The organism is Dyella flagellata (genome assembly GCF_030160275.1).
In the GTDB taxonomy this organism is placed as follows: domain Bacteria; phylum Pseudomonadota; class Gammaproteobacteria; order Xanthomonadales; family Rhodanobacteraceae; genus Dyella_B; species Dyella_B flagellata.
This window is the reverse complement of record NZ_BSOA01000040.1, coordinates 1-56,588: the sequence shown is the minus strand read 5'-3', so window position 1 is coordinate 56,588 and position 56,588 is coordinate 1. Positions and strand designations below refer to the sequence as shown.

The window sequence follows — 56,588 nt, the reverse complement described above, 5'->3', positions numbered from 1 at the left end:
ACGCGCGAGAGCGTGCTCAATGCTATCGAGACCATCAAGGTGGAGCTGAAGGAGCGCCTGGAGCTGCTCTACAAGGAAAACCGCCTGGTAGAAGCGCAGCGGCTGGACCAGCGCACGCGCTTCGACATCGAGATGATGGCCGAGGTCGGCTATTGCCAGGGCATCGAGAACTACTCGCGCCATCTCACCCGCCGCGCGCCAGGCGAACCGCCGCCGACCTTGTTCGATTACCTGCCGCCCGATGCGCTGCTGGTGGTTGACGAATCGCACGTCACCATGCCGCAGCTCGGTGCGATGTACAAAGGCGATCGCTCGCGCAAGGAAACGCTGGTGGAATTCGGCTTCCGCCTGCCGTCGGCGATGGACAATCGCCCGCTGCGCTTCGAGGAATTCGAGCGCCGCGCTCCGCGCACGATTTACGTGTCCGCCACGCCGCGCGATTATGAGCTGCAAAAATCCGGCGATGCGGTGGTAGAACTGGTGGTGCGGCCCACCGGCCTGGTCGATCCGGAAGTGGAAGTACGGCCAGTGCGCACCCAGGTGGACGATCTGCTGGGCGAGGCGAAGAAGCGCATCGCGATGGGTGACCGCGTGCTGGTTACCACGCTGACCAAGCGCATGGCGGAGAACCTCACCGAATACCTCAGCGAGCACGATGTTAAGGTGCGCTACCTGCACTCGGACATCGAAACGGTGGAGCGTGTGGAGATCATTCGCGACCTGCGCCTGGGCGAGTTCGACGTACTGGTGGGCATCAACCTGTTGCGCGAGGGCTTGGACATGCCTGAGGTGTCGCTGGTGGCGATACTCGACGCCGACAAGGAGGGCTTCCTGCGCTCGACCGGCTCGCTGATCCAGACCATCGGCCGCGCGGCACGCAACGTGCGCGGCAAGGCGATCCTCTACGCCGACCGAGTCACTCGCTCGATGCAGGCGGCGATGGATGAAACCGGTCGTCGTCGAGAAAAGCAGGTGGCCTGGAACCAGCAGCACGGCATCACGCCGCAATCCGTCGTGCGCCGCATTGCCGACATCATGGAGGGCGCGCGCAGCGAGGCGCCGGGCAGAGGTCGGGGCAAGGGTTCGCGTGGCCGCGCCACCGGCGTGGCGGAGCAGGCGGCCGACTATGCGAGCCTGGACGCCGACCAGGCCGCCGCGATGATCAAGCGGCTGGAGGCCGATATGCGCAAGCACGCGGAGAATCTGGAGTTCGAGGAGGCGGCCCGCCTGCGTGACCGCATTCAGCGGCTTCGCGAACAGGCTTTGCGTGAGTAGGGTGGTTCGGGTAGACTACGCGGCTCGCGCGGCGTGCCGTGCGATGCTACGGGCGGTTAGCTCAGCGGTAGAGCACTTCCTTGACATGGAAGGGGTCACAAGTTCGATCCTTGTACCGCCCACCAATTAAATCAGTGCGCCTGAGTTTGGTGTCATCTAAAAAAGGCAAGCACGAGAGAGCTACGTAAAACCGTCCTGTCATGGGGCGGTTTTTTGTTGGCGGCGTAACAAATTGTTGCGCAGGCGAAATCTGTTGATCGCTTGCGTCTGCACATGCCGCGATGATCGCTGTTGATCGCACTTCGCGATGTATACCGGTGGGCATCAGCACCATCACCACCAACTGCTTATACATCGCTCACCAACACACCAGCACTGCTGCGGGCGCCGGCATCAGTTCGATGTGCCGACGTAACTGGCACGAGCCATCCTCCGGTTTTTGCGGACGCGTTGCAGGTCGCTAAAAATCCTCACAAGCGTGAGGAATCTTAAGAGCCGGCCGACCCACGAGACCCAATCCGCACGTTCGTGTGGATTTTCGGGTGTTATAGCCTTATCTTGGACAAATCCTTATAAGCGTGAGGATTCGCCTGTGAAAGTAATCCTGAAATCCGCCAAAGACCTGGGGCCGGTACTACGTGCAGTCCGCAAGGCCCAGAACATGCGCCAAGATGACACGGCGGGCAGCATGCAAGTGAGCGAGAACTTCCTGTCGAAAGTCGAGCGCGGGTCGGACACCGTGCAATGGGGCCTGCTGTACCGCGTGCTGACCGACCTCGGCGTTCGCATCGAGCTGGATGTGCCGGACAGCGCAGCCGATCGCGTTCGTCGGATTATGGATGGTGACGCATGACCGTCCGCCGGTTGGTCGCTTGGTTGGACAAACAACGCGTCGGCGCTATCGAGGAAGAGGCCGGGCTCTGGCGCTTCGTTTACGACGAGGCCTGGACACGATTTCCCCTCAGCCCTGCGCTTGATCCGAAAGCCTCGCCGATCGTTGACGGCGCTACCAAGCGCCCGGTGCAGTGGTACTTCGACAACCTCCTGCCCGAGGAAGGCCAGCGCGCGCTTTTGGCCAAGGACGCCAAGATCGACCAAGCCGACGCGATGGGTCTCTTGGCTTATTATGGTCGCGAGTCGGCTGGCGCGCTGACCCTTCTCCCTGAAAGCGAATTCGTGCCAGATGCGGATGGCTTGCGTCCACTGCAAGACGCCCGCCTCTCCGAACGCATCCGTCAGCTGCCCGCACTACCGCTGACGCACGCGGCCACCAAACGTATGTCCTTGGCTGGTGCCCAGCACAAGCTGGCTGTGGTCGTGCGCGACGGAGTGCTCTATGAACCGCTGGGCTCAGAACCGTCCACTCACATCTTGAAGCCGGATCACCCCGACCAGGACTTCGCCCATTCCGTCATCAATGAGTGGTTTGTGATGAAGCTGGCTGCCTCAATGGGACTTGAGGTGCCGTGGGTCGATCGGCGATACGTTCCTGAGCCCGTATACCTGGTGGCGCGCTTCGACCGCCAGGACGATGGTGGGCAAACGCGGCGCATCCACGCCATCGACGCCTGTCAGCTGTTGGGTCTGGCGCCGTTGTTCAAATACAAAGAAGGCAGCATTGATGCTCTGCGGCAGCTGGCTGACCAATGCCAGCTTAGAGCAGCGGCACGCCTACGCATGTTCCGCTGGCTGGCATTCAACGTGTTGGTGGGGAACGGTGACGCTCACCTCAAGAACTTGAGCTTCCTGGTCGATGAGCGCGGTGTGAATATCTCACCGCACTATGACTTGTTGAGCACTTCGGCCTACGACACGAAAGCCATGGGCAAGGATGCCTGGCCTCAGCTCTCTGAGCTGGCGTGGACGATCCGCGATAAGCTCAAGTTCGCTGACATGTCGACTGAGCTACTGGTGGCGGCCGGGAGCGATCTGGGCATCAATTCGAGCGCGACGACCCGTATTCTCATGGATATGGCGGGGCGCATCGACGCCAGGGCGGAGGTGCTCCTTGCGAACTTGGTGCACGAAAATCGGCAGATCGTGGCAGCAAGGCCGGAGCTTGGCGTGACCCTTGCGGGGGAAGAGCGCTGCATTCGCGCCATTGTCCACATCGTCATCCGTGAGATGTCATCCAGGCTGCGCCAGACGCGGATGCAGGGCCTTGGCTTTGGGGCATGACCCGCTGATCAGGTGGCACCACATGGTCCGCGGGAGGTCATCGGCGACTGCAGCAACGGGGTGCTGGACAATCTGAAACATTTCAATGCCGTCCTTGACATGGAAGGGGTCACAAGTTCGATCCTTGTACCGCCCACCAATTCCCGATAAAACGGCGTGCTTCGGCACGCCGTTTTCGTTTTTGGGAGCTGGGCATGGTTTATCTGTGGGTCAAGACGTTTCATCTGTTGTTCGTCATCGCCTGGATGGCGGCCGTGTTCTACCTGCCGCGCATCCTGGTGAACATTGCCGAGGCAGGTGGTGATGCGGCAGTAACGGCGCGTTTGTACCTGATGGGGCGGCGGCTGTACCGCTTCGGGCACAACCTGTTCGGCCTGGCCTTTCTACTTGGGCTGGCGCTGTGGCAGGGGTGGCGGGTATTTCCAGGTGCCTTGCCCAATGTTGTCGCCTCGATGCACTGGATCGACGCCAAGCTCGGCCTGGTGGCGCTGCTGCTGGCGTATTTCGTGTGGATGGGGCGTGTGCTCAAGCGTGGCGAAAAGGGTGGCGCACTGCCGTCCTCACGTACTTTGCGCGTGTTGAACGAACTGCCCGTGCTGGTGTTGCTGGGCGTGCTCTACCTGGTGTTGGCGAAACCGTTCTAGCGTAGGTTGGGGTTTGCACCCAACCTACGCCGCGATGCGGTGATACTCGCGATACCACTTCACAAACTTGGCCACGCCTTCCTCGATCGAGGTGCTTGGTGCGTAGCCGACATCGCGCCGCAGTGCCGATACATCCGCCCAGGTATCGGGGACGTCGCCGGGCTGCATCGGCAACAAGCGTTTCTCGACCGTGCGACCCAGGTTCTGCTCCATCAGTTCAATGAAGCGCATCAGCTGAACTGGCTGGTCGTTGCCGATGTTGTACAAACGATACGGTGCGCTCGATGCGCCCGGATTGGGTTGAGTCGCGTCGTAGTTCAAGTCGGGCTGGGCGACATGATCCAGGGTGCGGATCACGCCTTCGACGATGTCGTCGACAAAGGTGAAGTCGCGGCTGTGGTTGCCGTGGTTGAACACGTCGATCGGCTCGCCGCGCGTGATGCGGTCGGCGAACAGGATGGGCGACATGTCCGGCCTTCCCCATGGCCCGTAGACCGTGAAAAAACGCAGGCCGGTGGTAGGCAGGTCGTACAAATGGCTATAGGTATGCGCCATCAGTTCGTTGGCTTTCTTGCTGGCCGCGTACAGGCTCACCGGATGGTCGACGGCGTCTTCCACCGCGAAGGGCAGTTTGCGATTCGCGCCATAGACGGAACTGGAGGAGGCGTAGACCAGGTGTTCTACCCGATTGTGCCGACAGGCCTCCAGGATGTTGACGAAACCGACCAGGTTGCTCTGCACGTAGGCCTGCGGGTTCTTCAACGAATAACGTACCCCGGCCTGGGCGGCCAGGTTGACCACGCGCTGGGGCTGGAAGTCGTGAAACAGCCGGTTCAGCGCTGCGGCATCAGCGAGGTCGCAGCGCAGATGCGAGTAGTTCGGGTGCTCGGCGAAGCGGGCCAGGCGGGCTTCCTTCAGCGCCGGGTCGTAGTAGTCGTTGTGGTTGTCGATGCCATGAACCTGATCGCCCCGGGCCAAAAGACGTTCCGTGAGGGCGGCGCCAATAAAGCCGGCCGAACCGGTGACGAGTACACGCATCGCAGTGTCCTTATGGTGAGGTGGCTATTTTAGGGGGCTCAGGTCCATTTTGCGTGGACGTCGCCGTTACTGTCCGTCCGCATGCCTTCGACCCGTCGGGCTGAATTGACACGGCCGCCGCGCTAAACTAGCGTTCGCTTTCTTACATCACCAGGACAAGGTGGCTCAGCGCCCAGGCGCCGGCCGAGTGTGCGACATGGCAACTACGAGCTTCCAGCGCTGATCCCCGCCACGCCTTGTGTTCAAAAAAAGGGCGCCGGGCGCCCTTTTTTGTTTGCTAGAGATATCTGTTCATGATCGAAATCACGCTACCTGACGGCAGCAAACGCCCCTTTGACCATCCTGTTACGGTCGGGGACGTGGCTGCCTCCATCGGCGCCGGCCTGGCCAAGGCAACCCTGGCCGGCAAGGTCGATGGCAAGCTCGTGGACGCCGGCTTCACCATCGGCCACAACGCCAGCCTCGAAATCGTCACCGAGAAAAGCCAGGACGCGCTGGAGATCCTGCGCCATTCCACCGCCCACTTGCTGGCCCAGGCGGTGCAGCGCCTGTTTCCCGGCGCCCAGGTAACGATCGGCCCGGTGATCGACAACGGCTTCTATTACGACTTTGCCTACGAACGCCCCTTTACGCCCGACGATCTGGAGAAGATCGAGGCGGAGATGGAAAAGATCGTGAAGGAACAGCTGCCGGTCACGCGCAGCGTGAAATCGCGCGACGACGCGATCGAGTTCTTCCGGGGCATCGGCGAGGAATACAAGGCCGAGATCATTCAAGGCATTCCGCAGAACGAGGAGCTTTCGCTCTACACGCAGGGCGAATTCACCGACCTGTGCCGCGGTCCGCACGTGCCCAATACGGGCAAGCTGCGCGCGTTCAAGCTGATGAAGGTGGCTGGCGCGTATTGGCGCGGCGACTCCAACAACGCCATGCTCACGCGCATCTATGGCACCGCGTGGTTGAGCGACAAGGATCTGAAGGCCTACCTGCATCAGCTGGAGGAGGCCGAAAAGCGCGACCACCGCAAGATCGGCAAGGCGCTGGACCTGTTCCACCAGCAGGAAGAAGCGCCCGGCATGGTGTTCTGGCACCCCAATGGCTGGGCCATCTGGCAGACGGTGGAGCAGTATGTGCGCGGCGTGTACCGCAAGAACGGTTACCAGGAAGTGCGTGGTCCGCAGATCATGGACGTGAGCCTGTGGAAGAAGTCCGGCCACTGGGACAACTACCAGGAAAACATGTTCTTCACGGAGTCGGAGAAGCGCACCTACGCGCTCAAGCCGATGAACTGCCCCGGCCACGTGCAGATCTACAACACCACGCTGCACAGCTACCGTGACCTGCCGGTCCGCTACGGCGAATTCGGCGGCTGCCACCGCAACGAACCCTCGGGTGCCCTGCACGGCATCATGCGCGTGCGCGCGTTCACCCAGGACGATGGTCACATCTTCTGCACGGAAGAACAGATTGAATCGGAAGTGACCGCCTTCCATCAGCAGGCCATGAAGGTGTACGCCGACTTCGGCTTCGACGACATCGCGTTGAAGATCGCCTTGCGCCCCGACAAGCGCATCGGCGGCGACGAGGTGTGGGATCGCGCCGAGCATGCCCTGCGCGCGGCGTTGAGTGCGGCCGGCGTGCAATGGGAGGAGCTGCCGGGCGAGGGCGCCTTCTACGGCCCGAAGATCGAGTACCACATGAAGGATTCGATCGGCCGTGCCTGGCAGGTTGGCACCATGCAGGTGGACTTCATGATGCCCGAGCGCCTGGGCGCCGAATACGTGGACGAGCACAGCCAGCGCCGGCACCCGGTGATGTTGCACCGGGCCATCGTCGGCTCGATGGAGCGTTTCATCGGCATCCTGATCGAACACCACGCCGGCAACCTGCCGGCATGGCTGGCGCCGGTGCAGGCGCAGGTCTTCAGCATTACCGACGCCCAGGCGGACTATGTCCGGACGGTAACGCAAGCCCTTGTCGACAAAGGCTTCCGGGTGCACGCCGATTTGCGCAACGAAAAGGTCGGCTATAAAATCCGCGAACATACGCTGCAGAAAGTGCCCTACCTGCTTGTGGTCGGCGATCGCGAAAAGGCTTCGGGGGCTGTTTCCGTGCGTACGCGCTCGGGTGAAGACCTTGGCAGCATGCCGCTGGCCAGCTTCATCGAACGCTTGGAGGCCGAGACGCGGCGCTGATGAAGCCGCCCGGCCGATCACATAAACACTTCTGGAGGATAGTGGTATCGCCACCACAGAAACTAAGGGCAACCGTCGCAACCATGAGATCCGCGTGCCGCGCGTGCGCGTGATCGGGCCGGATTCCGAGCAGATGGGTATCCTTACCCGCGACGAGGCGCTGCGCGCAGCCGAGGAAGCCGGGCTCGACCTGGTCGAGATCCAGCCTAACGGCGATCCGCCGGTCTGCCGCATCATGGATTACGGCAAGTTCAAGTTCGAAGCCCAGAAGAAGGCCCAGGCCGCCAAGAAGAAGCAGAAGCAGGTCGAGATCAAGGAAGTGAAGTTCCGTCCGGTCACGGACGTGGGCGACTACCAGATCAAGCTGCGCAACATGCTTCGCTTCCTGGAAGAGGGCGACAAGGTCAAGGTCACCATCCGCTTCCGCGGCCGCGAGATGTCCCACCAGGATCTGGGCCAGGACCTCGCCAAGCGCATCCAGGAGGATGTGGGCGAGCACGGCATGGTCGAGTCCTTCCCGCGCCTGGAAGGCCGCCAGATGGTGATGATGATCGGGCCGAAGAAGAAATAAGCCCGCCAGGGAGGGGGCTCGCCCTGTAGGCTGGGACGACAATCCCAGCATTGCCATGTATGCCGTACCGTGAAGCTGGGATCGTCATCCCAGCTTATGCGGTGGGTCTAGTTTTAGGCCCCCGACCTCCGTATAATCGCCGGTTCGACCCGCAAGGAAGGGTCGTGAACCGATCCTGGCAGGACGGAAAGCGCAGCCCCATGCATGGGGGTCGCCGCCAGATCAGTCAGAAACCGGGGTGGCTCTTAAATCGAGCAAGCACCCATCAAGGAGCATTCCATGCCCAAGATCAAGACCAACCGCGCGGCGGCGAAGCGTTTTCGCAAGACCGCGTCCGGCAAGTTCAAGGCCGGCCATGCGTTCAAGTCGCACATCCTGACCAAGAAGTCGACCAAGCGTAAGCGCAACCTGCGCGCCACCAACCACGTCAAGGCATGCGACACCAAGGGCGTCGCGCGCATGTTGCCGTATCTCTGAGCGGGAGGACTTAAACCATGGCTCGTGTTAAGCGTGGCGTTACCGCCCGTCGTCGTCACAAGAAGATCATCGGCCGCGCGAAGGGCTATTACAATGCCCGTCGCAAGGTCTTCCGCGTTGCCAACCAGGCCGTCATCAAGGCCGGTCAGTACGCCTACATCGGCCGTAAGCAGAAGAAGCGCCAGTTCCGCGCCCTGTGGATCGTGCGTATCAATGCGGCGGCCCGTCAGTTCGGCCTGTCCTACAGCCGCCTGATCAACGGTCTGAGCAAGGCCGGCATCACGGTGGACCGCAAGGTGCTGGCCGACATCGCCGTGCACGACATCAAGGCGTTTGGGGCCATCGCAGAAAAGGCGAAGGCCAGTCTGGCCGCTTGATCGTCAAGCACTGACGAACGGATGTGAATCAAGCGGGGAGAAGGCCTTAAGCCTTCTCCCCGCTTTTTTGTTTCAGCGTCTGGCCTCTCCCGCTTAGGAGAGGAGAAAAACGGAGTCGCATCGATGGAAGATCTGGACAGCCGCGCCAGCCAGGCGCTGGCCGAAATCGACAAGACCGACACACTCGACGCGCTCGACGCGCTGCGTGTAAGCCTGCTGGGCAAAAGCGGCATCGTCACCGCGGCGCTCAAGGCGCTCGGCACGTTCTCGCCGGAAGAACGCAAGACGCGCGGCGCCGAAGTGAATCGCCTGAAGGAGCGCCTCAATGACGCCCTCGGCGCGCGCAAGCAGGTACTGGAGCAGGCCGAACTCGATCGCCGCCTCGCTTCCGAAAAGCTCGACATCAGCATGCCTGGCCGCAACGGTGAACGCGGTGGCATTCATCCGATCACGCGCGCACTCGAGCGCATCGCGGCGATCTTCGCGCGCTTGGGCTACCAGCGTGCCGACGGTCCGGAAATCGAGGACGACTGGCACAACTTCGAAGCGCTGAACTTTCCGCCGCATCATCCGGCGCGCGCGATGCATGACACTTTCTACTTTGGTGATGGCCGCTTGCTGCGCACGCATACCTCGCCGGTGCAGATCCGTTCGATGAAGGGGCGGCAGCCGCCGATCCGCGTCATTGCGCCCGGCAAGGTCTACCGCAGCGACTCCGATCAGACGCATTCGCCGATGTTCCACCAGATCGAAGGCTTGCTGGTGGATGAAACCTCCAGCTTCGCCGATCTGAAGGGCACGCTGGCCGAATTCGTGCGCGCGTTCTTTGAGCGCGATTTCGAGATGCGCTTCCGTCCCAGCTACTTTCCTTTTACCGAACCCAGTGCCGAGGTAGACATCCGCTGGACCGATCCTGATAAGAGCGGTGAGGACGGCAGCTCGCGCTGGCTGGAAGTGCTAGGTTGCGGCATGGTGCATCCGAACGTGCTGAGGAACTGCGGCATCGATCCTGAACGCTACACCGGCTTTGCCTTCGGCCTGGGTGTAGAGCGTTTCGCGATGCTGCGCTACGGCGTTTCCGATCTGCGCGCGTTCTTCGAGAACGATCTGCGCTTCCTCAAGCAATTCGCGTAATCGAAGCAGGAATCGACACGCATGAAATTCTCTGAAAATTGGCTGCGCCACCATGTTCCTACGCGCGCTTCGCGCGACGAACTTGCTGCGACACTCACGGCGATCGGTCTGGAGGTCGAGGATGTCACCCCGCTGGGCAATGCGCTCGATGGTGTAATCGTTGCGCGCATCGTCAGCACGCAGAAGCATCCGGAAGCCGATCGCCTGCAGGTTTGCGAAGTGGACACCGGCAACGGCATGGTGCAGGTCGTTTGCGGCGCCCCCAACGCGCGCGCAGGCCTGGTCGCACCGTTGGCAACAGTAGGCGCCAACTTGCCGGGTGGCATTGCCATCAAGGCGGCAAAGCTGCGCGGCGTGGAATCGTTCGGCATGCTTTGTTCGGCCAAGGAGCTGGGCGTCGATCCCGACGCTTCGGGTTTGCTCGAGCTACCCGCCGATGCGCCTGTCGGTACAGCGCTCGCGTCCTATCTCGGCCTGCCTGATGCCACCATCGAGATCAAGCTCACGCCCAACCGCGCCGATTGTTTCAGCGTGCGTGGCATCGCGTTCGACGTCGCCGCTGCGCTGAGCGGCGAAGTGATTCCACTGGGCACTCAAGCAGTACCGCCACAGAGCGACGCAGCGATGAACGTTGCGCTCGAAGCGGGCTCTCGTGTGCCGCGCTTCGCCGGTCGCGTTATCGACAACGTAAATGCCCATATCCAAACGCCCGTGTGGATGGCCGAGCGGTTGCGTCGTAGCGGCTTGCGGCCTATCAGCTTCCTGGTCGACGTCACGCAATACGTGATGCTGGAACTGGGGCAGCCGATGCATGCTTTTGACAAAGACAAGCTGGAAGGCGAGGTCGTCGTGCGTCCCGCGCGCAAGGGCGAAGCACTGGCGTTGCTCGACGGCCGCACGGTGACGTTGGACGAAGATTTTCTTGTGGTTTCCGACAGCCGCGGTGGTCGAGGCACGCGTGCCGTTGCGTTGGGCGGCATCATGGGCGGTTCGGAAACGCGTGTCACCGATGACACGCGTAACGTGTTTCTTGAAGCCGCGCACTGGATTCCGTCGGCCATCATCGGTCGCAGCCGCAAGCTGGGCATGTACACCGATGCGGGGCATCGCTTCGAGCGCGGCGTCGATCCCGAACTGCCGGGTGTCGCCATTGAATATGCGACGCGTTTGATCCTGGATATCGCCGGTGGCATCCCCGGTCCGCTGCTCGACGTTATGTTGCCGGAAAGCCTGGCTTCGCCGAAGCCGATCCTGCTTCGCCGCGCGCGATTGGCTCGCGTGCTCGGCTTGGGCGTTGCGGATGACGAAGTCGCACGCATCTTCACCGCACTCGGCATGACGGTAGAAGCGGTGGCAGATGGTTGGCACGTCACCGCGCCGAGCAGGCGCTTCGACATCGAGCGCGAAGAAGATCTCATTGAAGAAGTGGCGCGCATCCACGGCTACGAAAATATCCCGACGCATACTCCGGGCGGTGCGCTGACGCTCGCCGTTGAGCCCGAGGGGCGCCTCAATGAACTGGCGGTGCGCGAGCAGCTGGCTGCTCGCGACTACTACGAGGCGGTAAACCTTGCCTTCGTCAGTCATGCCTTGCTGAAGCAGTGGGGCTTCACCGAACAACTGGTCCCGCTCGCCAACCCGCTATCGGCCGACCTGGCGGTGATGCGCCCCTCGCTGTTGCCTGGCTTGATCCAGGCGCTGTCGCATAACCGCGCGCGCCAGCAGGATCGCGTGCGTCTGTTCGAGCTGGGGCGTGTGTTCAGGGAGGGTGATCCCCCGCTGGAAACCCCAAGCCTCGCCATCGTCGCCAGTGGTTCGGCGCGCGGCGAGCAGTGGGCCGAAGCATCACAGCCGCTGGATTTCTTCGATCTGAAGGGTGACCTGGATGCCCTGATCGCCTGGGGCGGAGAGCCGCAGCGCTGGGCGGTGCACGCCGATGGCTTGCCAGGCTGGCTGCACCCGGGGCGTGCCGCGCGCGTCACGCGGGATGGCGAGACGGCCGGCTACCTGGGCGCCTTGCACCCACGCCTGGCCAAGGAGCTGGACCTCGGCCCCGACGTGCACGTGCTGGAGCTCGCCCTGGAGCCGCTGCTCGGTCGCCGCCTGCCAAAGGCGCAGGCCGTACCGCGCTTCCCGGCCGTGCGCCGGGACATCGCCGTTGACGTCCCTGAACAGGTAAGCTGGTCACAGATTGAGCAGGCCGTCCGCGCGACCCTGGGCACCACCCTGGCAGAGCTGCGGCTGTTTGATCGCTACAGCGGAAAAGGGGTCGAAGCGGGCCGAAAGAGTCTCGCTATGGGCTTGATTTTGCAGGACGCTTCACGCACCCTTACCGACGACGACGCAGACCTTTGCGTGCGCAATACGGTGTCGGCGTTGGAGGCTGGATGCGAGGCGAAATTGCGAGGGTAAGATGGCGGCGCTGACAAAGGCGGAGATGGCAGAGCGCCTCTTCCTCGAGGTGGGCCTCAACAAACGTGAAGCCAAGGAGTTCGTGGACGCTTATTTCGAAGTGGTCCGTGAAGCCTTGGAAAGGGGCGAGCAGGTGAAGCTGTCGGGTTTCGGCAATTTCGACCTGCGCCAGAAGAACCAGCGACCAGGACGTAACCCCAAGACCGGCGAAGAGATTCCCATCTCCGCCCGCCGTGTGGTGACGTTCCGGCCAGGACAGAAACTCAAGGTGAGAGTCGAGGGCTATGCTGGATCAGGGGAATAACACCGAGCTGCCCGCCATCCCGGCCAAGCGCTACTTCACCATTGGTGAAGTCAGCGAGTTGTGCGGGGTGAAGCCGCATGTGCTGCGTTACTGGGAGCAGGAATTCCCGGCGCTCAACCCGGTCAAGCGCCGCGGCAACCGCCGGTACTACCAGCGCCATGATGTGCTGATGATCCGGCAGATCCGTTCCCTGCTGTACGACGAGGGTTTCACCATCACCGGCGCCCGTGCGCGCCTGGAAGGCCCGCAGGCGCGGATGGAAGCCAGCATGTCGCACCAGATCGTGCGCCAGGTGCGCATGGAGCTGGAAGAAGTGCTCGCACTGCTGCGCCGCTGAGCCACCCTATCGGCAGACCTGCGGGTACTGCTACAATTTTCTTCTTTGCTGGACAGTCGGGGCGTAGCGCAGCCTGGTAGCGCATTTGCCTGGGGGGCAAAGGGTCGTCGGTTCGAATCCGGCCGCCCCGACCAATTCGCAGCATGGATCAACGGCGCCCTGGCGCCGTTTTTCTTTTCTTGGGTTCGACCAGCTAATCTCGGCGCAGCCCACCAGGAGCTGGCTACCATGCCGTCTAACACCTGTCACCCGAACGCCCCGCACGTGAAGTTGAAGGCCCCCGACTGGTACATCTCTTCGCTGATGATGGACCGCGCGCTCGACGCCATCCTGCGCCGGGTGAAGAAGCTCGATCGCAAGCACGACATCCCTTATCTGGCCGGCTACAGCCAGGATGGCAAGACCATCTATATCGATCGGCATTTGCCCAAGTCCTTCAGCTTCCGCGGGCGCACGATCGAGGTGGATCGCTTCCTGATCCTGCACGAGGAAGTAGAGAAGACGCTGATCGACCAGCTCGGCCTGCACTATCTGCATGCGCACCAGATCGCTACGCGCGCCGAGGAAGCCGCGGTACACGCGCAGCGCGTCACCTGGAAGGCTTACGACCGCTTCATGCAGAAATACGTGAAGAGGATCGGCGACGAACGCCTGAGCAAAGTGCCGGCCGATCTCGATCTTAAGCCTTATCGCGATTACCACGATTACGATCTGCTGCGCCGGATGGAGCAGCATCTGGCGCGCGATAGGGCGCTTGCACCCAGCAAAAAGGCCGAGCTGAAAAGCTACGCGGCCGCCTTCCGCGAAGAACTGCACACGCATGCAAAAATGGAAGCCGCCAAACCGCGCCAAACCACGCGCAAGAAGGCTGCCGCAGTCGCGTAGGCCGGGATGCCAATCCCAGCTTGTCGTATCGGCGGCATCGGGTTGCCGGGATTGTCATCCCGGCCAGCGCATGGCCGCCATCTCCGTTATCGGTAGCTCAGGCCGCTTGCAAATGTGACGACGACGCAGGCACGCGTACATGCGTCGCCTGCACCTGGACGCCTTTGACAGCTTCCTTGGCGTCGAGCTTGAAGAACTCCACGCTCTCGACCAGCGAACGCGCACGCAGCTGCACTGTGTCGGCCGCGGCAGCGGCTTCTTCCACCAGCGCGGCGTTGTTCTGCGTCACCTCATCCATCTGCCGCACGGCGCGATTTACCTGCAGGATGCCATCTGCCTGTTCCATGCTCAGCGTGGCGATAGATTCCACCGTCTCGGTAACGTCGGCCACACTGTCGAGCAGCTTGCCGACCATCGATTCCGTGCGGTTGATGATCTGCGTGCCATTTTCGATGATGGCGACGGATTCTTCGATCAAGGCGCGAATTTCGCTGGATGCCGTGCGCGAGCTGCGTGCGAGGGACTGCACTTCGGCGGCCACGATGTTGAAACCCTTGCCGGCCTCGCCTGCGCGCGCAGCTTCCACGGCGGCGTTCAGCGCCAGGATGTGAGTTTGCGTGGCGATGCGGTCCATCGTTTCGGTGATTTCCGTGATGCGGCTCGCCACATCCTGCACCTGCGTCATCGCACCCACGGCATCGGACATGGATGCGCCGCTCTGGCGTGCCATGTCGGACGCCGACTTCGCCAGGCGACTGGCGTCGTTGGCGCGCATGGCATTGGCATTTACGCTGTTGGTGAAGGACTGCATCGACGAGGCGGTTTCTTCCAGCGCCGCCGCCTGTTCGCTGGTGCGCTGCGAAAGGTCCTGGTTGCCCACGGCGATCTGCCGGGTGGAGGCGGAAATCTCGGTGGAGCCAGCGCGGATGATGCTTACCACGTTGCGCAATTGCCCATTCATGACCGCCAGCGCGGCAAGCAGCTTGCCCGTTTCATCGCCGCTCGTTGCAACGATTTCGGTGGAGAGATCGCCTTTGGCCACCGCCTGCGCCACTTTTACGGCACGGCCCAGCGGGGCGGTGATGCTGTAGGCAAGCAGCCACACCAGCACGGCGCCAGCGACCATGGCGCTCAGTACGACCGACGCCAGCAGCATACAGGCCTGGTTGAATGCCGCGCTGCTCTGCTCGTCGAGGCGTTTGGATGCGGCTTCGGCCTCATGCTTCATACCAGCGACCAGTCCGTCGATGGCGGTGGTGGGTGCGCGATCGATACCTGCCACCAGCCCGTCGACTACATGCACACTCTTCTCATCCTTGGCGTCGTAGTGCCCGATGGCGGCGAGGTATTTCGTGCCGAGTTCAGCGTGGGTGGCGATCGCGCCGTCCACGCCATGGGTGTCCAGGCCGAGTTCGCTCATTTGCCGTTTCAGGGTGGCGAGATCCGTATCGACCGCATGCGCGCGTGCGATGAAGGCATCATGGTATTTCTTGAAGGCAGCGGCATCCGCGCCGCGCAGCAGCAGGTCTTTCCATTCCTGTACCTGTTTCTTGAAATCGACCTGGGCGACGCGTGCCTGATCCACGGCCGCAGCGAACTGGGCCGCCATCGCGGCGGAGCGTACCTGCAGCTCATGCGTTCGTATCAGCCCACGCCAGCCGCCGAGCCCCACAATGACGGTGGCCGTTAGCAGGATCAGCCCAAGCAGGCCAAGTCGGACGGCGATGCGCAAGTCACGAAATCGGAAAATCATGGGAAAACCGCACCAAAAGGAGCCGAGTCATGGGATCTATCGGCCTAAATGCGGTCTGGCTTGAATCAGGCATCCAGGCGCAGGCTGGGAGGGGCGTCCCAGCCTGCGCCCGTTCAGTAGAGCACCCGGGCGCGCAGAGTGCCAGGGATGGCAGCGAGCTTGTCCTTCAGTGCGGCCGCCTGGTGCTCGTCGGCGGACACATCGATCACCACGTAACCCACGTCCGCATGCGTCTGCAGGAACTGTGCATCGATGTTCATGTTGCCGGCGGAGAACAGTTCGTTGATGCGCGAAAGCACGCCGGGAACGTTGCGGTGGATGTGCAGCAGGCGGCGGCTGCGTGGATGCTCGGGTAGCGTCACTTCGGGAAAATTGACGGCCGACAAAGTGGAGCCGTTGTCGCTGTAGCGCACCAGCTTGCTGGCCACTTCAATGCCGATATTGTCCTGCGCTTCCAGCGTGCTGCCGCCGATGTGCGGGGTCAGGATCACGTTATCCATGCCAATCAGCGGCGAGACGAACGGGTCGTCGTTGCCCTTCGGTTCCACCGGGAATACGTCGATGGCGCCACCGCCCAGATGCTCCTTGCGCAAGGCATCGGCCAACGCGTCGATGTCGACCACCGTGCCACGCGAAGCATTGATCAGTACCGCACCCTTGCGCATCCGCTCCAGTTCGTTGCGGCCGATCATCAGCTTGGTAGCCGATGTTTCCGGCACATGCAGCGTAACGATGTCGGAGCGTTCAAGCAGGTCGTCCAGGCTCGCCGCGGCACGCGCATTGCCCAGCGAGAGCTTGGATTCGATGTCGTGGAAGATCACGCGCATCCCCAGGCTTTCGGCCAGCACGCCGACCTGTGTGCCGATGTGGCCGTAGCCGACGATGCCGATGACCTTGTCGCGCACTTCGAAACTGCCGCTGGCCGATTTCGTCCAGCCGCCGCGATGGCATAGGGCATTTTTCTGCGGGATGCCACGCAGCAGCATGATCGCTTCGGCAATCACCAGTTCGGCGACGCTGCGCGTGTTGGAGTAGGGGGCGTTGAATACGGGAATGCCGAGCTTGGCCGCCGCATCGAGTTCGACCTGGTTGGTGCCGATGCAGTAGCAGCCCACGGCGATCAAGCGCTTGGCGTGGTCCAGCACGTCGGCGGTGAGATGCGTGCGCGAGCGGATGCCCACGATGTGCGCGTCGGCAATGCGCGCCTTCAGTTCGTCCTCCGGCAGGGATTTGGCGTGGTACTCGATCTGGCTGTAGCCCGCGCGCTGGAACGTTTCCACCGCCGTGCGGCTCACGCCTTCGAGCAGCAGCACCTTGATGTCTTGCTTGGGGAACGAGGTCTTCATGGCGGCCCGCTATTTGGAAGTCCAAACACTATGCCAGATTTTTGTCGCGATGCAGCACTGGACGCAAACGCCGGGCACTGGCAGGCTGGGTGCTTCCTCCGGAGCCGTCATGAACCAGCCAGCCCTTGCCGATCTCGCCAGCCGCCTGCCCGCCCTGCGCCTGCTCACCGAGCCCGGCGACCTGGAGCACTACGGCCGTGATTGGACCCGGCGCTGGATCCCGGCCCCGCTGGCCATTGCCCTGCCGGCGTCGATCGAGGAGGTGCAAGGCATCATGCGCTGGGCCAACCAGCGGCAGGTAGCGATCGTGCCCTCCGGCGGCCGCACGGGGCTCTCGGGCGGGGCCGTGGCAGCGCAGGGGGAACTCGTGCTGAGCCTGGCGCGCATGAACCGCGTGCTCGGCTTCGATGCTGTCGACCGCACCCTGACCGTACAGCCTGGCATCGCGCTGGAGGCCGTGCATGCTGCCGCCCGCGAGCACGGCTTGATCTATCCGGTGGACTTCGCCGCCCGTGGCTCCTGCTCCATTGGCGGCAATATTGCCACCAACGCCGGCGGCATCCGGGTGATCCGTTACGGCAATACGCGCGAATGGATTGCCGGCCTGAAAGTAGTGGCCGGCAATGGCGAGCTGCTGGATCTCAACCGCGCTTTGATCAAGAACTCCAGTGGTTATGACTTACGGCAATTAATGATCGGCTCCGAAGGCACCCTGGGCATCGTGGTCGAGGCGACCTTGCGCCTCACCGATCCGCCGCCGGCCTCGCAGGTGATGCTGCTGGCGCTGCCGGACATGGACGCGCTCATGCAGGTGTTTGCGCTGTTTCGCGCCCGGCTGTCGCTGCAGGCGTTCGAGTTTTTCACGGACGTGGCCTTGAAGCATGTGCTTGACGCTGGCGCACAACGCGCCATGGAAGGCGATTATCCGTACTACGTGGTCACCGAATTCGATGCTGTCGACGAACGCGCGCAGGAGGTGGCCCTGGCCGTATTCGAGCAAGCGATGGAGCAGGGTCTGATCGCCGACGGCGTCATGGCGCAGAGTGATGCGCAGGCTGCCGCACTCTGGCGCCTGCGCGAGGGGATTACGGAAAGCCTGGCCGCGCACAAGCCCTACAAGAACGACATTTCCGTGCGTATCGGCGCAGTGCCTGGGTTCCTGCAAGAGATACAGGCGCTGCTTGCGCGCGAATATCCACAGATGGACGTGGTGTGGTTCGGGCATATCGGCGACGGTAACCTGCACATCAATGTGCTGAAGCCAGGGTCATTGTCCGATGCGAATTTCATTGCACAGTGCGAACACGTCACCCAATTGTTGGCGCAGACGCTTCAGCGGCATGGCGGAAGCATCTCCGCGGAACACGGGATAGGTCTGGTCAAGCGCGCCTATCTTCAGAGCACGCGCAGCTTGGCGGAGATTGAACTGATGCGCGGCGTAAAAGCGGTGTTCGACCCGAACGGGATACTCAACCCCGGCAAGCTGTTCGCCTGAATGCGCTGGGATTGGCATCCCAGCCTACTGGCTTGGGTTGCACCGAACTCCCCCGTACCATGTACCTTCCCACCACCGCAGACGGCCCCAAACCATGTCCCAGCATCGCCGCAGCCTGTATCCGGAGATCGAGCCCTACGATGTCGGCCAGCTCAAGGTCTCGGATCTGCACACGCTTTACTACGAACAGAGTGGCAATCCGAACGGCAAGCCGGTGGTGTTCCTGCATGGCGGTCCCGGCGGTGGTACCAATCCCAAATGCCGCCGCTTTTTTGATCCGTCCAGCTATCGCATCGTGCTGTTCGACCAACGCGGCTGCGGCAAATCCACTCCGCATGCCGAATTGACCGACAACACCACCTGGCATCTGGTGGCGGACATCGAACGCCTGCGCGAGCACCTGGGTATCGCGCACTGGCAGGTGTTCGGCGGTTCATGGGGCTCCACGCTATCGCTGGCCTACGCCCAGGCGCACCCGGACAAAGTGACTGAACTGGTGCTGCGCGGCATTTTCATGCTGCGGCGGTGGGAGCTGGAGTGGTTTTACCAGCAGGGCTGCGATGCCTTGTATCCGGATGCATGGGAAACCTACCTGTCTGCTATTCCGGTGGCCGAGCGCGGTGACCTGATGAGTGCGTACCATCGGCGCCTCACCAGTCCGGATCCGCAAGTGCGATTGAATGCGGCGCGTGCGTGGTCGGTGTGGGAAGGTGCGACGAGTTTTCTGTATCAGGACGAGTCCTACATCCACAGCAGCGGTGAAGACGAATTTGCGCTGGCCTTTGCGCGCATCGAATGCCATTACTTCGTGAACGGCGGTTTTTTCGAGCACGACGATCAGCTGTTGCGTAATGTCGATCGCATCCGCCGCATTCCGACGGTGATCGTGCAAGGGCGCTACGACGTGGTCTGTCCGATGCGCAGCGCCTGGGATCTTCATCGCGCATGGCCGGAAGCGGACCTGCGTATCGTGCAGGATGCGGGACATTCGGCGTTCGAGCCGGGGATCGCCCACGAGCTGGTAGAAGCGACGGATCGCTTCGTGCGGCGCTAGCCTAGCGCAATACGTTACGCTGGCAGCTGCTTGGTCCCGAAAATCTTGTCCCCCGCATCCCCCAACCCGGGCAGGATATAACCGTGCTCGTTGAGCCGTTCATCGATCGCCGCGGTATAGATCTCGATGTCCGGATGCGTCGCCTCGACGTGCTTCAAGCCTTCCGGTGCTGCTACCAGGAACAGGCCCTTGATGCGTCTGCAGCCGGCGGCCTTGAGCATCTCCACCGTCGCCACCAGCGTGCCGGCAGTGGCTAGCATCGGGTCGACGATCAGCGCGATGCGCTCGTCCATGCGACCAGTGAGTTTTTCGTAGTAGGCGATCGGCTGCAGCGTCTGCTCGTCGCGCTGCAAGCCCACCACGCTTACTTTTGCCGAAGGAATCAGCTCCAGCACGCCGGGCAGCATTCCCAGGCCGGCGCGCAGGATCGGCACGATGGTGATTTTCTTGCCCTTGATCTGCTCCACGTGCACGGGGCCGGCCCAGCCTTCGATCTGCGCTTGGATGGTTTCAAGATCCTTGGTCGCTTCATAAGTCAGCAGCGAGGCGACTTCGGCAGCCAGTTCGCGGAATTCCTTGGTGCTGATGCCGGCTCGGCGCATCAGGCCCAGCTTGTGCCGGATGAGCGGATGGCGGACTTCGACGATCTTCATGCTCAAGGCCATGCTGGGGAATGGCCGCCAGCATAGCCGGAAACAAAAAAGGCGCCGCCCAGCGGCGGCGCCTCGAAAATCAGAGCCATCAATGCGCTTTCATGCAGGCGCTGACGGCACTCTTGTATTCGGCCCCTTTCTTGCCCGCATTCTCCTTGGAGCAGGCGGACATGCGTTGCTGTGGGGTCATCTTGGCGGGAGCGGCGGCAGCTGTGGTATCGCCCTTCATGCAGGAGCTGACGGCGTTCTTGTAGTCGGCGCCGGTCTTGCCTTTGGCGGCGTGGCTGCAATCGGCCATTTTCTGCTGCGACGGGGAGAGGGGTTTGCTTTGGGGTGTGGCGGCGAAGGCGGCGCTGGCGAAAACCAGCACTGCGCTGGCGGCGAGCAGGCTCAGACGCATGGACATGATGCTTCCTCCTGATTTGGGACCGGTGGCGGTACCGGTCGCGGCAGTCTATGCCTTGTGAAGAAGCAGGGGAACGGGGAGCCGGGTGGCGGACAACGCCTACATTTCACCTGGCTTTATCTTCGCCCTACGGCATGCGCAGCTGGGATGACAATCCCAGCCCCCTTGCACGGGAAAGTAAGCTGGGATGGACATCCCAGCCTACCTCGAAGACCAAATCAGGCCGCTTGAGCTTCGCTCTTGCGCGGGCCTTCCAGCAGTGCGTGGCGCACGTGCGCAATCACCATGTCCACTTCCGCGCTGGTGATGTTGAAGTGCGGCGTGAAGCGCAGCGAATTGGCGCCGCCGTGGATCACGCCGATGCCGCGCTCGCGCATGTATTCCTCGGTGGATTCGGCGCCGTAGCACTTGAACTGCGGCGCCAGTTCGCAGGAGAACAACAGACCCGTGCCCTGCACCTTGGTGATCAGTCCGCCCAGTTCGTCCTTCAGCCCATTGAGCTTGTCGACGAATTCCTGGCCGCGGGTGCGAATGTTGTTGCGCACCTCGTCGGTGAGCTGGTCCAGGGTGGCCAGCGCCACGTCCAGCGCGCGCGGGTTGGCGGTCATGGTGTTGCCGTAGATGCCCTTGCGGTACAGACCGGCTACGCGGTCGCTCACTGCCAGCACCGAGAGCGGATACTGGCCGGCGTTGAGCGCCTTGGAGAAGGTTTCCATATCTGGCGGTGCCAGCTTTTCGAAGCCGGGGTAGTCGATGATCGACAGCACGCCATGCGCGCGCAGGCCGGCCTGGATGGAGTCGACCAACAGCAGCGAGCCGTGCGATTCGGTCAGCTCGCGCGCCGCCTGATAGAACGCCGGCGTCACCGAACGGCCCGGGTCGCCTTCGCCCATCACCGGTTCCAGGAACATCGCCTCAATGAACCAGCCGTGCTTGTCCGCGTCGGCGAACACGGCTTCCAGCTGGGCGGTGTCGTAGGGCGCCACGGTGAGCAGCGTATCTTCATGGCGGTAGCTCGCCAGATGCTGCACGTAGGTGCGGCGCGACGAATCCGAATACAGCGCCGGACGATCGGTGCGGCCGTGGAAGGCGCCCTTCACGGCAATGCGCTTGATCGTGCGCCCGGCATAGCGCGCACCCGGGTCGGTCATCAGCTTGGCATTCACATCGGCGATGCGACAAGCCAGGCCCACCGACTCCGAGCCGGAATTCAGGCACAGGTAGCGCGTATAAGGATTGTTGCCGCGATGGCGGCCAAGCTCGCGATTCAGCGCCTGCGAAAAGCGCATCTGTGAAACGCTGGGTGTCATCACGTTGGCCATCACTTGCCCACGCGCCAGCGCCGCATCGATCGCGGCGTTGTTGTGGCCGAAACCCAGCATGCCGTAGCCACCGTTGTCGTGCACCACAGCGCCTTTCAGCGTAACGATCCACGGGCCGCGGGCGGCCGCCGGCACGTAGGGGTTGATGGCATCGTCCGGGTAGAAATTCACGAAGTCGCTGAGCAGCTGCGTGAGTTGCTCGGCTTCGTTCAACTTCAGGAAGTCGCCCAGTTCGGCGCGCAATTGGCGGTGGCGCGCGACGGCGTCGGCAATAGCCTGTACGAGTTGCGGGTCCAGAGCGGCCATGCGCTCGATGGTGGCGTCGTCCAGGCCGGTGGTCCGCGGCTTGCCGCCAAATTCGCGCAGTTCGCGCAGCTGTTCGATGACGCCCATAACTACTCTCCTCGAATCTGACAGCGCCTCGCGCACCCAATCGCGAAGCAGGCCGGCAGGATGTTTTTTCGTGCGTGAAGGGCCTTAAAGCCCGGGCCGATGCGCCCGTTCGCACTGCGCCGCGTATGGGGAAACCGCCGGCGCATAAGCATCAGGATAACCGCTGGACCGAGGCGGCGGTACCCCCATGCGGCTATCCAATGGATGACGGCTGTCATCCCGGATCGCTGACGCAGACAACTGCAGAAACGCGCCTGGCATCCTTACGCTGCAGTGCAAGGAGGCCAACATGACCATCTCATCCGATGTCGTAGCCCGTCTTGACGGGGTAGTAAAGCGTTATAACGGTGTTACCGCGCTCGACGGCGTGAATCTTCTGCTGCAGCGCGGCGAACTGCTCGCGGTGCTGGGACCCAACGGCGCCGGCAAAACCACCAGCATCGGTCTTCTGCTTGGGCTGATACGCCCGGACGGGGGCAAGGCGGAATTGTTCGGTATGGACCCGCAGCGCATCGAGGCACGCCGCCGCATCGGCGTGATGCTGCAATCGGCCATGCTGCCGTTTACGCTGCGCGTCGGCGAGCTGCTGCGCCTGGTGTCGAGCTACTACCCTCAACCGCGGCCGCTGGAAGAGAGCGCGGCGCTGGCAGGTATCGGCGATCTGCTGAACCGGCCTTACGGCAAGCTGTCAGGCGGCCAGCAGCGCCGCGTGCAGTTTGCGCTCGCCTTGTGCGGCAGGCCTGAACTGGTGTTCCTGGACGAGCCGACGGTAGGCATGGACATCGACGCGCGCCGCAAGTTGTGGAATGCGATGCGAGCCCTGGTCGCCGAAGGCTGCTCGGTGGTGTTGACCACGCACTATCTGGAAGAGGCCGAAGCCCTGGCGCAACGCGTAATTGTGATGGCGAAGGGGCGCGTGCTGAGCGAGGGAAGTGTCGATGCGTTGCGCGCCCAAGTACCGCTAGCACGCATTCGTTGCGCCACGGATATCGACCCGAGGGCAGTGGCTGCCTGGCCACAGGTGACCTCAGCCGAACGTGAGGGTGCGCGCCTGCTCATCCAGACCAGCGAACCGGAGAACGTCCTGCGTCGCCTGCTTGATGCGGATGCAGCACTCAGCGCGCTGGAAGTGCAGCGTGCCGGCTTGGCCGAGGCATTTACCGAATTGACGCGCGAAGAAGGCGAACAACAGGAGGCCGCGTGATGAATACCGTATCGATACCCGTAGTGCCGGCAGCATCCGTAGCGGGCATGAGTACTGGGCGCGTCATCGGCGCCTACCTCGCCGAAGCCCGTAGCGAGTGCCTGCGCTACATGCGCGCGCCCGGCTTCATGCTGCCGATCATGCTGCTTCCCACCATGTTCTATCTGTTGTTCGGCGTCGTCATGGGCCACCCGCCAGGTGACGACACCGCTCGCTATCTTTTGGTGAGCTATGGCGTGTTCGGCGTGATGAGCCCGGGCCTGTTCGGCTTTGGTGTTTCATTGGCGCTGGAGCGCGATGGCGGCCTGCTCACCTACAAGCGCGCCTTGCCGATGCCGCCGGGGGCGTATCTGCTGGGCAAGATGTTGATGGCGATGGTGGCAGCTGCGGTGGTGATCCTGCTGCTGCTCGCGATGGGGCTGGGGCTTGGACACGTGGCCTTGTCCTGGCAGCAAGCCGGACTGCTGTTGCTGACCGGAGTGCTGGGCGTATTGCCGTTCTGCGCACTGGGCATGCTGGTCGGCACCCTGATCAAGGGGCAGGGCGCACCGGGCATGCTCAACCTTATCTACTTGCCGATGTCCTTCCTGTCCGGACTGTGGATCCCGCTCAACCTGTTGCCGAAAACTCTGCAGCAGATCGCGCCGGTTTGGCCCAGTTACCACCTGCATCAGCTGGGGCTGACGGCGTTAGGGCTGCAGCATGGCGTCGCGATCCGGCATGCCGCGATCCTGGTGGGCTTTGCCGCCATCTTCTTCCTGATCGCCGTGCGCAGGTTGCGGCGCTACGGTTGAAGTAGGATGTGTCTGAAGATGATGACGGTGCGGGGGACGCAGCCATGACCATGCAAGCCGCTATTCGCCGCTGGTTTACGCCGGCCCCCGATTCGGAGGCGGTGCGCAATATCCGCAAGGGCAAGTCGCCCTGGGTGGATGCGGTGCATCTGCTATGGACGATCTGGATACCCGTGGCGCCGCTGTTCGACCGGTTTTCCTGGACCTGGTTGTGGCTCACCCTGGTGAGCTATCCGATCTTCCTGGTGCTTTACGCCAAGTCCTGCGTGGCCACGCAGCGGCAGGTGCCGTTCTTTGGACTCGCTACGGTGGCGCTCGCCCTTGTATTGATGCCTTGGTACAGCAGCAGCCTGGTCTACTTTGTCTTTGGCTGCGTGATGTTTCGCGTTTGCCGGATGAGCATTTATCGCCACATGCTCGTCCTGGCTGCGCTGAATGCGACGTGTCTGGCCGAGGCTTGGCTGATCCACTATCCGTGGCAGGCAGTGATATGGCTCCCGGTGACCAGTTTCATCGTCGCCCTGATCATTCATGCGGAGCGCCGAAACGAGGAAATGGACTCCCAATTGCGGCTCTCGCATGACGAAGTGCGCAGGCTGGCGGCAACCGCCGAGCGGGAGCGCATCGGGCGAGACTTGCATGACCTGCTTGGCCATACCTTGTCCCTGATTACCTTGAAGCTGGAGCTTTCGCGCAAGCTTTTCGATCGCGACAGCGAAGCGTCGCGGCGCGAACTGGAAGAAGCCGAGCGGGTGGCGCGGCATGCTTTGGCGGAAGTGCGTGCCGCCGTCACCGGCATTCGTTCCACCGATCTTGCGGCCGAGCTGGCATCGGCCCGCCTGATGCTTGAATCCTCCGCCGTGCGGCTGGATTACGGCGTGCTGCCCGATTCGTTGCCGCAGGATGTCGAGCGCGGATTGGCGCTGGTCCTGCGCGAGGCGGTGACGAATATTCATCGTCATGCCGAGGCAACCATGGCCAGCGTGCGTTTTGATCGCAATGGAGACAAGCTGGAAATGCAAATCAGCGACAATGGCAAAGGTGGACTTGCCGCGCATGGCAATGGGCTCAGCGGCATGTGTGAGCGTGTACGCGGGCTAAGCGGGACGTTGCAGATCGAATCGCCGCCGCATCGCGGTACGCGTTTGCTGGTAACGGTGCCCTTGGACGCCAAAAAGGCAAACACGTCAGCGCTCCCGCAGGCGGGGGCTTCCGTGCGGAATGATTTCCTGGGGCATGCCGCATGATTCGTGTGTTGCTCGCCGAAGATCAGGCCATGGTGCGCGGAGCGCTGTCGGCGCTGCTCAATCTCGAATCGGATATAGAAGTGCTGGGCTCGGCTGCCGACGGCGAAACGGCCTGGCGCGAAGTGCAGCGATTGAAGCCGGATGTGCTGGTCACCGACATCGAAATGCCCGGCCTTACCGGCCTGGAACTGGCGCAACGCATTCACCGGCAGGAGCTGCCGGTGAAATGCATCATCGTTACCACCTTCGCGCGCCCTGGCTTTCTTCGGCGCGCGCTGGATGCCGGCGTATCGGGTTACCTGCTGAAAGACGCGCCGGCGGAGAATCTCGCCGAGGCTTTGCGCATCGTGCATCGTGGCGGTCGCTCGATCGATCCGCAGCTTGCGTTGGAGGCCTGGTCGGAAGCCGATCCGTTGAATGATCGCGAACGGCAGGTGCTGCGTCTTGCCGGCGAAGGACAGTCCGCCAGCGATATCGCCACCAAGCTCAATCTCTCGCATGGGACGGTGCGCAATTATCTATCCGAGGCGATCGGCAAATTGGGCACGGCCAATCGCATCGAGGCGTATCGGCTGGCACGGCAGAAGGGATGGCTTTGACGCGTCGCGGGTGATTATGAAAATCATTCGAAGATTAGGAAATATTCCTAGCTAAAAAGCGCTTGCATTAAAAATAAAGCTCACGTAATGTTCGCGTCCTTCGCCCATGTCGGCGAGTTTATTCGAGGGTTTGTCATGCTGTATCACTTCGCACATTTCGGTTTGCCGTCGCGCCATGCTCGCGATGTGCTGCCATGCGTGCGCGGCGAACGGCATCTGCCCAAAGTTCTTACTGATTGACCGATTCCGCTCGCGGAGATCGGTCACCCCGATCTCCCGAGGCAACGCGAACGCCCTCGGGTCACTATCCCGGGGGCGTTTTGTTTTTGGCGTTTGCAAGGGATTTTCATGCGAAAAACCATCGTGAATCCGGTCCACGGAAGAGTTCTTCCGCCCTGAAGCACCCGGTGCGAGTTGGCGCCGTGGCCAAGGGCGCGGCTGCTTCAGGCGCATGTGCGCTGCACCTGGGTGCTTCGGTGTGGGTGGCGCGAGAACGGGTTTCATGCATTAGGGCGTCAGGGATGCTCTGATCTATTCCACGTACCCGTCACCGCACTGTATGCGCGCCTCGCAGCGACCCAGTGGCGCACGCGGGGAAGGCACAGGGACGTGCCTGGTTTGAGGAGCGAGGAAGGCATGGCCGTCTGTCTAGACGCTGGGTCGCTGCGAGGCGCGCATACAGTGCGGCCCCAACATTTTGAAATTAAAGACGGGGTGACGTCCAGAAGGCCCGCAGGGCGTGCCCCGCGGCTTGAACAGACGGCCAGTCTGCCCTGTGCCGCGCGGCACGCCCTGCGGGCCTTCTGGACGTCATGCCGGGCACGTGGAATAGATCAGAGCATCCCTAGCCCAAACGAATTGCCGATTGGAAACGGTCGGCAATACGCAGCATTCCATCGGCAGGCTTCAGCGGTATGGGTTCATAAGCCCATCCGGTGCGCTGGGCTTTGCCTTCGGCGTATGCCGAAGCTTGTGCGCGGGTGTTGCGACCATCGACGTTAGCTCAGAAGGTAGAGCAACGGCTCATGATGCCGTTGGCGACCGGTTCGAATCCGGTACGTCGCACCAATGGATAGCTCAATCGGTTAGAGCATCGGACTAACAATCCGATTGTTGCGGGTTCGATTCCCGCTCCAGCCAGGGCGAAAGCCCTTCCACAGGAAATGCCTCGTGCGTTGACTGATGCATCACCAGGGAAGGTGACGAGTCAGTTCGCGCAGCGGGTACAGGATCGGATTTCCGTCCCAAGCCTGGGCGGATGGTCGTGAAAATGCAGCGTAGGCGGTACGCCGGCGGGTGCATGGAAACGATGGTCTCCTCATGCAAGGCGCGATTATCCCGTCCTCTATGCGTAAAGAGGCGTTTTCACTTTTTTCTTCCGTGCCGAATGCTTGAGCACCGGTTATCCCGAGCGGGAGGGTGCAGTGCGTTCGTGATTTTGAAAGCAACCGTCACGCATTAAAGGTCCGCCGGCGTGACGGATTATCCAGGTGGACCGGTGGTCGGGAAACGAAAAGGAGTATTCCCATGTCATGGATCAAGCAAATCGTGATCGGCGACGGCGAGCGCGGTTTGCTATATCGCAACCGTCGAGTGCAGGCCGTGTTGACGGCCGGCGTGTATCGCTACTTCGACCCGTTCGGCCGCATCGCCGTGGTCGTGCACAACGTCGCGCGTCCGGAATACAGTGGCAACGACGCTGAAGTGCTGATGGCATCCACGGACAACGAGCTTGCCAAACACTTCCTGGTTGCCGACGTGGGTACCGACCAGGTCGGCCTGGTGCTGAAGAACGGTAAGCTCGAGGACGTGCTGGCGCCGGGTACGCGCAAGCTGTACTGGCATGCCTTGGTACAAATCGAAGTGCAGCTGGTATGGCTGTCCGAATCGCTGGCGATCGATGCCAATGTGGTGGCGCGCTTGCGCCAGCTCGGCGTGCTGTCCAAGGTGGCGGTGACGGTCGACGTGCCGGTGGAGTCCACGGGCCTATTGTTCGTCGATGGCAAGCTGGTGCGTGCGTTGACGCCGGGCGCCTACGCGTTCTGGAACTTCCGCAAGAATGTCGCGGCCGAGGTGACCGACTTGCGCGTGCAGTCCGTCGAGGTGTCTGGCCAGGAGTTGTTGACGCGTGACAAGGTAAGCCTGCGTGTGAACCTGGCGGCAAGCGTGCGTGTGGTCGATCCGGTCGCCGCGCGTACCAAGGTCGCCAAGTACGGCGACTACCTGTACCGCGAGCTGCAGTACGGCCTGCGCAAGGCGGTTTCCGTCAAGACGCTGGACGAGTTGCTCGGCGACAAGGCTTCGCTGGATGCAGACATTTTCGCGTACGTGCACGGTCGCGTGAGCGACTTGGGTCTGGAGGTGCTTGGTGTCGGCGTGAAGGACGTGATCTTGCCGGGCGAGATGAAGGAGATCCTTAACAGCGTGGTGCAGGCGGAGAAGGCGGCGCAGGCCAACGTGATCCGTCGCCGCGAGGAGGCGAACGCAACGCGTTCCCTCCTCAATACAGCCAAGCTGATCGAGGAAAGCCCGACCCTGATGCGTCTAAAAGAGTTGGAGGCGTTGGAGAAGGTCACCGAAAAGATCGACAAGCTCACCGTGTTCGGTGGCCTGGACGGCGTGCTGACGCAGCTTGTGAGTCTCAAGCAGTAAAATTCGGCATGGCAGAAGGAAGTGCCATGCCGATCCTGATGGATGACAAATATGGAAACGCAAACTCATTACGAACTGCTGCATGCCGAAGGCAGCGCCACGCCGATAAAAGGCTGGGTGCGCGGTGTGCCGCTTGAAGAACAGGCGCATCGCCAACTGCAGAACATCGCCGCACTGCCGTTTGTTGGCCCGTGGGTGGCCGTGATGCCAGACGTGCACCTTGGCAAGGGCGCAACCGTGGGTTCGGTCGTGCCCACGCGTGGCGCGATCATTCCGGCAGCGGTGGGTGTAGACATCGGCTGCGGCATGGCCGCGGTGCGTACTACGCTGCGCGCGAAAGACCTGCCAGACAGCCTGGCGCAGCTGCGTTCGAGCATCGAGCGCGGCGTGCCGGTGGGCAACGGGCGCGGAGGTGATCACCACCGTGTGCCGGGTAGCGTCGAATCGCGCCTGGGTGCGTCGGGCTTGTTCGAGCGCCTGGAAGCGATCAAGGTCAAGCATCGCGGCATTCGCATCGACAAGCTCGACCGGCAGCTCGGCACGCTCGGCGGCGGCAATCACTTCATCGAGCTCTGCCTCGACGAGACGGATGCGGTATGGGTGATGTTGCACTCCGGCTCACGCGGCACCGGCAACCTGATCGGCACGTACTTCATCGAACGTGCTCGCGAGCAACTGGCGTATCGCGTGCTCGGCTTCCAGCTGCCGGACAAGGACCTGGCCTTCTTCATGGAGGGCGAGCCGTTGTTCGACGATTACGTGGAAGCCGTGTCCTGGGCACAGGACTACGCGCGGCACAATCGTGAAGCGATGATGGCGCGCGTGCTGGATGAAATGCGCCACCGCCTGCCGAAGTTTCAGTTGGAGAAGCAGGCTGTGAATTGCCATCACAACTATGTGCAGCGTGAGACGCACGGAGGCGAATCGCTGCTGGTTACGCGCAAAGGTGCGGTGAGTGCCAGGGAAGGCGAGCTGGGCATCATTCCGGGCAGCATGGGTACGCGCAGTTACATCGTGCGGGGCAAGGGCAACCCTGAAAGCTTCCATAGCTGCAGCCACGGTGCCGGACGTGTGATGAGCCGTACGGCTGCCCGCCAGAACATCACCTTGTCGCAGCACCGTGCCGCCACGGCGCATGTGGAATGCCGCAAGGATGCGGGCGTGATCGATGAGTCGCCGGCGGCGTACAAGTCGATCGATGCGGTGATGGCGGCGCAGACGGACCTGGTGGAGGTGGTGCATACGCTGCGCCAGGTGCTCTGCGTGAAAGGTTGAAGCCACGTAGGCTGGGATGATAATCCCAGCTTTCTTGGGAGTTCCGAAGCTGGGATTCCATCCTAGCCTACTTGCGTTCGCGTTTGCGCGATAATGCGCCATTCCAAGGCAGCGTTCCCCGTGAAGAAAGCCGATTTCAACTTCGACCTCCCGCCTGAACTGATCGCCCAGGCCCCCTTGCCTCAGCGCAGCGCAAGCCGCCTGCTGATGCTCAATGTGCCTACGCGTACCTGGCAAGATCGGATGTTCCGCGACTTGCCGTCGCGGCTGCGCAAGGGCGATCTGCTGGTGTTCAACGACACGCGCGTATTGCCGGCGCGCCTGTATGGACAGAAGCCGAGCGGCGGAGCGGTGGAGATAGTCATCGAGCGCGTCACCGGCGCACACGAAGCCACCGTGCAACTGGGGGTAAGCAAGAAACCGCGCGAAGGCACGGTGATCATCCTGGCCGACGGCAGCCATGCCACGGTGCTGGGGCGCGACGAGAGCTTCTTTCAACTGCGGTTCGAATCGCCCGAGCCGTTGGAACGCCTGTTGTCGAGGCTGGGTGAGATGCCCTTGCCGCCGTATATCTCGCGGCATGCGGACAGCAGCGACCTGGAGCGCTACCAGACGGTCTACGCGCGCGAGCCGGGCGCGGTAGCCGCACCCACGGCCGGGTTGCATTTTGACGAGAATTTGCTGCAGCAATTGCGCGAGCTGGGCGTGAATTTCGGCTATGTGACCTTGCATGTCGGCGCAGGCACGTTCCAACCGGTACGCAGCGAGGAGCTCGCGCATCACAAGATGCATCGCGAATGGCTCAATGTCGGCGCCAGCCTGGTCGAGCAGATTCAGCGGACTCGTCGCGCCGGTGGGCGGGTGATCGCTGTCGGCACGACCGTGGTGCGCGCACTGGAAAGCGCTACGGTGCAGGGCGAATTGCGGCCTTTCGCGGGCGAAACGCAGATCTTCATCTTTCCTGGCTACCGCATCACCAGCATCGATGCATTGATCACCAATTTCCATCTGCCCCAATCGACGCTGCTGATGCTGGTGTCCGCGCTGGCCGGGCGGGAGTTCATCCTCGATGCCTATCGGCATGCGGTTGAGCAGCGCTATCGATTTTTCTCGTATGGGGACGCGATGCTGATCTTGCCAGGAGGCGAGTGAGGCCCGTGCTTTGCCTGCTCTCCCCTTCGGAGAGAGGATTCAATGCCATAATTCCCCGATGACCGCCATGCATTTCGATCTCCTCGCCACCGACGGCGCCGCACGCCGCGGCCGTCTCACTTTCGACCGCGGCAGCGTGGAAACGCCCGCCTTCATGCCGGTGGGCACCTATGGCTCGGTGAAAGCGATGACCCCGCGCGACCTGCTCGATGTCGGTGCGGAGATCATCCTGGGCAACACCTTTCACCTGTTCCTGCGGCCGGGTCTGGACATCGTCGGCGAGTTCGGCGGCCTGCATCGCTTCATCGGCTGGAACAAGCCTATCCTCACCGATTCCGGCGGCTTCCAGGTGTTCTCGCTGGCGCACAAGCGCAAGATTACCGAGCAGGGCGTGACCTTCGCCTCACCGGTGGACGGTTCCAAGGTGTTTCTCTCGCCGGAAGAATCGATGCGCATCCAGACGGTGCTCGATTCGGACATCGTAATGATCTTCGACGAATGCACGCCGTATCCCGCAACGGAGAAAGTCGCGGCCGAATCGATGGAGCTGAGCTTGCGCTGGGCCGAGCGCTCGCGCCAGGCTTTCGACGAGCGGAAGAACCCCAATGCGTTGTTCGGCATTGTCCAGGGCAGCGTCTACGAAACCCTGCGCAAACGCTCGGCCGAGGGACTGATCCAGATCGGCTTCGACGGTTATGCGGTGGGCGGGCTGGCAGTGGGCGAACCGGAGGCTGAGCGCAATCACACCTTGGACTTCACCGTGCCGCTGCTGCCGCAGGACCGACCGCGCTATCTGATGGGCGTGGGTCGCCCGGAGGACATCGTCGAGGCGGTCCGCCGCGGCATCGACATGTTCGATTGCGTGATGCCCACCCGCAATGCGCGCAACGGCTTCCTGTTCACCTCGCACGGCACGCTGCGCATCCGTAACGCCAAATACGCCAACGATACCCGCGTGATCGAGGAGGGCTGCACCTGCTATGCCTGCAGCCAGGGGTTCAGCCGCGCGTACCTGCGGCATCTGGATCGCTGCAACGAGATCCTCGGCAGTCAGCTGGCCACGATCCACAACTTGCACCATTACCAGGTCTTGATGGCCGGGCTGCGCGAGGCTATCGCGGCCGGAGCGCTGGATGACTTCGTGGCCGAGTTCTATGCCCTGCGGCAGGCAGTGGCCGCTGAATAGCCGCCTCTCCCCTTTGGGGAGAGGGCTGGGGTGAGGGGGGGGGGGCAGGCTCGCCCAAAGGGATACAGGGGCGAACTTTTAAGCCATTTCAAGGACCAATGGGCACGTGTACGGCGGGGTACTCCTGGTCCCTGGCTTCCCCCCGGAGGGAATCAGGGGCGAACGCAAAAAGCCGTACTCATGGCATAATCCGATGTCTTTTATTGGGCTTGCGGCAAAAACTCCAGTCGCAGCCACAACTTGCGGGATAAGCTGATGAACTTTCCGACGACTTTCGTGCTGGCGCAGGCAGCGCCAGGATCGGCCAATGGCGGCATCTCCATGCTGATCATGATGATCGTGCTGTTCGGCCTGATGTATTTCATGATGATCCGCCCGCAGATGAAGCGGCAGAAGGAACACCGCCAGATGATGTCGAGCCTGGCCAAGGGCGACGAAGTGGTCACCAACGGCGGCATCGCCGGCCGCGTCGATGACGTGGGCGAAACCTTCATCACGGTCGAGATCGCGCCGAACGTGAAGATCAAGCTGCAAAAGGGGGCGGTACAGCAGGTGCTGCCCAAGGGCACGTTGAAGTCGTCCTGATCGCGGCGCCCGGTTCCTTTCTTTTAGTCCATCAAGCTACCCGCGGCCATGCTGCCGCGGTTCATTCGGATGCAAGGCATGAGTGATTTTCCACGCTGGAAATACTTTCTGGTAGCCGTCGTACTGGTGCTGGGCATCCTGTACGCATTGCCGAACGCCTATCCGCCACTGCAGGCCGTGCAGGTCACGCCGGCCCAGGGCACGTCCCTCGATCCGACGGTGCAGCAGAAGGTCATCTCCGCGCTGCAGGCGGCCAAGCTGTCGTATGTCGACGAAAGCCTCAAGCACGATCCCAATCGCGGCGACTACATCGTCGTGGGCTTCGCCAACGGCGATCTGCAGAAGAGCGCGGCGGATGCGCTGAAGGCGGCCTTGGGCGAGAACTACAATGTCGGCTTCAACCTGGAGTCCACGGTGCCTCGCTGGCTGGGCGTGATCGGTGGCCGTGCCATGCCATTGGGCTTGGACCTGCAGGGTGGCGTGCGCTTCCTGATGGCGGTCGACCAGAACGACATCATCGATCGCCAGGAAAACCGCTATACGCAGGACATTACCGCCCTGCTGAAGGACAAGAAGATCTCGTTCATTTCGGTGACGCGCAATGCTACGCGCGGCCAGGGCGTCATCGTCGTCACGGGCTCTCAAGCAGACCGCACGGCGGCCAGCGACGCGATCGCCACCGAATACACCGATCTGGCGGTTACGGACGGCCAGAGCACCGGTGACCGCTTCGTGCTCAATGCGGTCATCAAGCCGAACAAGCTGCATGACCTGCAGGTCAGCGCGATTCGCCAGAACCTCACCACGCTGGGTAATCGCATCAATGCGCTGGGCGTGTCCGAACCGGTGATCCAGGCGCAAGGCGAGGACCACATCTCGGTGGAACTGGCGGGCGTGCAGGATCCGGCCGAGGCGAAGAAAGTGATCGGTGCCACCGCCACCCTGCAATACGTGGCAGGGCTGGGCGAAGCACGCTTCAACGGCAGGGACTGGATGGGTGACCAGACCGTGGCTGATGCTGTCCACAGCGGCAATATTCCGCCGGATGCCCATCTTTACTACAACGCGGAAAATACGATCGCCTACCTGGTCAGCAAGAACATCATCGCCAGCGGCGACGAGCTGGCGGATGCCTCCTCCGGCACCGATCAGCAGACGGGTTCGCCGAGCGTCAACGTGACGTTGAATTCGGTGGGCGCCTCCAAGATGCTCGACTTCACGCGTGAGAACGTCGGCAAGCCGATGGCTGTGGTGTATGTGGAAAACACCACCGACACCAAGATCGTCGATGGCAAGGAAGTGCGTACGCCCAAGACCACCTACCAGGTCATCAACTACGCCACCATCAACGGCGTGTTCAGCAACAAGTTCCAGACCACCGGTCTGGGCAGCCCGAAGGCCGCTTCGGACCTGGTAACGATGCTCAAGGGCGGCTCGCTCGCCGCGCGCATGGATATCGTTTCCGAAGGCGTGATCGGACCCAGCCTGGGCCAGGACAATATCGACAAGGGCCTGAAGGCGGTGCTGCTGGGCTTGGGCCTGGTGCTGCTGGCCGCGGCGATCTACTACAAGCTGTTTGGCCTGGTGGCGGACATCGCGCTGTTCTTCAACCTGGTGGTACTGGTGGCGGTGATGTCGATGATCGGCGTGACGCTCACCATGCCGGGCATTGCCGGTATCGTGCTGACGCTGGGTATGGCGATCGACGCCAACGTGCTGATCTGCGAACGCGTGCGCGAGGAGTTGCGTAACGGCTCCACGCCGCTGGCGGCGATCCGTGCCGGTTATGAAAAAGCCTGGGCCACCATTCTCGACGCCAACGTCACCCACCTTATCGCCGCGCTGGCGCTGACCACGATGGGCTCCGGGCCAATCAAAGGCTTCGGCGTCACCCTGCTGATCGGTATCCTCACCTCGATGTTCACTTCGGTAACGGTTACCCACGCGATCACCGCGCTAATTCACGGCGGCCGCAAGCTCAAGACGCTGTCGGTGTAATCGGAGACTCGCATGGAAATTTTCAGCCACAACAGCAACGTCCACTTCCTGGGTCTGCGTAAAGTCAGCATCGGCATTGCCGTGCTGCTGGTGATCGCCTCGATTGCGCTGCTTGCCACGCGCAGCCTGAACTACGGCCTGGACTTCACCGGCGGCGTGAGCATGGATGTCACCTACGACAGCCCAGTCGCGACCGAGGACGTGCGCAGCGCGTTGACCAAGGGTGGCATCGAGAACGTCGTCGTGCAGAGCGTCGGCGGCACCCGCCAGGTGTCGATCCGCTTCCAGCCCAAGGACGACCATCACTACACCCAACAGGAAGGCAAGTCGCCCAACCTCGACCTGATCTCCGTCGACGTGGCCAAGGCGCTGCAGGCAGGGCGTCCGGATGCCAAGATTGCGGGCAAGAACTACGTCGGTCCGCAGGTGGGCGAGCAACTGCGCAGTGACGGCGTGACCGCCGCGATCTTCGTGATCATCGGTATCGGCATCTACCTGTGGATCCGTTTCGAACGTCGCTTCGCCATCGCCGCGCTGCTCACGGAAGTGCATGACACGCTGGTGACGCTGGGCGTGATCTCGCTGGTGCAGCGCGAATTCGACCTCACCGTGCTGGCCTCGGTGCTGGCGGTAATCGGCTACTCCATCAACGACAAGGTGGTGGTGTTCGACCGTATCCGCGAACTGTTCCGTTCCTCGCGCAAGGCCGATCCGGAAGAGGTCCTCAACCGCTCGATCAACAGCACGCTGTCGCGAACCATCATCACGTCTCTGTTCACCGGCATCGCCATGGCCGCGCTGTATTTCTTCGGCGGCCCCACAGTGCACGGTTTTGCGATCACCATGCTGATCGGCATCCTGGTCGGCACGCTGTCGTCGATCTTCGTGGCCAGCCCGATCCTGTTGTGGCTGGGCGTGTCGAAGAAGGACCTGATGCCGGTGACCAAGGAAAATCCGGAGCTGGCGCGCCGGCCGTAGCGGAGCACGCCATGAGCATGCAAAGCGGCCCGGTCATCCGGGCCGTTTTCATTTGGCTGTCACGAAGTGCCGCGGAGCGCGCTCACATGACCATAAATAACAATTGATCCAGATCACAATGCGGACGTTTCGCGATCTAAATTTAGTCTCGTAGCGGTCGATAAGCAGGGGAGGACGCTGACGTCCCGAATGGAGTCCCCATGCTTGTCCTGATCGGTTCCCTGGTGGTGATGTCCTGCGTGATGGGTGGTTTCCTGCTATCGCACGGACAAATTCTTGCGCTCTGGCAGCCGACCGAGCTGATGATCATCGGCGGCGGCGCCCTTGGCGCGTTCCTCTCCGCCAATCCGCTGAAGATCATCAAGGGCGTAGGGCAGAGTATCATCGGTCTATTCAAAGGGCCGAAGTATCGCAAGCAGGACTACGTCGATCTGCTGTCGATGCTGTACGACATCTTCGGCGTCATGCGCAAGCAGGGCTTGCTTGGCCTGGAATCGCATATCGAAGATCCGCAATCGAGCCCGATCTTCAGCACCTATCCGCGCCTGGTGAAGGAACACCACCTGATCGAGTTCACCACCGACTGCCTGCGCCTGATGGTCGGCGGCAACATGAATCCGCACGAGCTGGAGCAGTTGCTGGAAGTCGAGTTGGAGACCCACCATCACGAAGCCGAAGCACCCGCGATGGCGGTGATGAAGATGGCCGACGCCTTGCCCGGCTTCGGCATCGTTGCCGCAGTGCTGGGTATCGTCAACACCATGTCGCAGCTCGGCGGGGATACTTCGCAGATCGGCGAGCACATCGCCGGTGCCCTGGTTGGCACGTTCCTGGGAATTTTGCTCTGTTACGGCTTCATTGGCCCATTGGGCGCCGCCATGGAAAGTCGCGTGCAGGAGGACGGCAGGGCGTTCGAGTGCGTCAAGGTGGCCTTGCTGGCCAGTTTGCGCGGCTACAACCCGAAAGTATCAGTGGAGTTCGCGCGTAAGACGCTTTCGCCGCAGGCACGGCCGAATTTCCAGGATTTCGAAGATCACCTCAAGGACGCCGCGCGGGCTGGGGCCTCCGCGTGAATGAGCCCAATCGCGATACGCTGATCGTGGTGCGCCGCTCGCGGCGCAAGAAGCACGGTCATCATGGTGGTGCGTGGAAAGTGGCCTATGCCGACTTCGTGACCGCGATGATGGCGTTTTTCCTGGTGATGTGGCTGCTGGGCGTAGGCACGCGCCAGCAGCGCGCGGCCATCGCCGAATACTTCAAGAATCCGAGCATGACGCCGGGTACCGCAACCATGGCGCCGCCCGGAAGGATGGGGCCTGGCGGGGCCAGCGACAGCATGATCAAGCTTGGCGGCGCCATGGACATCTCGCATGGCCCCGGCAAGGACCGCCGCGCCGTGCGTGCGGATCCCGCGAACGTGGAAAAGCTGGCGCGCGAGCGCGAAAAGCAGCGCCTGGAAAGCTTGATGGTGCAATTGCGCGCGGCGATCGAAAAAAGCCAGGCGCTGGAGCCGTTCAAGGACCAGCTGCTGCTCGACATCACGCCGGAAGGTCTGCGCATCCAGATCGTCGACAAACAGAACCGCCCGATGTTCGCCACCGGTAGCGCCATGCTTGAGCCGTACACCGTGGCGATCCTGCACGAGTTGTCGGGTTTTATCGAACAGGCGCCGAACAAGGTCAGTATTTCCGGCCATACCGATGATGCGCCCTATAGCAGCCAAAGCCACTACGGCAATTGGGAGCTTTCCGCCGATCGCGCCAATGCGGCGCGGCGCGCCTTGCTGGATGGTGGGCTGGAAGAAGGAAAGATTGCGCGTGTAGTCGGCCTGGCTGCCTCGGTGCCCTTCGACAAGACCAACCCGAGCAATCCGATCAACCGGCGCATCAGCATCATCATGATGACCAAGCAGGCACAGGATGCGGCGTTGTCGCAAGAGGAGGCGCAGGCGGTGCCGCCTCGTACGCTGCCCACACCCGTTACGATCACCGCACTTGCTTCGGGTGCGCCCTAGAAATCGTAGGTTGGGATCGTCATCTCCGCCTACGGATTTTCGCTGTTCAACGCCGCCAGTCTTTCAGGCGACCCCACATCAGTCCACTCGCCGCGATGATGACTGCCGCTAACCTCACCCCTGCGCATCGCCGCCCGCAGTAGCGGTGCAAGCTTGAAGCGCGCGGGTTTCTCATCGACGGGGTCGGCAACGGCACGCCAATCTTGCAAAAGCTCGCGCTTGTAAACGCCGATACCGCTGTATGTCAGGCGCGGGCCACCTTCATCGTGGAGCTTGCCTTGCGCATCCAGCGCAAAATCGCCTTGCACATGATGGGGCGGGTTGTTCACCATCAGCAGATGCGCCACACCTTCCGGTTCCTTCGGCAGCGCCCCGAAATCGGCATCGGTCCATACATCGCCGTTGATCACGATAAAGGGTTCCGGCCCCAGCAGCGGCAGCGCGTTGAGCATGCCGCCGCCGGTTTCCAGCGGAGTTGGACCTTCATACGCATAGCGGATACGCAAGCCCCACTGCGAGCCGTCACCTAGCATTTGTGGAAATTGCTCGGCCAGGTGCGAAGTGTTGATCACCACATAGCGCACATCGATCGCCGCCAACTTCTCCAGGTGCCAGGCGATCAGCGGCTTGCCTCGCGCCGTCAACAGCGGCTTGGGGGTGTGGTTGGTCAACGGGCGCATGCGCTCGCCGAGGCCGGCCGCAAAGATCAGCGCATGTCTCATGCTGCTCTTACCTTGGTCAGGTCATGGCCGCCGGCATGGCGTTCGATCAGCGCGGCGAAGTCGGCCAGCTCCGGATAGCTGCGTGCCACGGACATCACGTAGTGATATACGCGCGGCACGTCGGCGAGATAGCCCGGTTTGCCGTCGCGATACCACAGGCGGTAGAACTGACCTAGCACACGCACGTGTCGGTGCAGCCCGGTGAGGTCGAACCAGCGCTGGAAACGCTGGCGGTCGATCTGCGCGCCGATCACGCCGGCATGCAGCACGCGCTGCCGATAGGATTCCACCCAGCCCGCCACACGCTGGCTTGGCCACACGATGTAGGCGTCGCGCAGCAACGAGGCAAGGTCGTACGTAATGGGCCCGGCAAGCGCGCCTTGAAAGTCTATGACCCCCGGATTGTGCTGCTCGACCACTAGCAGATTGCGGCTGTGATAGTCGCGATGCACGAAGCAGCGCGGCTGTTCCTGCGCGTTGCGGATGATCACCTCGAAGGCCGTTTGCAGGACGTCCCATTCGGCGCCGGACGGGGTGTGCCCCAGATGGCGGCCAAGGAACCATTCCGGCATCACTTCCAATCCGCGTAGCAGCAGGTCGCGGTTGAACGGTGGCAGCTCGCGGTAGTCCATGCGTGTTTGCATGAGCAGCAAGGCATGCATCGCGTCAGCGTAGAGCGCATCGGCGTTGTGCTCATCAAGCTCGTCCAGATACAGCCGTGTGCCGAGATCCTCGATCAGCAGAAAGCCCTGTTCGAGATCCTGCGCCTGCACGGCCGGTACGTGCAGGCCGGCTGCGGCGAGTTGCTGGCCGATCTTCAGCCAGGGACGCGGGTCTTCCTGCGCAGGCGGTGAATCCATCACGATCCAGCTGCGCCCGCCGTGATGCGTGCGCCAATAGCTGCGGAAGCTCGCGTCGGAAGAAGCGGATTGGAGGCTTAGCGAAGGGTCGCCAAGTGCTGCGCGCGCCCAGGCGAGGCGGGCGTCGGCGCGGTCGGTAGTGCTTTGCATGGGCGGATTCGTTGCGGACACGCGCAAAGCTTAGAGCCTGCGCGCACCGCAGTGATACCGCGCCTGTCGCCGTCCTCTACAAGCCGAGCAAGGGCGGTCGAGATCAAGACAGGTTGTAGGCTCGCTCCTCGTGCTCGGCGATATCCAGTCCCAGCTGCTCCTGCTCGGGACCGACGCGCAAGCCGATCGTCAGATCCACCAGCTTCAGGATCAGCCAGCTCAGCACGCCGCTCCATACCACGGTGAAGCCCACGCCCTTGGCCTGGATCCACAGCTGCTGCAACGGCGACGTCACGGCGCTATCGAAGCCCCCCAGCTTCGGCGCCGCGAACACGCCGGTAAGCAGTGCGCCGATGATGCCCGCTACCGCATGCACGCCGAACACGTCGAGGCTGTCGTCATAGCCCAGCTTGTGCTTCAGGCGCGTGGCGGTAAAGAAGCACACCGCGCCCGCGGCCAAGCCGATCAGCAACGCACCGCTGGGTCCTGCGGTGCCCGCCGCCGGAGTGATGGCGACCAAGCCGGCGACAGCGCCGGAAGCCGCGCCGAGCACGCTGGCGCGCTTGTGCACTATCCACTCCACCGCCACCCAACCGATGACTGCGGCGGCCGTGGCGATCTGGGTTACCAGCATGGCCATGCCCGCATTGCCGTTGGCGGCCACGGCGGAACCGGCGTTGAAGCCAAACCAGCCCAGCCACAGCAAGGCGGCGCCGATGACCGTGTAGCCCAGGTTGTGCGGCGGCATGTGGGTATGCGGCCAGCCGCGCCGCTTGCCGAGCACCAGGCAGGCGACCAGTCCCGCAATGCCGGCATTGATGTGCACCACCGTGCCGCCGGCAAAATCGAGCACGCCCAGATCGCCCAGCAGCGAGCCCGGGCCGCTCCACACCATGTGCGCGATCGGCAGATAGACCAGGCTGAGCCATAAGCCGGAAAACCACAGCATGGCGCTGAATTTCATGCGCTCGGCGTAGGCGCCGATGATCAGTGCCGGTGTGATGATCGCGAACGTGAGCTGGAACATCACGAACACGCTTTCCGGCACCGTCTGGTACAGCGTCGAGGGCGTAAGCCCGGCCAGCATCACGCGATCAAAGGCGCCAAGGAACGAATGCCAATTGGTGACGCCTGCATGCATGCCCTGCGTGCTGAAGGCCAGCGAATAGCCGTACACCATCCATAGCACCGTCACCAGCGCGGTGATTGCCAGGCACTGCATCATCACCGACAACAGGTTTTTCGCCCGCACCATGCCACCGTAGAACAGCGCGACGCCCGGGATTGTCATCATCAGCACGAAGGCGCTGGCGACGATCATCCAGGCGGTGTCGCCGGCGTTGAGCGACGGCGCAGGCGTGGCCTGCGCAAAAGCCGGCAGGGAGAAGCCCGCCGTGGCCACGGCGGCGGCACGCCGCAAAACCCATCGATACTTGCCCATCTCCCGATCCCCATTGCCCCGTCTATGCATGTCAAAGCGCATCCGCGTCCACTTCCTGCGTGCGAATGCGGATCACCTGTTCCAGCTCGCTCACGAAAATCTTGCCGTCGCCCACCTTGCCGGTGCGCGCGGCGCGGACGATGGCTTCGACCGCCAGCTCGACCTGGTCGTCGGCCACCGCTAGCTCGATCTTCAGCTTGGGCAGGAAGTCCACGACGTACTCGGCGCCGCGGTACAGCTCGGTATGCCCGCGCTGCCGGCCGAAGCCCTTGACCTCGGTAACCGTCATGCCCTGCACGCCGGCTTCGCCCAGCGCCTCGCGCACGTCGTCCAGGGTGAAGGGCTTGATGATCGCGGTAACCCATTTCATGCGTTGCGGCTCCGAAGCTTGTATTTGTTGCGGTACAGCAGATTGCGTGCCAAGGACGAGGATGGCTTGACGTTCCGCTTGGCAGCGCCATTCCTGGGCGGAGCAGTGCTGGGAGCGACTGCTGGCGTGCCATATCTGGTGCATTATTTGCACCGTGATGGGGCAATGCTGCCGGCAGCCGATGGCCTGCCATTTGACCGTACCGGGCTGAATCAGTACCATTTCAGTACTAATTAAGCGGCAGCCCTCTTTCCCCATGTTTCGTGTCAGCCGACTGACGGACTACGCCACCGTGGTGATGACTTGCATCGCCGCGCACCCTGGCGACGTCCTCAGCACCGCCCAGATCGCCGAAGAGGCGCATCTGGAATTGCCCACCGTCAGCAAACTGCTGAAGTCGCTGGGCCATGCCGGGCTGGTGGATTCCTTCCGTGGGGTGAACGGTGGCTACCGCCTGGCGCGGCCGGCGCAGCAGATCAGCCTGGCCGCCATCGTGGAGGCGATCGAAGGCCCGCTCGGCATGACCGAATGCACGCTCAGCGAAGGCCAGTGCGAGCGCGAAGCCCAGTGCGGCGTGCGAGGCAGCTGGCAGCGCATCAACCATGTACTCGACAACGCGCTGCGCACGATGAGCCTGGCCGACATGCTGCGCCCCGTTGCGCCGCCGGCCGCTGCCAGCGTGCCGCTTACCGAATTGAAAGGCAGGACAGCACCATGACCATCGAGAACGATAGCCCCGTCGTGCTGCGCGACAATGCTGAAGTCGCCGCCGCGCTCGGCCGTCGCTACGAAGCCGGCTTCGTCACCGACATCGAAACGCACAGCCTGCCGCCAGGCTTGTCCGAAGACACCGTGCGGCAGCTTTCGGCGCTGAAAGGCGAGCCGGAATGGATGACCGAGTGGCGCCTGAAGGCGTATCGCCACTGGCTGACCATGCCGATGCCGAACTGGGCCAAGCTCAACATCGCGCCGATCGATTTCCAGGCGATCAGCTACTACGCCTCGCCGAAGAACAAGCCCAAATCGCTGGACGAGGTCGATCCGAAGCTGCTGGAGGCCTACGACAAGCTGGGCGTGCCGCTGCACGAGCGCGCCAAGCTCGCCGGCGTGGCGGTGGACGCGGTGTTCGACTCCGTTTCCGTGGGCACCACCTTCCGCAAGGAGCTGGCCGAAGCCGGCGTGATCTTCTGCTCGATGAGCGAAGCCATCCGCGAACATGCTGAGCTGGTGCAGAAATACCTCGGCAGCGTGGTGCCGACCGGCGACAACTATTTCGCCGCGCTCAATTCGGCGGTGTTCTCCGACGGCTCCTTCGTGTTCATCCCCAAGGGTGTGCGCTGCCCAATGGAGCTGTCCACCTACTTCCGCATCAACGCCGGCCACACCGGCCAGTTCGAGCGCACGCTGATCATCGCCGAAGACGGTGCTTACGTTTCCTACCTGGAAGGCTGTACCGCACCGATGCGCGACGAGAATCAGCTGCATGCCGCAGTGGTGGAACTGGTCGCGCTGGAAAAGGCGCAGATCAAGTATTCCACCGTGCAGAACTGGTACCCGGGCGACGAGCAAGGCCGGGGCGGCATCTACAATTTCGTCACCAAGCGCGGCGATTGCCGCGGCGACGATGCGAAGATCTCCTGGACGCAGGTGGAAACCGGTTCGGCGATCACCTGGAAATACCCCAGCTGCGTGCTGCGCGGCGACCGCTCGGTCGGCGAGTTCTATTCGGTGGCGCTGACGCACCACCGCCAGCAGGCCGACACCGGCACCAAGATGATCCACATCGGCAAGGGTACCCGCTCGAAGATCGTGTCCAAGGGCATCAGCGCCGGCAAGAGTTCCAACAGCTACCGCGGCCTGGTGAAAGTGGAAAAGGGCGCCGAAGGTGCCCGCAACTACACGCAGTGCGACTCGTTGTTGATCGGCAAGAAGTGCGGCGCGCATACCTTCCCGTACATGGAAGTGAAGAATCCGACCGCCATCGTCGAGCACGAAGCCACCACCTCGAAGATCTCCGACGACCAGCTGTTCTACTGCCGGGCGCGTGGCATCGGCGAAGAGGATGCGGTGTCGATGATCGTGGACGGCTTCTGCAAGCAGGTGTTCCGCGAGCTGCCGATGGAATTTGCGGTGGAGGCGAAGAAGTTGCTGGAGATCTCGCTGGAAGGCGCGGTGGGTTGAGATGTGCTCTCGCTACGGAAGGAGTCGCGCCGTGAAGAAGGCCTTGCTTGCTCTGCTAATGCTTGGAGCGGCTTTCGCTGTGCACGCCGATCAGCCCATGTCCGATCATGGGATCGTCGACCACTATTGCGCCAAGGCCAACACGCAGCGCGATATGGACGAGTGCGCTGCCGCGGCGCTGAAAGATGCCGATCGTCAGCTCAACGCCACCTATCAGGCCGCACTCAAGAAGTGGGCCGCCTTTCCGGACACAACCGCCAAGCTTCGCCAGGCGCAGCGCAGCTGGCTCGCCTATCGGGATGCCGATGTCGCCGCGCGCTTTGCGCTTGCCGATAAGGAGCGGGCGCAAGGAACCGCAGGTACCGCCTATCCGATGGCGCATAGCCTTTATCAAGCTGGCCTGGAGTTTGAGCGCGTGGCCCGCTTGTGCGAATTTTTACGCGGTGATGCCTATGGCGAGCGCGATACCGCAAGTTGCGCCGATCTGGCGGCTCATCCCGCCGTGGTCCCCCATCAACCTTGAATGACTTTGTAGCCATGCTGAAGATCGAAAACCTGCACGCCCGCGTCGAGGGCAAGGAAATCCTCAAAGGTCTCACGCTTACGGTGAACCCCGGCGAGGTGCACGCCATCATGGGCCCGAACGGCGCAGGCAAGTCGACGCTGGGTAATGTCCTGTCCGGTCGCGAGGGCTACGAAGTCACCGCCGGCTCCGTCATGTTCGAAGGGCGCGATCTGCTGGCGCTGGAGCCGGAAGAGCGCGCCGCGGCCGGCGTGTTCCTGGCCTTCCAGTACCCGGTGGAAATCCCCGGCGTGAACAATACCTACTTCCTGCGCGCGGCGCTCAACGCGCAGCGCAAGCAGCGCGGCGAAGCCGAACTGGACTCCATGCAGTTCCTCAAGCTCGTGCGCGAGAAGCTGAAGATCATGCAGATCTCCGACGAGCTGCTGCATCGCGCCGTCAACGAAGGCTTCTCCGGCGGCGAAAAGAAACGCAATGAGATCTTCCAGATGGCCGTGCTGGAGCCGAAGCTGGCGATGCTCGACGAAACCGATTCGGGCCTGGACATCGACGCGCTCAAGCAGGTGGCACAAGGTGTGAACGCGCTGCGTTCGCCGGACCGCGCGTTCCTGGTGATCACCCACTACCAGCGCCTGCTCGACTACATCGAGCCGGATTTCGTGCACGTGCTGGCCGATGGCCGCATTGTTGAAAGCGGCGACAAGACCCTGGCGCTGAAGCTGGAAGAGCATGGTTATGCCTGGGTCGCCGAGCGCGATCCGGCCCTGGCCAATGAGGCGCGTGCATGAGTCGGTCGCCGGCACCCATGCCTTTCCTTGATGCGTTGCGCGAAGCTGGTGAGCTGCGTTTGCCGGGTAGCGGGCTGGCGTGGCTGGACGCGGCGCGGCGTGAAAACCTTGAGGCTTTCATTGCGGCTGGCTTGCCGGATACGCGAGCGGAAGCGTGGAAGTACACTGCGCTGCGCGCGCTGGGACAGCGGCGCTTCGCGTTGGGTGACGCGGCTGCTGCCACGCATCCAGTCGATCCATACGCGCTGACCTTGCCCGGCATCGACGGTCCGCGTCTGGTGTTCGTCAACGGCGTGTTCCGCGCCGACCTCTCCAGGCTCGAATCGCTACCGCCGGGCCTATCGCTGCAGCCGCTTTCCCAGGTGCTGGCGAACGATCCCGAGCCGCTGCGTTTCGCCCTCAGCCGTCACTATCGGGAAGCCGGCGATGCTTTCGCACGGCTCAACGCGGCACTTGCCGGCGACGGCGTGGTGCTGCGCGTCGCGCCGGGCGCGCGTATCGGCAAGCCCATCCATCTATGCTTTGCAGGAGTGCCGGCACAAGGCGACGTTGCCTGGCACCTGCGCAACGTGATCGAACTGGGCGAGGGCGCCGAACTCGATCTGGTCGAGCACCATCTGGCCACGGCGCGGCACCAGCACCTTGGTACTCTGGTCAGCGAGATCGTCGCGCGCGACGGAGCCAAGCTGCAGCACACGCTGTTGCAGAACGCTGGCGACGAAAGCACGTTGATCCGTCGTGGCAGCGTCCGCCTGGGCGCAAAGGCGCAAGCCATGCTGCACGTATTGGAGCTGGGCGCTGCGCTGACGCGGCATGATCTCCACGCCGAACTGCACGGTGACGGGGCGCGTTTCGATACGCGCGGTGTCTTCGTATTGCGGGGGCGCCAGCATGCCGATACGCAGCTTTCGATCCATCATCAGGCGCTCGATACGGCCTCCGAATCCATCTGGCGCGGCGTCGCCGATGAGCGTTCGCGAGGCGTCTTCCGCGGCGCGATCGTAGTGGCGCAAGGCGCGGACGGCAGCGACGCCAGCCTCAACAACAAGAACCTGCTGCTGTCGCCACTGGCCGAGATCGACACCAAGCCGGAACTGGAAATCTACGCCGATGAAGTGAAGGCCGCGCACGGCGCCACCGTCGGCCAGCTCGACGAGCGCGCGCTGTTCTACCTGCGCTCGCGTGGTTTGCCCCAGGCGGAGGCACGCGCACTGCTTACCGCGGCATTCTGCCGAGCGGTGTTCGTAGCGCTGCCCAACGAAACCTTGCGCGATCATTTTTCCGACACCCTGCTCGCGCATCTGCCCTGATGGCTCCCATGAACGTCAAGCCCAGCCATCCCCCCGTCGACTTCGATGTACAACGCGTGCGCGCGGACTTCCCGCTGCTGGCGCGTCAGGTGCACGGCAAGCCGCTGGTGTATCTGGACAACGCCAATACCAGCCAGAAGCCGCGGCAGGTGATCGAAGCGGTAGACCGCCACTACCGCGAGCACAACGCGAACGTGGCGCGTGCGGTCCATCAGCTGGGGGAGGAGGCGACGGCCGCCTACGAGAATGCGCGTGACCAATTGGCGGCGTTCATCCATGCCGGTTCGCGCAATGAGCTGGTGCTTACCTCCGGCACCACCCAGTCGATGAACCTGGTGGCCTACAGCTACGCATTGCCTCGGCTCAAACCTGGCGATGCGATTGTCACCACGGTGATGGAGCACCATGCCAACATCGTGCCGTGGCAGCTCGTCGCCGCGCGTACCGGTGCAACGGTAAAGCCGGCGCCGATCGATCAGAGCGGTGAGCTGATCCTGGAAAAGTTCTTCGAGCTGCTCACGCCGGAAGTAAAGCTGGCCTGCGTCGCGCATGTCTCCAACGTGCTGGGCACGGTGAACCCGATCCGCGAAATCGCGCGCGAATGCCGTAAGCGCGGCATCCCGCTGGCGGTGGATGGTTCACAGGCGCTACCGCACCGTCCGGTGGACGTGCAGGCGCTGGGCTGTGATTTCTATGCGCTCACCGGCCACAAGATGCTTGCTCCGACTGGCACCGGTGCGCTTTGGGCCAAGCGCGAGCATTTAGAGGCCATGCCGCCATTCTTCGGCGGCGGCGAAATGATCCGCGAGGTGCGCTTTGATGGCACCACCTTTGCCGATCCGCCGCACAAGTTCGAGGCGGGCACGCCGAACATCGCGGGTTTTGCCGGCGTGGGCGCGGCGATCGACTACTACCGGTCCTTGGGGTTCGAAGCGGTCCGAGCATGGGAATCGGAACTCCTGAGCTACGCCACGCAACGACTGCGCGAGATTCCCGGCCTGCGCATCTTTGGCGAAGCCAAGGACAAGGAGCCGGTGATCTCCTTCCTGCTTGAAGGCGCGCAGGCCACCGATATGGCGACTCTGCTGGACCTGGAGGGTGTTGCGGTGCGCTCGGGCCACCACTGCGCCCATCCGCTGATGCAGTTCTATGGCGTGCCGGCCACCCTGCGCGCATCGCTTGCGTTCTACAACACGCGCGAGGAAGTGGATGCGTTTATTGCCGCGTTGCTGAAGGTGCGCAAGCTGCTCATGTAACTTGCATAGCCGGGATGTTCATCCCGGCCGACGATGGAAGCCGGGCAGCTTGCCGAGCAGGACCGGTAGTGCGAAACAGGCCGCCAAGGCCATCAGCCACGGATTCGAAAACCAGCTCAGCACCAGGCCGCTGTAACGCGCGACCAGGCCGAGCAGCGCGAGCACCAGCACACTGAGCAACACCCAGCTCAGATACAGCTCCAGCCGCATATCGTCAGCGGCTTGGCGACGAACCTCCCTGGCAACCTGACTGGCAAAGTCGAGCGGCAAGTCCCGGTCCAGCGGCTGCCGCAACACGCGGACCACCGCCCGATAGCTCTGGAGTTTCGCCTCATCGTGCGCATCCAGACCCAGCCGCTCGGCCTTGGCGGCCTGTTCCTGCAGCATCCATTCGCGTTCCACGGGATTGTCGCCAGGTGTTTCGTGGGTCATGGAGCCACTCCATAAAAAACTTCCAGCTGTTCGCGCAAGCGAAGCCGCGTGCGAAACAGATGGCTCTTGATCGTTCCGCTTGCCAGGCCGGTGATAACGGCAATCTCATCGATGGACAGCTCGTCCAGATGGTAAAGCGTGAGCAGGGTGCGTTGCAGCGGGGGCAGGGTTTCGATGACCTGATGCAGCCGCGCGGCGATTTCGCTGTCGGCGTAGGCGGTTTCCAGGTCGAAGCCATCGCTAAGCTTATCGATCGGACTGGAGGCGTCCTCATCCTGGCCTGGGTCGAATAAGGCAATGCGCTTGCGCTCCATGTGTCGCAGCGCGACGGTATAGGCGATGCGGCCGATCCAGGACTTGAGCGCGCTTTCATGGCGAAACTGCCGCAAGCGCCGATGCACGAGCAGGAACGTTTCCTGGCACAGCTCGCGTGCGTCTTCGGGGTGACGGACCATGCGGTAGATGATATGCCAGCACAGCGCCTGATGCTCACGCACCAGCCGTTCGAACGCCCCAGGCGCGTTCGCCAGGACGGCTTTGACCAACGGGCTGTCCGGATGACTCATGCGTTGCGGCGCCGATCAGCCGAAGCGTCGCGCCAGCATGAAGAACAGCAGCGAGCCAAACCCGAACGCGCCCAGCAGCATCGCTACCACGCCTGGGTTGATCTCGTTCCAGCCCATGGCTTGGATAACGCCGAAGCCGATGGCTTCCATGCAGGTAAGAATGCCCCAGCGCAAGGCATTCATCCGCTCGCGATGAGCGTCGGCCTGCACGACGGATTCCACCAGCTCCTTCGAACTGCAGGCTTGCAGCATTCTGATGCGCAGGCGGGCGCTGACCAGCAGCCTCACGATATAGCTGATGCCCAGCGTGACGCAAAGGAAAAGCACAATCGGAACGAGATCGGTTTTGTCCATCGTCTATTCCCCATAAGTGAACAGGTACGAGTATAGAGATACGCTCAGCCGCCGAACGGTTGCAGGCAGATGCGTTGCAACGCTTTACTCGCCGGTTGCATCTACCTATGCGTAGTCCGCTATCCCTCGCAGACCTCCAGCCGGCCGCATGTTTCGCATGCCGGCCAGGGACCTGCTGCGCCTCGCAAAAGGAGTAGCCCATGCGTTCCCATTTAGCCGCACTATGTCTTGCGTGTTTTCCCTGCGTTGTACTGGCCGATTCGGTCCGGACCATCGAAGTGATCAATGATACGCACAGCCGTATCGATACCTTTGCGATGGCGCCCGCCGGCAGCGATCGCTGGATCGAGGTCGATTTCAGGGCGCCCATGCACGAGTCCTGGTTCGATCATCAGCTTGCCCTCATGCTGCAGTTCCATGACAACGACAGCTGCCTGCGCGACCTGCGCACGGAGCTGTCGGATGGCCGCCGGATCTTCGCGCGCCGTTTCGACTTGTGCCGTTTTCACGCCTATCGGCCGGGCATGAGCTTCCATCACGGTCATCCCGGAGCCCCGCTCATGCCATAGCCGGGCGGATGGCTTTGGCCGGATCGCGGCGCGGATTATCATGGGTGGATGAATGCCGTTATCGCTCCCGTGTTCCGCAAGGCTGCCGAAGCCGATATCGGCGCCATCGTCGCCCTGGTTCAATCCGCCTATCGCGGTGCATCCAGCCGCCTGGGCTGGACCACCGAAGCCGATCTGCTCGATGGGCAGCGCACGGATCCGGATGACGTGGCCCAGGTGCTGGCCGCGCCGGACAGCGCCGTGCTGCTGGCGTCGATCGACCGTCAATTGCTTGCCTGCTGCCATGTCGAGCGACACGGCGATGCGGCGTACTTCGGCATGTTCGCCGTTCATCCGCCGCGCCAGGGCGGTGGGCTGGGCCGCCTGATGCTTTCCGAAGCCGAACGCTATGCGCGGCAAGCCTGGCAATGCAAGGCGATGCACATGAAGGTGATCGACGCGCGCAGCGACCTGATGGCCTGGTACGAACGGCGGGGCTATCGCCGCACCGGCGAATATTCGCCTTTCCCGTATGGTGAGGAACGCTACGGCATTCCGCGCCGCGACGATCTCAAGTTTGAGTTGATGGTGAAGGAGTTGACGGCATGAGCGAGACCTGGATCGAGGTCGGCACGCGTTCGGAGCTGTTGCCTGGCGAATTCAAAGTGGTTTGGGATGGCGACACTGCCATCGCCGTCTTCAACATCGACGGCGACCTTTACGCGGTCGAGGATATCTGCACTCACGACGGCGGCGAGCTGGCGGGTGGCGAGATCATTGGCCACGAAGTGGAATGCCCGCGCCATGGCGCGCGGTTCGACTTGCGCACGGGGGAGCCGACTTGTCCGCCGGCGTACGAGCCGATTTACCGCTTTCCGGTGAAAGAAGAACAGGGCTTGATCTGGACGCGGGACGATCGCTGAGCGCATCGCGCAATCATCATCTTTGCAAGTTTTCGCAAGAAACGTTCCCGCTTTTGTGTCTTGTTTCTCAAGGCGGCAGGCACGCGGCCGCTGTTGACGAAGCCTTCATCGACGAATTGCTACATCGCAGCATAATTGTAGGTCTTCGGCTAGGTGAGTTGTAGGTGTTTGTAGGGTGATACCGCACGCCCGGATACGCACGCGTGCGGCGTTACGGCAAGACGCGGGTCGATGTGCGTCCTGGCCCGTGTAAGCAGGTCAAGTGGATGACGTTAGCTGCCTGTCGGCGATCGTCCTTTTTTGCGGTGTCAATCGCGTAGGTGTTCTGTTCACGGCTGATGGGAGGCTGTGACGGTTTGTTTGCGCCCCAAAAAGGCGCCGTTGCGGGCGCCGGTGAGTGTGCCAAGGGTCATAACTGATGCACCACGAATGCGAATGCAGCGCAAGCGGAGTCGGCCCGTACCAGTGAGAGTTCGAGTCGGCCGGCCGGATCTGAGCGTGCGCCTTTGCAAGGAGATTGCGCAATGAATCATGCGTCACCTGGGTAGCTGTTGCTGACGGTCGCCCAGCGCGGATTGCGGTCCTTACCGGTCTGCTCATTCGTGCGTGATGGCGGCTCACTTGCCAAACCGAAGCGCTGAGTGTCAGCGCAGCTGTATTTCCTGATCGCTGAAAGCTGCGAGGGCTGCGTTGTGCCCGTTTTTCGCGCGACCTAACCATTTAATCCCTGCTAGGGGGGATTATGAGCGAATACCTTATTCGGTTACGCCATGCGTGGCGTGAACAGCTGGGCGGCCAACCGGCATGCCTGAACCTACCGTTCGACCACCCGCGTACGGCGGTGAAAGGCGATCGAGTCGGCCGTATCCAGGTGACCTACCCTGCGGGCCTGGTGCGTGATATCCAGCAGGTGACGGCGTTGCACCAGTTGACGGTGTTTACTTTGCTGGAAACCAGCCTGGCGATGGTGTTTGGCCAACTTGCGCGTAGTCGCGATGTAGTGGTCGGCACGACGGTGGAAAGTCACCAGCAGCCTGGTGCTGAGACGAAGACTGACCCGTCCTTCAACATCATTGCTTTGCCCCATCGCGTGCGAGGGGCTGTGTCAGTGCTGAGCCACTGGCAAGAAGGTGTCGAGGCTTTGCAATGGGGCCAGCAACACGGCGAGCTGCCGTTTGCCGATATCGTGGCAGCCGTGAATCCGCCGCGAAGCGCCTCGCATGATCCGATATTCCAGGTTTTTTGCCGGCTGCAGCAGCAAACGGTCGAGCATCCTGATTCCCTCAAGGCGAATGGACTATGCGCGGATGTGGCGGTCGTCTTCCAGCAGGATGCGGACAGCTTGCAGGCGGAGGTGGAGTACAACGCAGAGCTGTTCGAGGCAGCGACAGTGGAGGCGGTGCTATCGCTGTATCAGTTGTTCCTGTTGCAGGCGCTGAGGGCACCGGAGACTTGCCTGGAGGCGACCTGGCGAGCAAGCGTGGCGTCGATCGAAACATCAGGGAATCACGCGGTGCTGGGTCGCTTGCTGCATCGCCCTGTCGCCGGCACTGGCGCCTGGTATCCGCTATCGCCGGCGCAGGAAGCGGTATGGATAGGCAAGCAGGCTGCGCCGCGAGGAAGCTCGTATCAGGCGATAGCGGTGATGCGATGCTCGCCGTGCGTGGATCATGATCGGCTGGAAGCGGCCGCGCGTGGGCTGATTACCCAGCATCAGTCATGCTGGTTGGAGTGGACCGACCTGGGGTTGCAGCATCAGTCGTTTACGCCGATGACCAGGGTGGTGCACAAGCTCAGCCAGGAAGCCATCGGCGAAGACGCACAGCGCCAACGTGTCCTTCAGTGGCATCGGGAGCTGATGGAAAACCCGGCTGACACGGCAGGGACGATAGCTATCTTCCACTGGCCCGACAGCATACTTGTGGCGCTTCGCATGCATCACATCGTGTATGACGGCTGGTCGGTGGTGCGTTACTACGAACGCCTGGCCAAGAATTATGCCTTGCTGGAGAAAGATCCCTCGCATGGGTTCGAGATGGATCGCTTCTATCTGGACACGCTGAAATCCGAACAGGCCTACCTTGACTCGCCCCGGTATGCGGAGGATGGACTGTTCTGGCAGGCGTCCTGTGCCAAGCTGCCAGCCGTGCCGCTGGTTGGAGTGTTGGCAGATCGCCCGCATGCTACCGATGTTGCCCATCAAGTCACCTCCGTGTTCCGCACGCTGCCGCCACTGTTGCAGGAGGTTTTGCACCAGGTAGCTGACAGCGCGTCAGTTTCCCCGGCGGAGTGCCTGACCGCCTTGACCGCGCTCTACCTGGCACGAGTCAGTGGCGAGGGCGAGCTGGCGCTGGGTGTGGCTTTTCTCAACCGCACCCGCGAAGCGCTGGATATTCCGGGGCAATTCGCCAAGGCCCTGCCACTGGGGCTATCGTTAGATTTGGCGCAGGACACGTTGTCCGATGGCATCGCGAAGGTCTGCGAGGCTTTCCGCCAAGTGCTGCAGCACGGCCGCTATCCGTTTGGCGAGATGGTGCGCAAGCACAGCCTGGATGCACGGCATGCCGAGATCAGCGTCAATACCTTGTTTTTGAAACGCGGCGTCGAATTGGCTGGCGAGCCGGCGCATGTGCAATGGATAAGCGGCCCGGAAGGCGGCTTGTCGTTTCTGTACACGCAGTTTGGCCGGCAAGCGTCGGTGGATCTGGAGCTTCGCTTCAACCGCGCGGTGTTCGATGAAGCGACCGTGGAGCGACACGCGGATCGCTTGCTGCAGTTTCTGGCCCATGCTTGCGATGACATCAAGGCACTTCTGAAGGATGTGCAGCTGTTGTTGGAGGAGGAGCGTTGTTGGTTGCTGGATGCGTGGAATGCGACGGAGCAACCCTATCCGCAGGAGAAATGCGTCCACCAGTTGTTCGAAGAGCAGGTGGCGCGTGACCCGGAAGCGGTGGCGTTGATCGTTGGCGAAGAGCAGTTCAGCTATGCCCAGCTCAACCGGCGTGCGAACGCCATAGCGTATCGGCTGATTCAGGAGGGCGTGAAACCCGACGAGCGGGTGGCGATTTGCGCGCAGCGCAGCATCGGGATGGTGGCCGGCTGGTTGGGGATACTTAAAGCGGGCGGCGCCTATGTGCCGCTGGATCCGGCTCACCCTGGCGAACGCCTGCGGCAGATTTTGACGGATGCCGAGCCGAAGCTATTGCTGCTGGATAACGCAGGCAAGGATGCAATCGGCGAGGGTGCGTTCGTCACCTGCCAGAACCTGGCGCTGGATGATGCCGCGGGATGGCCGGCGCAAATGTCAGGCAATCCGCGGGTGCGAGCGCTGAACTCGCGTCATCTGGCCTATGTGATTTATACCTCCGGTTCTACGGGGAACCCTAAGGGGGTGATGGTTGAGCATCGCTCCCTGGTGAACCTGGTGAGTTGGCATGTCGAGCAGTTTGGCTTGGGCTTGGGACATCGCAGCACCGCGACTGCCGGGGTAGGGTTTGATGCAAGTACGTGGGAAGTCTGGCCGGCGTTGAGCGCCGGCACGACCTTGCTGCTGCCTCCGTCGACAATGACACGCGATCCGGAGAGCTTGCTGCAATGGTGGCGCGAGCAGACGATCGACCATGCTTTCCTGGTGACGCCATTGGCGCAGTTGGCGATGGAAGCTGCGCTGCCTTCCGGCTTGCAGCAATTGCTGGTGGGTGGCGATCGCCTGAATGCGCTATCGCGGTCCCTGCCGCCGCATGTGCGCGTCATCAACAACTACGGACCCACCGAGACCACAGTAGTGGCGACGTCCGGGCGTGTAGGGCGAGATGATGCCGTGCCATCCATCGGCCGCCCTATAGCCAATACACGGATCTATCTGTTGGACGCACGGCAGCAGCCGGTGCCATTAGGCGCTGTGGGCGAGCTGTACATCGGCGGTGCTGGCGTGGCACGTGGCTACTGGAATCGCGAGGAGTTGACGGCGGATCGATTCCTGCGCGATCCGTTCAGCGACAAGGCGGATGCGCGGATGTATCGGACGGGGGATCTGGCGAAGTACCTGCCGGATGGGAACCTCATATATCTGGGCCGCAACGACAGCCAGGTGAAGATCCGCGGCTTCCGCATCGAGCCGGGCGAGATCGAAGCCCGGCTGCTGGAACTCGATGACGTCCGCGAGGCAGCGGTGATTGCGAGGGAGGGACGCGCGAACGAGCAAAGGCTGGTGGCGTATGTAGTGTTGCATGAGCGTGCTGTCGTCGACGACCCGATCTCTGGGCTACGCGCACACTTGGATCAGCGTTTGCCGGATTACATGTTGCCGTCGGCGTTTGTGCCGATGGAGGCGTTGCCGCTCACACCGAATGGCAAGCTGGACCGCCAGGCATTGCCGCCACCCGATGAGGAGGCGTATGCGCGTGAAAGGTATGAATCGCCGCAAGGCGACATGGAGCAGACCCTCGCGCAAATCTGGCAAGAGTTGTTGGGCGTGGAACAGGTCGGCCGGTACGACAACTTCTTTACCTTGGGCGGACATTCGTTGCTGGCCGTGCAGCATATGGAACGGTTGCGCCGTCTAGGCCTGGCATTCGACGTGCGCGCCTTGTTCGCCACACCAAGGCTGTGTGACCTGGCGGCGGCCTTAGGTCACTCCCGCGAGGTGGTCGTGCCACCTAACCGGATCCTGTTCGATAGCGCAGCGATCACTCCAGCGATGTTGCCGTTGATCGACCTGACCCAGTCCGACATCGATCGGATCGTGGCGCAGGTACCGGGAGGCATCGGCAACATCCAGGATATCTATGCGCTCTCGCCGCTGCAGGATGGGATTCTGTTTCATCACCTGTTGTCCAAAGAAGGCGACCCGTATCTGTTGGTCGGACAACTGGCCTTTGCCGATCGCCCTAGTTTGGATCGCTTTGTGGAGGCATTGCAGCAGGTAGTGGAGCGGCATGACATCTTGCGCACGGCCATTGTGTGGAAGGGACTATCGATGCCCGCACAGGTGGTATGGCGGCATGCCGGCGTACCGGTGACTAGCTGGGAACTGGATCCGTCGGCAGGATCGATTGCGGAGCAGTTGCGCTCGTGTGTGGATCCGCGTCATCACTCCATCGACCTGAGCCAGGCGCCGCTGCTGCTTCACGACATTGCACAGGATTCCAGCGACGGCCGTTGGCACATGGTGCAGCGTCTGCATCACCTGGCCGGCGACCATTCGACGCTGGAGATTCTGTACCGGGAGGTGCACGCGATCCTGTGTGGCCAGGGCGCACAGTTGGCGCCGGCCCAGCCGTTCCGGAACTTGATTGCGCAGGCACGCCTGGGAGTGAGCGAGGCCGAACACGAGCAATACTTCCAAGCGCAATTGCGTGATATCGAGGAGCCCTGCCTGCCCTTTGGCCTGAGCGAAGTCCACCGCGGCGGCGAACAGGTGGAGGAACGGCACGAGCGTCTGCCCGCCCGCCTCAACGAGCGCTTGCGCGCGCAGGCACGGCGTCGTGGCGTAAGCCTGGCGAGCTTGTGTCATCTGGCCTGGGGGCAAGTAGTGGCGCGTAGCAGCGGGCAGGACACCGCCGTATTCGGAACCGTGCTGTTCGGACGTATGCATGCAGGGTCCGGTGCCGATCAGGCGATGGGTCTGTTCATCAACACGCTGCCGTTGCGCCTGGACCTGGATGAGACCACGGTGGAGGCGAGCGTGCAGATCGCGCATCGCCGCCTCGCGGAGTTGTTGCAGCACGAACACGCTTCGCTTTCACTGGCGCAACGCTGCAGCAGCGTTGCCGCACCTGCGCCGTTGTTCAGTGCTTTGCTCAATTACCGGCATAACCGGGATTTCGACGAAACCTCGATTGTTGACCAGAGCCTGGGGATGGAATGGCTCGGCAACGAAGAGCGGACCAACTATCCGTTGATCCTGGCGGTCGAAGACTATGGCGACGCCTTGGGCGTGACTGCGCAGGTGATCAGTCCATGGCGTCCCGAGCAGATCTGCGGATATATGCGGTGCGCGCTGGAGAGCCTGGTGGAAGCGTTGGAGCATGCGCCCGACACACCGGTACGCGCGTTGAACATCGTACCCAAGGCCGAGCGGGAACTGCTGCTTGGGACACGCAATGCGAAGGCCCCGTCATGCTTGGCGGATCATTGCATCCACCAGTTGTTCGAAGCGCAAGCGCAGCGCAGCCCGGACGCGTTGGCGATCATCTACGGGGAAGAACGGCTGAGCTACGCCGAACTCAA

Annotated in this window: 52 protein-coding genes and 4 tRNA genes (1 of these 56 running past the window's edge); 42 read left to right on the top strand and 14 right to left on the bottom strand. The window is 62.4% G+C overall.

Annotated elements, in window-relative coordinates; genetic code table 11:
- The 6 genes from uvrB to QQJ96_RS16570 all read left to right on the top strand — a co-directional run.
- Positions 1–1,275 carry the 3' portion of an excinuclease ABC subunit UvrB gene (gene uvrB, locus QQJ96_RS16595; protein ID WP_284333132.1) on the top strand. Its footprint begins 759 nt before the window's first position, so only the last 1,275 of its 2,034 coding nucleotides appear in the window; the start codon falls outside the window, past its left edge; the stop codon is at positions 1,273–1,275.
- Between the two features lie 50 nt (positions 1,276–1,325).
- Positions 1,326–1,400: transfer RNA gene (locus QQJ96_RS16590), tRNA-Val, on the top strand.
- Between the two features lie 467 nt (positions 1,401–1,867).
- The gene (locus QQJ96_RS16585; protein WP_284333131.1) at positions 1,868–2,128 is read left to right on the top strand and encodes a helix-turn-helix domain-containing protein; all 261 of its coding nucleotides are present in this window, start codon (positions 1,868–1,870) and stop codon (positions 2,126–2,128) included.
- A complete protein-coding gene (locus QQJ96_RS16580; RefSeq protein ID WP_284333130.1) occupies positions 2,125–3,453 on the top strand; it encodes a HipA domain-containing protein in 1,329 nt (442 codons plus the stop codon). Before QQJ96_RS16585 ends, QQJ96_RS16580 begins: the two co-directional genes overlap by 4 nt.
- A gap of 57 nt (positions 3,454–3,510) precedes the next feature.
- Positions 3,511–3,592, top strand: a tRNA-Ser gene (locus QQJ96_RS16575).
- Positions 3,593–3,647: 55 nt separating this feature from the next.
- Positions 3,648–4,097 carry a HemJ family protein gene (locus QQJ96_RS16570; RefSeq protein ID WP_284333129.1) on the top strand — a complete coding sequence of 150 codons (450 nt, stop codon included), beginning with the start codon at positions 3,648–3,650 and terminating at the stop codon, positions 4,095–4,097.
- 24 nt (positions 4,098–4,121) lie between these two features.
- Here the strand turns inward: QQJ96_RS16570 and QQJ96_RS16565 are convergent, their stop codons facing one another.
- On the bottom strand, positions 4,122–5,135 hold the full coding sequence (locus QQJ96_RS16565) for an NAD-dependent epimerase (RefSeq protein ID WP_284333128.1): 1,014 nt from the start codon (positions 5,133–5,135) through the stop codon (positions 4,122–4,124).
- A 293-nt stretch (positions 5,136–5,428) separates the two neighbouring features.
- Between QQJ96_RS16565 and thrS the strand changes: the two genes are divergently transcribed.
- The 10 genes from thrS (at position 5,429) to QQJ96_RS16515 (ending at position 13,827) form a co-directional block, all read left to right on the top strand.
- Positions 5,429–7,330, top strand: coding sequence for a threonine--tRNA ligase (thrS, locus tag QQJ96_RS16560; RefSeq protein ID WP_284333127.1), 1,902 nt, complete (start codon positions 5,429–5,431; stop codon positions 7,328–7,330).
- A gap of 46 nt (positions 7,331–7,376) precedes the next feature.
- Positions 7,377–7,901 carry a translation initiation factor IF-3 gene (infC, locus tag QQJ96_RS16555; protein ID WP_345782712.1) on the top strand — a complete coding sequence of 175 codons (525 nt, stop codon included), beginning with the start codon at positions 7,377–7,379 and terminating at the stop codon, positions 7,899–7,901.
- Positions 7,902–8,180: 279 nt separating this feature from the next.
- On the top strand, positions 8,181–8,378 hold the full coding sequence (gene rpmI / locus QQJ96_RS16550) for a 50S ribosomal protein L35 (RefSeq protein WP_019467379.1): 198 nt from the start codon (positions 8,181–8,183) through the stop codon (positions 8,376–8,378).
- Positions 8,379–8,395: 17 nt separating this feature from the next.
- The gene (gene rplT, locus QQJ96_RS16545; protein WP_026635108.1) at positions 8,396–8,755 is read left to right on the top strand and encodes a 50S ribosomal protein L20; all 360 of its coding nucleotides are present in this window, start codon (positions 8,396–8,398) and stop codon (positions 8,753–8,755) included.
- A gap of 123 nt (positions 8,756–8,878) precedes the next feature.
- A complete protein-coding gene (pheS, locus tag QQJ96_RS16540; protein ID WP_284333126.1) occupies positions 8,879–9,889 on the top strand; it encodes a phenylalanine--tRNA ligase subunit alpha in 1,011 nt (336 codons plus the stop codon).
- 21 nt (positions 9,890–9,910) lie between these two features.
- Positions 9,911–12,301, top strand: coding sequence for a phenylalanine--tRNA ligase subunit beta (pheT, locus tag QQJ96_RS16535; RefSeq protein WP_284333125.1), 2,391 nt, complete (start codon positions 9,911–9,913; stop codon positions 12,299–12,301).
- A gap of 1 nt (position 12,302) precedes the next feature.
- Positions 12,303–12,605 carry an integration host factor subunit alpha gene (ihfA, locus tag QQJ96_RS16530; RefSeq protein WP_115477488.1) on the top strand — a complete coding sequence of 101 codons (303 nt, stop codon included), beginning with the start codon at positions 12,303–12,305 and terminating at the stop codon, positions 12,603–12,605.
- Positions 12,586–12,942, top strand: coding sequence for a MerR family transcriptional regulator (locus tag QQJ96_RS16525; RefSeq protein ID WP_115493718.1), 357 nt, complete (start codon positions 12,586–12,588; stop codon positions 12,940–12,942). The genes ihfA and QQJ96_RS16525 overlap by 20 nt, the downstream gene beginning before the upstream one ends.
- 57 nt (positions 12,943–12,999) lie before the next feature.
- Positions 13,000–13,076, top strand: a tRNA-Pro gene (locus tag QQJ96_RS16520).
- Between the two features lie 94 nt (positions 13,077–13,170).
- Positions 13,171–13,827 carry a hypothetical protein gene (locus tag QQJ96_RS16515; protein WP_284333124.1) on the top strand — a complete coding sequence of 219 codons (657 nt, stop codon included), beginning with the start codon at positions 13,171–13,173 and terminating at the stop codon, positions 13,825–13,827.
- A 97-nt stretch (positions 13,828–13,924) separates the two neighbouring features.
- On the opposite strand, the gene QQJ96_RS16510 is transcribed toward QQJ96_RS16515, so the two are convergent.
- Both QQJ96_RS16510 and serA read right to left on the bottom strand, forming a co-directional pair.
- Positions 13,925–15,580 carry a methyl-accepting chemotaxis protein gene (locus QQJ96_RS16510; protein ID WP_284333123.1) on the bottom strand — a complete coding sequence of 552 codons (1,656 nt, stop codon included), beginning with the start codon at positions 15,578–15,580 and terminating at the stop codon, positions 13,925–13,927.
- A gap of 113 nt (positions 15,581–15,693) precedes the next feature.
- Entirely contained in the window at positions 15,694–16,926 is a 1,233-nt protein-coding gene (serA, locus tag QQJ96_RS16505) for a phosphoglycerate dehydrogenase (RefSeq protein WP_284333122.1), read from the bottom strand.
- A gap of 109 nt (positions 16,927–17,035) precedes the next feature.
- On the opposite strand from serA, the gene QQJ96_RS16500 reads away from it, so the two are divergent.
- Entirely contained in the window at positions 17,036–18,421 is a 1,386-nt protein-coding gene (locus QQJ96_RS16500) for an FAD-binding oxidoreductase (protein ID WP_284333121.1), read from the top strand.
- A gap of 94 nt (positions 18,422–18,515) precedes the next feature.
- Positions 18,516–19,475 carry a prolyl aminopeptidase gene (gene pip / locus QQJ96_RS16495; protein ID WP_284333120.1) on the top strand — a complete coding sequence of 320 codons (960 nt, stop codon included), beginning with the start codon at positions 18,516–18,518 and terminating at the stop codon, positions 19,473–19,475.
- Between the two features lie 14 nt (positions 19,476–19,489).
- Here the strand turns inward: pip and upp are convergent, their stop codons facing one another.
- The 3 genes from upp to QQJ96_RS16480 form a co-directional block, all read right to left on the bottom strand.
- Positions 19,490–20,128 carry a uracil phosphoribosyltransferase gene (gene upp, locus QQJ96_RS16490; protein ID WP_284333119.1) on the bottom strand — a complete coding sequence of 213 codons (639 nt, stop codon included), beginning with the start codon at positions 20,126–20,128 and terminating at the stop codon, positions 19,490–19,492.
- An 88-nt stretch (positions 20,129–20,216) separates the two neighbouring features.
- A complete protein-coding gene (locus QQJ96_RS16485; protein ID WP_284333118.1) occupies positions 20,217–20,534 on the bottom strand; it encodes a PsiF family protein in 318 nt (105 codons plus the stop codon).
- Between the two features lie 218 nt (positions 20,535–20,752).
- Complete coding sequence (locus QQJ96_RS16480; RefSeq protein ID WP_284333117.1) at positions 20,753–22,249, bottom strand: aminotransferase class III-fold pyridoxal phosphate-dependent enzyme; 1,497 nt, start codon at positions 22,247–22,249, stop codon at positions 20,753–20,755.
- A 289-nt stretch (positions 22,250–22,538) separates the two neighbouring features.
- Between QQJ96_RS16480 and QQJ96_RS16475 the strand changes: the two genes are divergently transcribed.
- From QQJ96_RS16475 to QQJ96_RS16460, 4 genes are read left to right on the top strand one after another with little or no spacing between them, the layout of a single operon-like run.
- Positions 22,539–23,453, top strand: a complete 915-nt coding sequence (locus tag QQJ96_RS16475; protein WP_284333116.1) for an ABC transporter ATP-binding protein — start codon at positions 22,539–22,541, stop codon at positions 23,451–23,453.
- A complete protein-coding gene (locus QQJ96_RS16470) occupies positions 23,453–24,247 on the top strand; it encodes an ABC transporter permease (RefSeq protein ID WP_284333115.1) in 795 nt (264 codons plus the stop codon). The genes QQJ96_RS16475 and QQJ96_RS16470 overlap by 1 nt, the downstream gene beginning before the upstream one ends.
- Before the next feature lie 44 nt (positions 24,248–24,291).
- On the top strand, positions 24,292–25,494 hold the full coding sequence (locus QQJ96_RS16465; protein WP_284333114.1) for a sensor histidine kinase: 1,203 nt from the start codon (positions 24,292–24,294) through the stop codon (positions 25,492–25,494).
- Positions 25,491–26,093, top strand: a complete 603-nt coding sequence (locus tag QQJ96_RS16460) for a response regulator transcription factor (RefSeq protein WP_284333113.1) — start codon at positions 25,491–25,493, stop codon at positions 26,091–26,093. Before QQJ96_RS16465 ends, QQJ96_RS16460 begins: the two co-directional genes overlap by 4 nt.
- A gap of 51 nt (positions 26,094–26,144) precedes the next feature.
- Here the strand turns inward: QQJ96_RS16460 and QQJ96_RS16455 are convergent, their stop codons facing one another.
- Complete coding sequence (locus QQJ96_RS16455) at positions 26,145–26,546, bottom strand: hypothetical protein (protein ID WP_284333112.1); 402 nt, start codon at positions 26,544–26,546, stop codon at positions 26,145–26,147.
- 616 nt (positions 26,547–27,162) lie between these two features.
- On the opposite strand from QQJ96_RS16455, the gene QQJ96_RS16450 reads away from it, so the two are divergent.
- From QQJ96_RS16450 to motB, 10 genes are all read left to right on the top strand, one after another.
- Positions 27,163–27,233, top strand: a tRNA-Val gene (locus QQJ96_RS16450).
- A gap of 387 nt (positions 27,234–27,620) precedes the next feature.
- Complete coding sequence (locus tag QQJ96_RS16445; protein ID WP_284333111.1) at positions 27,621–28,745, top strand: slipin family protein; 1,125 nt, start codon at positions 27,621–27,623, stop codon at positions 28,743–28,745.
- 51 nt (positions 28,746–28,796) lie between these two features.
- Entirely contained in the window at positions 28,797–30,020 is a 1,224-nt protein-coding gene (locus tag QQJ96_RS16440) for an RtcB family protein (protein WP_284333110.1), read from the top strand.
- A 120-nt stretch (positions 30,021–30,140) separates the two neighbouring features.
- Entirely contained in the window at positions 30,141–31,172 is a 1,032-nt protein-coding gene (queA, locus tag QQJ96_RS16435) for a tRNA preQ1(34) S-adenosylmethionine ribosyltransferase-isomerase QueA (RefSeq protein ID WP_284333109.1), read from the top strand.
- Between the two features lie 58 nt (positions 31,173–31,230).
- On the top strand, positions 31,231–32,358 hold the full coding sequence (gene tgt, locus QQJ96_RS16430; RefSeq protein WP_284333108.1) for a tRNA guanosine(34) transglycosylase Tgt: 1,128 nt from the start codon (positions 31,231–31,233) through the stop codon (positions 32,356–32,358).
- A gap of 255 nt (positions 32,359–32,613) precedes the next feature.
- Complete coding sequence (gene yajC, locus QQJ96_RS16425) at positions 32,614–32,943, top strand: preprotein translocase subunit YajC (protein ID WP_284333107.1); 330 nt, start codon at positions 32,614–32,616, stop codon at positions 32,941–32,943.
- A gap of 78 nt (positions 32,944–33,021) precedes the next feature.
- The gene (gene secD, locus QQJ96_RS16420; protein WP_284333106.1) at positions 33,022–34,941 is read left to right on the top strand and encodes a protein translocase subunit SecD; all 1,920 of its coding nucleotides are present in this window, start codon (positions 33,022–33,024) and stop codon (positions 34,939–34,941) included.
- 12 nt (positions 34,942–34,953) lie between these two features.
- Positions 34,954–35,919 carry a protein translocase subunit SecF gene (gene secF / locus QQJ96_RS16415; RefSeq protein ID WP_284333105.1) on the top strand — a complete coding sequence of 322 codons (966 nt, stop codon included), beginning with the start codon at positions 34,954–34,956 and terminating at the stop codon, positions 35,917–35,919.
- Between the two features lie 200 nt (positions 35,920–36,119).
- A complete protein-coding gene (gene motA / locus QQJ96_RS16410; RefSeq protein WP_284333104.1) occupies positions 36,120–36,992 on the top strand; it encodes a flagellar motor stator protein MotA in 873 nt (290 codons plus the stop codon).
- Complete coding sequence (gene motB / locus QQJ96_RS16405) at positions 36,989–37,933, top strand: flagellar motor protein MotB (protein ID WP_284333103.1); 945 nt, start codon at positions 36,989–36,991, stop codon at positions 37,931–37,933. Before motA ends, motB begins: the two co-directional genes overlap by 4 nt.
- A gap of 29 nt (positions 37,934–37,962) precedes the next feature.
- Here the strand turns inward: motB and murU are convergent, their stop codons facing one another.
- The 4 genes from murU to QQJ96_RS16385 all read right to left on the bottom strand — a co-directional run bounded on the left by murU (position 37,963) and on the right by QQJ96_RS16385 (position 41,476).
- A complete protein-coding gene (gene murU / locus QQJ96_RS16400; protein ID WP_284333102.1) occupies positions 37,963–38,655 on the bottom strand; it encodes an N-acetylmuramate alpha-1-phosphate uridylyltransferase MurU in 693 nt (230 codons plus the stop codon).
- Positions 38,652–39,665: an aminoglycoside phosphotransferase family protein gene (locus QQJ96_RS16395; RefSeq protein WP_284333101.1), complete on the bottom strand. Its 1,014-nt coding sequence runs from the start codon at positions 39,663–39,665 to the stop codon at positions 38,652–38,654. Before QQJ96_RS16395 ends, murU begins: the two co-directional genes overlap by 4 nt.
- Positions 39,666–39,768: 103 nt before the next feature.
- Positions 39,769–41,106, bottom strand: a complete 1,338-nt coding sequence (locus tag QQJ96_RS16390) for an ammonium transporter (protein WP_284333100.1) — start codon at positions 41,104–41,106, stop codon at positions 39,769–39,771.
- Positions 41,107–41,137: 31 nt separating this feature from the next.
- The gene (locus QQJ96_RS16385) at positions 41,138–41,476 is read right to left on the bottom strand and encodes a P-II family nitrogen regulator (protein WP_284333099.1); all 339 of its coding nucleotides are present in this window, start codon (positions 41,474–41,476) and stop codon (positions 41,138–41,140) included.
- A gap of 256 nt (positions 41,477–41,732) precedes the next feature.
- Between QQJ96_RS16385 and QQJ96_RS16380 the strand changes: the two genes are divergently transcribed.
- Genes QQJ96_RS16380 through QQJ96_RS16355 form a run of 6 tightly spaced genes read left to right on the top strand, consistent with a single transcriptional unit; the run spans position 41,733 to position 47,534 of the window.
- Positions 41,733–42,194, top strand: coding sequence for an SUF system Fe-S cluster assembly regulator (locus QQJ96_RS16380; RefSeq protein ID WP_284333098.1), 462 nt, complete (start codon positions 41,733–41,735; stop codon positions 42,192–42,194).
- Positions 42,191–43,657, top strand: a complete 1,467-nt coding sequence (gene sufB / locus QQJ96_RS16375; protein ID WP_284333097.1) for a Fe-S cluster assembly protein SufB — start codon at positions 42,191–42,193, stop codon at positions 43,655–43,657. Before QQJ96_RS16380 ends, sufB begins: the two co-directional genes overlap by 4 nt.
- Positions 43,658–43,688: 31 nt before the next feature.
- The gene (locus QQJ96_RS16370) at positions 43,689–44,180 is read left to right on the top strand and encodes a lysozyme inhibitor LprI family protein (RefSeq protein ID WP_284333096.1); all 492 of its coding nucleotides are present in this window, start codon (positions 43,689–43,691) and stop codon (positions 44,178–44,180) included.
- A gap of 14 nt (positions 44,181–44,194) precedes the next feature.
- On the top strand, positions 44,195–44,968 hold the full coding sequence (gene sufC / locus QQJ96_RS16365) for a Fe-S cluster assembly ATPase SufC (RefSeq protein ID WP_284333095.1): 774 nt from the start codon (positions 44,195–44,197) through the stop codon (positions 44,966–44,968).
- Entirely contained in the window at positions 44,965–46,278 is a 1,314-nt protein-coding gene (gene sufD / locus QQJ96_RS16360) for a Fe-S cluster assembly protein SufD (protein ID WP_284333094.1), read from the top strand. The genes sufC and sufD overlap by 4 nt, the downstream gene beginning before the upstream one ends.
- An 8-nt stretch (positions 46,279–46,286) precedes the next feature.
- Positions 46,287–47,534: a cysteine desulfurase gene (locus QQJ96_RS16355; protein ID WP_284333093.1), complete on the top strand. Its 1,248-nt coding sequence runs from the start codon at positions 46,287–46,289 to the stop codon at positions 47,532–47,534.
- Positions 47,535–47,552: 18 nt separating this feature from the next.
- Here QQJ96_RS16355 and QQJ96_RS16350 read toward each other — a convergent pair whose 3' ends face one another.
- From QQJ96_RS16350 to QQJ96_RS16340, 3 genes are read right to left on the bottom strand one after another with little or no spacing between them, the layout of a single operon-like run.
- Complete coding sequence (locus tag QQJ96_RS16350) at positions 47,553–47,966, bottom strand: hypothetical protein (RefSeq protein ID WP_284333092.1); 414 nt, start codon at positions 47,964–47,966, stop codon at positions 47,553–47,555.
- The gene (locus tag QQJ96_RS16345; RefSeq protein ID WP_284333091.1) at positions 47,963–48,532 is read right to left on the bottom strand and encodes an RNA polymerase sigma factor; all 570 of its coding nucleotides are present in this window, start codon (positions 48,530–48,532) and stop codon (positions 47,963–47,965) included. The genes QQJ96_RS16350 and QQJ96_RS16345 overlap by 4 nt, the downstream gene beginning before the upstream one ends.
- Before the next feature lie 15 nt (positions 48,533–48,547).
- Positions 48,548–48,886, bottom strand: coding sequence for a hypothetical protein (locus tag QQJ96_RS16340; RefSeq protein ID WP_284333090.1), 339 nt, complete (start codon positions 48,884–48,886; stop codon positions 48,548–48,550).
- 200 nt (positions 48,887–49,086) lie between these two features.
- Here QQJ96_RS16340 and QQJ96_RS16335 point away from each other — a divergent pair, with 200 nt between their 5' ends.
- The 4 genes from QQJ96_RS16335 to QQJ96_RS16320 all read left to right on the top strand — a co-directional run.
- Positions 49,087–49,455, top strand: a complete 369-nt coding sequence (locus QQJ96_RS16335) for a hypothetical protein (protein ID WP_284333089.1) — start codon at positions 49,087–49,089, stop codon at positions 49,453–49,455.
- Positions 49,456–49,503: 48 nt separating this feature from the next.
- Positions 49,504–50,043: a GNAT family N-acetyltransferase gene (locus QQJ96_RS16330; protein WP_284333088.1), complete on the top strand. Its 540-nt coding sequence runs from the start codon at positions 49,504–49,506 to the stop codon at positions 50,041–50,043.
- Positions 50,040–50,357, top strand: coding sequence for a non-heme iron oxygenase ferredoxin subunit (locus tag QQJ96_RS16325; protein WP_284333087.1), 318 nt, complete (start codon positions 50,040–50,042; stop codon positions 50,355–50,357). Before QQJ96_RS16330 ends, QQJ96_RS16325 begins: the two co-directional genes overlap by 4 nt.
- 742 nt (positions 50,358–51,099) lie before the next feature.
- On the top strand, positions 51,100–56,588 hold a 5,489-nt coding region (locus QQJ96_RS16320; protein ID WP_284333086.1), incomplete at its 3' end, for a non-ribosomal peptide synthetase.

Excerpts from the sequence above, each read along its gene's own strand:
- sufC (WP_284333095.1), top strand. The coding sequence starts at position 44,195 with ATGCTGAAGATCGAAAACCTGCACGCCCGCGTCGAGGGCAAGGAAATC.
- tgt (WP_284333108.1), top strand. The coding sequence starts at position 31,231 with ATGACCGCCATGCATTTCGATCTCCTCGCCACCGACGGCGCCGCACGC.
- QQJ96_RS16335 (WP_284333089.1), top strand. The coding sequence starts at position 49,087 with ATGCGTTCCCATTTAGCCGCACTATGTCTTGCGTGTTTTCCCTGCGTT.
- QQJ96_RS16395 (WP_284333101.1), bottom strand. The coding sequence starts at position 39,665 with ATGCAAAGCACTACCGACCGCGCCGACGCCCGCCTCGCCTGGGCGCGC.
- QQJ96_RS16330 (WP_284333088.1), top strand. The coding sequence starts at position 49,504 with ATGAATGCCGTTATCGCTCCCGTGTTCCGCAAGGCTGCCGAAGCCGAT.
- pip (WP_284333120.1), top strand. The coding sequence starts at position 18,516 with ATGTCCCAGCATCGCCGCAGCCTGTATCCGGAGATCGAGCCCTACGAT.
- QQJ96_RS16525 (WP_115493718.1), top strand. The coding sequence starts at position 12,586 with ATGCTGGATCAGGGGAATAACACCGAGCTGCCCGCCATCCCGGCCAAG.
- QQJ96_RS16460 (WP_284333113.1), top strand. The coding sequence starts at position 25,491 with ATGATTCGTGTGTTGCTCGCCGAAGATCAGGCCATGGTGCGCGGAGCG.
- secD (WP_284333106.1), top strand. The coding sequence starts at position 33,022 with ATGAGTGATTTTCCACGCTGGAAATACTTTCTGGTAGCCGTCGTACTG.
- QQJ96_RS16455 (WP_284333112.1), bottom strand. The coding sequence starts at position 26,546 with ATGCGCCTGAAGCAGCCGCGCCCTTGGCCACGGCGCCAACTCGCACCG.
- rpmI (WP_019467379.1), top strand. The coding sequence starts at position 8,181 with ATGCCCAAGATCAAGACCAACCGCGCGGCGGCGAAGCGTTTTCGCAAG.
- QQJ96_RS16390 (WP_284333100.1), bottom strand. The coding sequence starts at position 41,106 with ATGGGCAAGTATCGATGGGTTTTGCGGCGTGCCGCCGCCGTGGCCACG.
- QQJ96_RS16470 (WP_284333115.1), top strand. The coding sequence starts at position 23,453 with ATGAATACCGTATCGATACCCGTAGTGCCGGCAGCATCCGTAGCGGGC.
- QQJ96_RS16385 (WP_284333099.1), bottom strand. The coding sequence starts at position 41,476 with ATGAAATGGGTTACCGCGATCATCAAGCCCTTCACCCTGGACGACGTG.
- QQJ96_RS16325 (WP_284333087.1), top strand. The coding sequence starts at position 50,040 with ATGAGCGAGACCTGGATCGAGGTCGGCACGCGTTCGGAGCTGTTGCCT.
- QQJ96_RS16515 (WP_284333124.1), top strand. The coding sequence starts at position 13,171 with ATGCCGTCTAACACCTGTCACCCGAACGCCCCGCACGTGAAGTTGAAG.
- QQJ96_RS16465 (WP_284333114.1), top strand. The coding sequence starts at position 24,292 with ATGACCATGCAAGCCGCTATTCGCCGCTGGTTTACGCCGGCCCCCGAT.
- QQJ96_RS16445 (WP_284333111.1), top strand. The coding sequence starts at position 27,621 with ATGTCATGGATCAAGCAAATCGTGATCGGCGACGGCGAGCGCGGTTTG.
- QQJ96_RS16485 (WP_284333118.1), bottom strand. The coding sequence starts at position 20,534 with ATGTCCATGCGTCTGAGCCTGCTCGCCGCCAGCGCAGTGCTGGTTTTC.
- sufD (WP_284333094.1), top strand. The coding sequence starts at position 44,965 with ATGAGTCGGTCGCCGGCACCCATGCCTTTCCTTGATGCGTTGCGCGAA.
- QQJ96_RS16340 (WP_284333090.1), bottom strand. The coding sequence starts at position 48,886 with ATGGACAAAACCGATCTCGTTCCGATTGTGCTTTTCCTTTGCGTCACG.
- QQJ96_RS16580 (WP_284333130.1), top strand. The coding sequence starts at position 2,125 with ATGACCGTCCGCCGGTTGGTCGCTTGGTTGGACAAACAACGCGTCGGC.
- QQJ96_RS16350 (WP_284333092.1), bottom strand. The coding sequence starts at position 47,966 with ATGACCCACGAAACACCTGGCGACAATCCCGTGGAACGCGAATGGATG.
- QQJ96_RS16500 (WP_284333121.1), top strand. The coding sequence starts at position 17,036 with ATGAACCAGCCAGCCCTTGCCGATCTCGCCAGCCGCCTGCCCGCCCTG.
- rplT (WP_026635108.1), top strand. The coding sequence starts at position 8,396 with ATGGCTCGTGTTAAGCGTGGCGTTACCGCCCGTCGTCGTCACAAGAAG.
- pheS (WP_284333126.1), top strand. The coding sequence starts at position 8,879 with ATGGAAGATCTGGACAGCCGCGCCAGCCAGGCGCTGGCCGAAATCGAC.
- QQJ96_RS16480 (WP_284333117.1), bottom strand. The coding sequence starts at position 22,249 with ATGGGCGTCATCGAACAGCTGCGCGAACTGCGCGAATTTGGCGGCAAG.
- QQJ96_RS16355 (WP_284333093.1), top strand. The coding sequence starts at position 46,287 with ATGAACGTCAAGCCCAGCCATCCCCCCGTCGACTTCGATGTACAACGC.
- ihfA (WP_115477488.1), top strand. The coding sequence starts at position 12,303 with ATGGCGGCGCTGACAAAGGCGGAGATGGCAGAGCGCCTCTTCCTCGAG.
- QQJ96_RS16570 (WP_284333129.1), top strand. The coding sequence starts at position 3,648 with ATGGTTTATCTGTGGGTCAAGACGTTTCATCTGTTGTTCGTCATCGCC.
- QQJ96_RS16440 (WP_284333110.1), top strand. The coding sequence starts at position 28,797 with ATGGAAACGCAAACTCATTACGAACTGCTGCATGCCGAAGGCAGCGCC.
- QQJ96_RS16565 (WP_284333128.1), bottom strand. The coding sequence starts at position 5,135 with ATGCGTGTACTCGTCACCGGTTCGGCCGGCTTTATTGGCGCCGCCCTC.
- yajC (WP_284333107.1), top strand. The coding sequence starts at position 32,614 with ATGAACTTTCCGACGACTTTCGTGCTGGCGCAGGCAGCGCCAGGATCG.
- sufB (WP_284333097.1), top strand. The coding sequence starts at position 42,191 with ATGACCATCGAGAACGATAGCCCCGTCGTGCTGCGCGACAATGCTGAA.
- QQJ96_RS16345 (WP_284333091.1), bottom strand. The coding sequence starts at position 48,532 with ATGAGTCATCCGGACAGCCCGTTGGTCAAAGCCGTCCTGGCGAACGCG.
- secF (WP_284333105.1), top strand. The coding sequence starts at position 34,954 with ATGGAAATTTTCAGCCACAACAGCAACGTCCACTTCCTGGGTCTGCGT.
- pheT (WP_284333125.1), top strand. The coding sequence starts at position 9,911 with ATGAAATTCTCTGAAAATTGGCTGCGCCACCATGTTCCTACGCGCGCT.
- QQJ96_RS16380 (WP_284333098.1), top strand. The coding sequence starts at position 41,733 with ATGTTTCGTGTCAGCCGACTGACGGACTACGCCACCGTGGTGATGACT.
- murU (WP_284333102.1), bottom strand. The coding sequence starts at position 38,655 with ATGAGACATGCGCTGATCTTTGCGGCCGGCCTCGGCGAGCGCATGCGC.
- QQJ96_RS16510 (WP_284333123.1), bottom strand. The coding sequence starts at position 15,580 with ATGATTTTCCGATTTCGTGACTTGCGCATCGCCGTCCGACTTGGCCTG.
- motA (WP_284333104.1), top strand. The coding sequence starts at position 36,120 with ATGCTTGTCCTGATCGGTTCCCTGGTGGTGATGTCCTGCGTGATGGGT.
- QQJ96_RS16475 (WP_284333116.1), top strand. The coding sequence starts at position 22,539 with ATGACCATCTCATCCGATGTCGTAGCCCGTCTTGACGGGGTAGTAAAG.
- upp (WP_284333119.1), bottom strand. The coding sequence starts at position 20,128 with ATGAAGATCGTCGAAGTCCGCCATCCGCTCATCCGGCACAAGCTGGGC.
- thrS (WP_284333127.1), top strand. The coding sequence starts at position 5,429 with ATGATCGAAATCACGCTACCTGACGGCAGCAAACGCCCCTTTGACCAT.
- serA (WP_284333122.1), bottom strand. The coding sequence starts at position 16,926 with ATGAAGACCTCGTTCCCCAAGCAAGACATCAAGGTGCTGCTGCTCGAA.